This is a genomic window from uncultured Tateyamaria sp. (genome assembly GCF_947503415.1).
GTDB lineage: Bacteria > Pseudomonadota > Alphaproteobacteria > Rhodobacterales > Rhodobacteraceae > Tateyamaria.
Genome location: NZ_CANNDS010000001.1, coordinates 504026 through 561104, shown reverse-complemented (window position 1 = coordinate 561104; position 57079 = coordinate 504026). Strand labels below are relative to the sequence as shown.

General features: G+C 58.3%; 56 protein-coding genes and 1 pseudogene (2 of these 57 cut by a window edge). 22 read left to right on the top strand and 35 right to left on the bottom strand.

From position 1 onward, the window contains the following. Together Q1A32_RS02710 and Q1A32_RS02705 are read left to right on the top strand one after the other, a co-directional pair. Window positions 1-1232, top strand: partial view of a cache domain-containing protein gene (locus tag Q1A32_RS02710; RefSeq protein ID WP_366141192.1) — the 3' portion only. The gene continues 1081 nt to the left of window position 1, outside the view; only the last 1232 of its 2313 coding nucleotides appear in the window; the start codon falls outside the window, past its left edge; its stop codon occupies window positions 1230-1232. Beyond that, window positions 1225-1860: a response regulator transcription factor gene (locus Q1A32_RS02705; protein WP_299649155.1), complete on the top strand. Its 636-nt coding sequence runs from the start codon at window positions 1225-1227 to the stop codon at window positions 1858-1860. The genes Q1A32_RS02710 and Q1A32_RS02705 overlap by 8 nt, the downstream gene beginning before the upstream one ends. 296 nt (window positions 1861-2156) lie before the next feature. On the opposite strand, the gene Q1A32_RS02700 is transcribed toward Q1A32_RS02705, so the two are convergent. From Q1A32_RS02700 to Q1A32_RS02680, 5 genes are all read right to left on the bottom strand, one after another. Next, window positions 2157-2879: an amino acid ABC transporter ATP-binding protein gene (locus Q1A32_RS02700; RefSeq protein WP_366141221.1), complete on the bottom strand. Its 723-nt coding sequence runs from the start codon at window positions 2877-2879 to the stop codon at window positions 2157-2159. Window positions 2880-2912: 33 nt separating this feature from the next. Then, window positions 2913-3749: an amino acid ABC transporter permease gene (locus Q1A32_RS02695; protein WP_299649149.1), complete on the bottom strand. Its 837-nt coding sequence runs from the start codon at window positions 3747-3749 to the stop codon at window positions 2913-2915. After that, window positions 3749-4492, bottom strand: a complete 744-nt coding sequence (locus Q1A32_RS02690; protein ID WP_299649145.1) for an amino acid ABC transporter permease — start codon at window positions 4490-4492, stop codon at window positions 3749-3751. Before Q1A32_RS02690 ends, Q1A32_RS02695 begins: the two co-directional genes overlap by 1 nt. A gap of 57 nt (window positions 4493-4549) precedes the next feature. After that, window positions 4550-5404, bottom strand: a complete 855-nt coding sequence (locus Q1A32_RS02685; RefSeq protein ID WP_299649142.1) for a transporter substrate-binding domain-containing protein — start codon at window positions 5402-5404, stop codon at window positions 4550-4552. A gap of 374 nt (window positions 5405-5778) precedes the next feature. Further along, a complete protein-coding gene (locus Q1A32_RS02680; protein WP_299649140.1) occupies window positions 5779-6297 on the bottom strand; it encodes a Crp/Fnr family transcriptional regulator in 519 nt (172 codons plus the stop codon). Between the two features lie 67 nt (window positions 6298-6364). Between Q1A32_RS02680 and Q1A32_RS02675 the strand changes: the two genes are divergently transcribed. The 9 genes from Q1A32_RS02675 to Q1A32_RS02635 all read left to right on the top strand — a co-directional run bounded on the left by Q1A32_RS02675 (window position 6365) and on the right by Q1A32_RS02635 (window position 13360). Further along, the gene (locus tag Q1A32_RS02675; RefSeq protein WP_299649135.1) at window positions 6365-6937 is read left to right on the top strand and encodes a hypothetical protein; all 573 of its coding nucleotides are present in this window, start codon (window positions 6365-6367) and stop codon (window positions 6935-6937) included. Between the two features lie 69 nt (window positions 6938-7006). Next, window positions 7007-7321 carry a hypothetical protein gene (locus tag Q1A32_RS02670; RefSeq protein WP_299649132.1) on the top strand — a complete coding sequence of 105 codons (315 nt, stop codon included), beginning with the start codon at window positions 7007-7009 and terminating at the stop codon, window positions 7319-7321. A gap of 109 nt (window positions 7322-7430) precedes the next feature. Further along, window positions 7431-7928 (top strand): DUF411 domain-containing protein, encoded by a 498-nt coding sequence (locus tag Q1A32_RS02665; RefSeq protein ID WP_299649129.1) that lies wholly within the window; start codon window positions 7431-7433, stop codon window positions 7926-7928. After that, complete coding sequence (locus Q1A32_RS02660) at window positions 7925-8389, top strand: cytochrome c (protein ID WP_299649125.1); 465 nt, start codon at window positions 7925-7927, stop codon at window positions 8387-8389. The genes Q1A32_RS02665 and Q1A32_RS02660 overlap by 4 nt, the downstream gene beginning before the upstream one ends. Beyond that, window positions 8386-8730 carry a copper resistance CopC family protein gene (locus Q1A32_RS02655; protein WP_299615049.1) on the top strand — a complete coding sequence of 115 codons (345 nt, stop codon included), beginning with the start codon at window positions 8386-8388 and terminating at the stop codon, window positions 8728-8730. The genes Q1A32_RS02660 and Q1A32_RS02655 overlap by 4 nt, the downstream gene beginning before the upstream one ends. A 5-nt stretch (window positions 8731-8735) precedes the next feature. Continuing rightward, complete coding sequence (locus Q1A32_RS02650) at window positions 8736-9614, top strand: copper resistance D family protein (RefSeq protein WP_299649122.1); 879 nt, start codon at window positions 8736-8738, stop codon at window positions 9612-9614. Window positions 9615-9628: 14 nt separating this feature from the next. After that, window positions 9629-11056 carry a multicopper oxidase family protein gene (locus Q1A32_RS02645; protein WP_299649119.1) on the top strand — a complete coding sequence of 476 codons (1428 nt, stop codon included), beginning with the start codon at window positions 9629-9631 and terminating at the stop codon, window positions 11054-11056. Between the two features lie 256 nt (window positions 11057-11312). Further along, window positions 11313-11444, top strand: coding sequence for a hypothetical protein (locus Q1A32_RS02640; RefSeq protein WP_299649116.1), 132 nt, complete (start codon window positions 11313-11315; stop codon window positions 11442-11444). Between the two features lie 746 nt (window positions 11445-12190). Next, complete coding sequence (locus Q1A32_RS02635; protein WP_299649113.1) at window positions 12191-13360, top strand: LLM class flavin-dependent oxidoreductase; 1170 nt, start codon at window positions 12191-12193, stop codon at window positions 13358-13360. A gap of 216 nt (window positions 13361-13576) precedes the next feature. Here Q1A32_RS02635 and Q1A32_RS23990 read toward each other — a convergent pair whose 3' ends face one another. The 8 genes from Q1A32_RS23990 to Q1A32_RS02600 all read right to left on the bottom strand — a co-directional run bounded on the left by Q1A32_RS23990 (window position 13577) and on the right by Q1A32_RS02600 (window position 21736). After that, entirely contained in the window at window positions 13577-13801 is a 225-nt protein-coding gene (locus Q1A32_RS23990) for a YdeI/OmpD-associated family protein (RefSeq protein WP_366141191.1), read from the bottom strand. Window positions 13802-14804: 1003 nt separating this feature from the next. After that, entirely contained in the window at window positions 14805-15140 is a 336-nt protein-coding gene (locus Q1A32_RS02630) for a hypothetical protein (protein WP_299649110.1), read from the bottom strand. A 156-nt stretch (window positions 15141-15296) separates the two neighbouring features. Continuing rightward, window positions 15297-16649, bottom strand: coding sequence for a HAMP domain-containing sensor histidine kinase (locus Q1A32_RS02625; RefSeq protein WP_299649107.1), 1353 nt, complete (start codon window positions 16647-16649; stop codon window positions 15297-15299). Then, the gene (locus tag Q1A32_RS02620) at window positions 16646-17365 is read right to left on the bottom strand and encodes a response regulator (RefSeq protein ID WP_299649104.1); all 720 of its coding nucleotides are present in this window, start codon (window positions 17363-17365) and stop codon (window positions 16646-16648) included. The genes Q1A32_RS02625 and Q1A32_RS02620 overlap by 4 nt, the downstream gene beginning before the upstream one ends. Before the next feature lie 94 nt (window positions 17366-17459). Continuing rightward, the gene (locus tag Q1A32_RS02615; protein WP_299649100.1) at window positions 17460-18602 is read right to left on the bottom strand and encodes a patatin-like phospholipase family protein; all 1143 of its coding nucleotides are present in this window, start codon (window positions 18600-18602) and stop codon (window positions 17460-17462) included. Window positions 18603-18606: 4 nt separating this feature from the next. Beyond that, entirely contained in the window at window positions 18607-19338 is a 732-nt protein-coding gene (locus Q1A32_RS02610) for an ATP-binding cassette domain-containing protein (protein WP_299649097.1), read from the bottom strand. Next, window positions 19338-20513, bottom strand: a complete 1176-nt coding sequence (devC, locus tag Q1A32_RS02605; protein WP_299649094.1) for an ABC transporter permease DevC — start codon at window positions 20511-20513, stop codon at window positions 19338-19340. The genes Q1A32_RS02610 and devC overlap by 1 nt, the downstream gene beginning before the upstream one ends. Next, a complete protein-coding gene (locus Q1A32_RS02600) occupies window positions 20510-21736 on the bottom strand; it encodes an efflux RND transporter periplasmic adaptor subunit (protein ID WP_299649091.1) in 1227 nt (408 codons plus the stop codon). Before Q1A32_RS02600 ends, devC begins: the two co-directional genes overlap by 4 nt. A gap of 68 nt (window positions 21737-21804) precedes the next feature. On the opposite strand from Q1A32_RS02600, the gene Q1A32_RS02595 reads away from it, so the two are divergent. Beyond that, window positions 21805-22428, top strand: coding sequence for a TetR/AcrR family transcriptional regulator (locus Q1A32_RS02595; protein WP_299649088.1), 624 nt, complete (start codon window positions 21805-21807; stop codon window positions 22426-22428). A 27-nt stretch (window positions 22429-22455) separates the two neighbouring features. Here the strand turns inward: Q1A32_RS02595 and Q1A32_RS02590 are convergent, their stop codons facing one another. Both Q1A32_RS02590 and Q1A32_RS02585 read right to left on the bottom strand, forming a co-directional pair. Then, on the bottom strand, window positions 22456-22908 hold the full coding sequence (locus Q1A32_RS02590; protein ID WP_299649085.1) for a hypothetical protein: 453 nt from the start codon (window positions 22906-22908) through the stop codon (window positions 22456-22458). Window positions 22909-23229: 321 nt separating this feature from the next. Then, window positions 23230-23700, bottom strand: coding sequence for a hypothetical protein (locus Q1A32_RS02585; protein ID WP_299649082.1), 471 nt, complete (start codon window positions 23698-23700; stop codon window positions 23230-23232). Window positions 23701-23967: 267 nt separating this feature from the next. On the opposite strand from Q1A32_RS02585, the gene Q1A32_RS02580 reads away from it, so the two are divergent. Both Q1A32_RS02580 and Q1A32_RS02575 read left to right on the top strand, forming a co-directional pair. After that, window positions 23968-28077 carry a hypothetical protein gene (locus Q1A32_RS02580; RefSeq protein WP_299649079.1) on the top strand — a complete coding sequence of 1370 codons (4110 nt, stop codon included), beginning with the start codon at window positions 23968-23970 and terminating at the stop codon, window positions 28075-28077. 13 nt (window positions 28078-28090) lie between these two features. After that, on the top strand, window positions 28091-32776 hold the full coding sequence (locus Q1A32_RS02575) for a hypothetical protein (RefSeq protein ID WP_299649076.1): 4686 nt from the start codon (window positions 28091-28093) through the stop codon (window positions 32774-32776). Between the two features lie 365 nt (window positions 32777-33141). Here Q1A32_RS02575 and Q1A32_RS02570 read toward each other — a convergent pair whose 3' ends face one another. Both Q1A32_RS02570 and Q1A32_RS02565 read right to left on the bottom strand, forming a co-directional pair. Next, a complete protein-coding gene (locus Q1A32_RS02570) occupies window positions 33142-33600 on the bottom strand; it encodes an SRPBCC domain-containing protein (RefSeq protein ID WP_299649073.1) in 459 nt (152 codons plus the stop codon). An 11-nt stretch (window positions 33601-33611) separates the two neighbouring features. After that, window positions 33612-34271 (bottom strand): glutathione S-transferase family protein, encoded by a 660-nt coding sequence (locus Q1A32_RS02565; RefSeq protein ID WP_299649070.1) that lies wholly within the window; start codon window positions 34269-34271, stop codon window positions 33612-33614. 116 nt (window positions 34272-34387) lie between these two features. Between Q1A32_RS02565 and Q1A32_RS02560 the strand changes: the two genes are divergently transcribed. Continuing rightward, a complete protein-coding gene (locus Q1A32_RS02560) occupies window positions 34388-34741 on the top strand; it encodes a helix-turn-helix domain-containing protein (protein ID WP_299649067.1) in 354 nt (117 codons plus the stop codon). On the opposite strand, the gene Q1A32_RS02555 is transcribed toward Q1A32_RS02560, so the two are convergent. Next, window positions 34727-35182: a helix-turn-helix domain-containing protein gene (locus Q1A32_RS02555; protein WP_299649064.1), complete on the bottom strand. Its 456-nt coding sequence runs from the start codon at window positions 35180-35182 to the stop codon at window positions 34727-34729. The genes Q1A32_RS02560 and Q1A32_RS02555 overlap by 15 nt on opposite strands. A 70-nt stretch (window positions 35183-35252) precedes the next feature. Between Q1A32_RS02555 and Q1A32_RS02550 the strand changes: the two genes are divergently transcribed. Both Q1A32_RS02550 and Q1A32_RS02545 read left to right on the top strand, forming a co-directional pair. Next, entirely contained in the window at window positions 35253-35603 is a 351-nt protein-coding gene (locus Q1A32_RS02550) for a VOC family protein (RefSeq protein WP_299649061.1), read from the top strand. Then, window positions 35603-36043 (top strand): hypothetical protein, encoded by a 441-nt coding sequence (locus tag Q1A32_RS02545; RefSeq protein WP_299649058.1) that lies wholly within the window; start codon window positions 35603-35605, stop codon window positions 36041-36043. Before Q1A32_RS02550 ends, Q1A32_RS02545 begins: the two co-directional genes overlap by 1 nt. Here Q1A32_RS02545 and Q1A32_RS02540 read toward each other — a convergent pair. The 7 genes from Q1A32_RS02540 to Q1A32_RS02510 all read right to left on the bottom strand — a co-directional run bounded on the left by Q1A32_RS02540 (window position 36007) and on the right by Q1A32_RS02510 (window position 43486). Continuing rightward, window positions 36007-36600, bottom strand: coding sequence for a dihydrofolate reductase family protein (locus Q1A32_RS02540; protein WP_299649055.1), 594 nt, complete (start codon window positions 36598-36600; stop codon window positions 36007-36009). The two genes, Q1A32_RS02545 and Q1A32_RS02540, sit on opposite strands and share 37 nt — an antisense overlap. 1 nt (window position 36601) lies before the next feature. Beyond that, window positions 36602-37099, bottom strand: coding sequence for an SRPBCC domain-containing protein (locus tag Q1A32_RS02535; RefSeq protein ID WP_299649052.1), 498 nt, complete (start codon window positions 37097-37099; stop codon window positions 36602-36604). After that, window positions 37083-37412 (bottom strand): helix-turn-helix transcriptional regulator, encoded by a 330-nt coding sequence (locus Q1A32_RS02530; RefSeq protein ID WP_299649049.1) that lies wholly within the window; start codon window positions 37410-37412, stop codon window positions 37083-37085. Before Q1A32_RS02530 ends, Q1A32_RS02535 begins: the two co-directional genes overlap by 17 nt. A 1129-nt stretch (window positions 37413-38541) precedes the next feature. Continuing rightward, window positions 38542-39213 (bottom strand): response regulator transcription factor, encoded by a 672-nt coding sequence (locus Q1A32_RS02525; protein WP_299649045.1) that lies wholly within the window; start codon window positions 39211-39213, stop codon window positions 38542-38544. A 99-nt stretch (window positions 39214-39312) separates the two neighbouring features. Then, window positions 39313-40896 (bottom strand): HAMP domain-containing sensor histidine kinase, encoded by a 1584-nt coding sequence (locus Q1A32_RS02520; RefSeq protein WP_299649042.1) that lies wholly within the window; start codon window positions 40894-40896, stop codon window positions 39313-39315. A gap of 17 nt (window positions 40897-40913) precedes the next feature. Then, window positions 40914-42425 (bottom strand): ABC transporter ATP-binding protein, encoded by a 1512-nt coding sequence (locus Q1A32_RS02515; RefSeq protein ID WP_299649039.1) that lies wholly within the window; start codon window positions 42423-42425, stop codon window positions 40914-40916. Continuing rightward, window positions 42422-43486 (bottom strand): hypothetical protein, encoded by a 1065-nt coding sequence (locus tag Q1A32_RS02510; RefSeq protein ID WP_299649036.1) that lies wholly within the window; start codon window positions 43484-43486, stop codon window positions 42422-42424. The genes Q1A32_RS02515 and Q1A32_RS02510 overlap by 4 nt, the downstream gene beginning before the upstream one ends. A 125-nt stretch (window positions 43487-43611) precedes the next feature. Between Q1A32_RS02510 and Q1A32_RS02505 the strand changes: the two genes are divergently transcribed. Continuing rightward, window positions 43612-43830: a hypothetical protein gene (locus Q1A32_RS02505; RefSeq protein ID WP_299649033.1), complete on the top strand. Its 219-nt coding sequence runs from the start codon at window positions 43612-43614 to the stop codon at window positions 43828-43830. Window positions 43831-43872: 42 nt separating this feature from the next. On the opposite strand, the pseudogene Q1A32_RS23985 reads toward Q1A32_RS02505, so the two are convergent. After that, window positions 43873-44007: pseudogene (locus tag Q1A32_RS23985) on the bottom strand (EF-hand domain-containing protein); the annotation flags it as partial. A gap of 355 nt (window positions 44008-44362) precedes the next feature. Between Q1A32_RS23985 and Q1A32_RS02500 the strand changes: the two are divergent. Both Q1A32_RS02500 and Q1A32_RS02495 read left to right on the top strand, forming a co-directional pair. Further along, window positions 44363-44935 carry a DUF4956 domain-containing protein gene (locus Q1A32_RS02500; protein WP_299649030.1) on the top strand — a complete coding sequence of 191 codons (573 nt, stop codon included), beginning with the start codon at window positions 44363-44365 and terminating at the stop codon, window positions 44933-44935. Window positions 44936-44958: 23 nt separating this feature from the next. After that, complete coding sequence (locus Q1A32_RS02495; RefSeq protein WP_299649028.1) at window positions 44959-45765, top strand: polyphosphate polymerase domain-containing protein; 807 nt, start codon at window positions 44959-44961, stop codon at window positions 45763-45765. A gap of 71 nt (window positions 45766-45836) precedes the next feature. Here the strand turns inward: Q1A32_RS02495 and Q1A32_RS02490 are convergent, their stop codons facing one another. The 5 genes from Q1A32_RS02490 to dctP all read right to left on the bottom strand — a co-directional run bounded on the left by Q1A32_RS02490 (window position 45837) and on the right by dctP (window position 51515). Next, on the bottom strand, window positions 45837-47348 hold the full coding sequence (locus Q1A32_RS02490; protein WP_299649025.1) for a malonyl-CoA synthase: 1512 nt from the start codon (window positions 47346-47348) through the stop codon (window positions 45837-45839). An 11-nt stretch (window positions 47349-47359) separates the two neighbouring features. After that, on the bottom strand, window positions 47360-48598 hold the full coding sequence (locus Q1A32_RS02485; protein ID WP_299649022.1) for a malonyl-CoA decarboxylase: 1239 nt from the start codon (window positions 48596-48598) through the stop codon (window positions 47360-47362). Continuing rightward, window positions 48595-49911 (bottom strand): TRAP transporter large permease, encoded by a 1317-nt coding sequence (locus Q1A32_RS02480; protein WP_299649019.1) that lies wholly within the window; start codon window positions 49909-49911, stop codon window positions 48595-48597. The genes Q1A32_RS02485 and Q1A32_RS02480 overlap by 4 nt, the downstream gene beginning before the upstream one ends. After that, complete coding sequence (locus tag Q1A32_RS02475) at window positions 49911-50459, bottom strand: TRAP transporter small permease (RefSeq protein WP_299609754.1); 549 nt, start codon at window positions 50457-50459, stop codon at window positions 49911-49913. The genes Q1A32_RS02480 and Q1A32_RS02475 overlap by 1 nt, the downstream gene beginning before the upstream one ends. 69 nt (window positions 50460-50528) lie before the next feature. Further along, a complete protein-coding gene (gene dctP / locus Q1A32_RS02470) occupies window positions 50529-51515 on the bottom strand; it encodes a TRAP transporter substrate-binding protein DctP (protein ID WP_299649016.1) in 987 nt (328 codons plus the stop codon). Window positions 51516-51657: 142 nt separating this feature from the next. Between dctP and Q1A32_RS02465 the strand changes: the two genes are divergently transcribed. Then, on the top strand, window positions 51658-52305 hold the full coding sequence (locus tag Q1A32_RS02465; protein ID WP_299609759.1) for a GntR family transcriptional regulator: 648 nt from the start codon (window positions 51658-51660) through the stop codon (window positions 52303-52305). A gap of 99 nt (window positions 52306-52404) precedes the next feature. Here Q1A32_RS02465 and Q1A32_RS02460 read toward each other — a convergent pair whose 3' ends face one another. The 4 genes from Q1A32_RS02460 to Q1A32_RS02445 form a co-directional block, all read right to left on the bottom strand. Next, window positions 52405-52956, bottom strand: a complete 552-nt coding sequence (locus Q1A32_RS02460) for a hypothetical protein (protein ID WP_299649013.1) — start codon at window positions 52954-52956, stop codon at window positions 52405-52407. 682 nt (window positions 52957-53638) lie between these two features. Continuing rightward, on the bottom strand, window positions 53639-54349 hold the full coding sequence (locus Q1A32_RS02455; RefSeq protein WP_299649010.1) for a molybdopterin-dependent oxidoreductase: 711 nt from the start codon (window positions 54347-54349) through the stop codon (window positions 53639-53641). Then, window positions 54349-54963: a cytochrome b/b6 domain-containing protein gene (locus tag Q1A32_RS02450; RefSeq protein WP_299649007.1), complete on the bottom strand. Its 615-nt coding sequence runs from the start codon at window positions 54961-54963 to the stop codon at window positions 54349-54351. The genes Q1A32_RS02455 and Q1A32_RS02450 overlap by 1 nt, the downstream gene beginning before the upstream one ends. Before the next feature lie 71 nt (window positions 54964-55034). Continuing rightward, window positions 55035-55631, bottom strand: coding sequence for a hypothetical protein (locus Q1A32_RS02445; RefSeq protein WP_299649004.1), 597 nt, complete (start codon window positions 55629-55631; stop codon window positions 55035-55037). Between the two features lie 131 nt (window positions 55632-55762). Between Q1A32_RS02445 and Q1A32_RS02440 the strand changes: the two genes are divergently transcribed. Beyond that, window positions 55763-57079, top strand: the 5' portion of a protein-coding gene (locus tag Q1A32_RS02440) for an HD domain-containing phosphohydrolase (RefSeq protein WP_299649001.1). 147 nt of this gene lie beyond the right edge of the window; only the first 1317 of its 1464 coding nucleotides appear in the window; it begins with the start codon at window positions 55763-55765; its stop codon lies off the right edge, out of view.

The window sequence follows — 57079 nt, the reverse complement described above, 5'->3', positions numbered from 1 at the left end:
TCCATGCCCCTGTGCGGGCCTTTGCTGTCAGATCCGCGTTGATCTCTCAAGGAGAGGTCAATCCGAACGAGCCCATGCCAACGACTTACAAAGAGTTGGAGAATGCCAACACCGCGCTTGTCAAAGAGATTTCGCAACGCAAGAAAACCGAGGCGGAATACCGACTTGCCTTTGAGAAAGCGTCGCGCGGGATGGTCCACATCGAGAGCACGACCGGTCGGTTGCTGCGTGTGAATGAGAGCTTTGCCAAACTATTTGGCTTTGCTGAGGAAGAACTGGTCGGTACGACCTTTCAGTCGCGACTTTCCGCGGAAGATCAGGATGCTTTGAACGAATTCATGGAACGGATTGCAGGGCACTCGGCATTTGGGTTCGAGGCCAAAGCCATCAAGAAAGACGGGGCCCCAATATGGATCAATTTCAACGGCATTTTCTTTCCGGCAGATTCAAGTGGTGGCACCTACATCGTGGCGACGATTGACGACATCACACAAGCGCGTGTTTCCGAAGAGAAAATTGAAACCCTGCACCGCGAGATCGCGCATTATTCGCGTCAGGAGATGATGGGAGAGTTGGCAACCGGGTTGGCGCACGAGCTTAATCAACCGCTGACTGCAATAACGCAGAACGCGGATGCGGCCGCATACATCCTCGGCGACACCCCCGAGAAGACAACGGATGTGAAGGGTCTGTTGAGCGAAATCGACCAACAAGCGCACCAGGCGGCCAACATCATCCGTGCGCTGCGTGCGTTGGTCCGCAAAGATGAAAACATTCCCGATGATTTCGACATCCGCGAGTTGCTTTTGCAGGCCCGGCGGCTTGTGCGGTCCGAAGCGCGACAACATTCAATCGATATCGTACTGGTCAAGGGTGAGGAACTTCAGGTCCGCGCGGTCCACGTTCAAATCGCGCAGGTTGTCGTCAACCTTATTCGCAATGCGATCGAGTCAATTGCCGAAAGTGACTGTAGTGAGCGCAAAGTCACCATCTCGGCGGAAGCGACAGATGGATTTGCCCGCGTGGACGTCGAGGATGGTGGGTCCGGCATTGCGGACAGCCTGCAACTGTTCACCCCCTTTGAAACCACAAAACGCGATGGGATGGGGTTGGGTCTGTCAATCAGCAAGACCCTTATCGAAGCAAATGGCGGCGAGATATGGCACGATCGATCTGCAAAGGGCGCGCGCTTCAGCTTCACGCTTCCACTGAAAGGCTCTGACCATGGATGACGGTCCATTCGTATTTCTCGTGGACGATGACGCGGACATTCGAGGCTCATTATCCCGTGCGCTGGGGCTGCGTGGCTACATCGTGAAGACGTTTGCGACAGCACAAGACTTTCTGGATACCTACGACCGTGACATCTCCGGTTGCTTGCTGCTGGATTATGGCATGCCCGAAATGAATGGTCTTCAGCTTCAGAAACACCTGCGAGACATGGGAAGCCAGCTTCCGGTGATTTTCATCACCGGCCATGGGGGCGTTCCGGAATCCGTCGAAGCCATGAAAATGGGAGCGGTAGATTTTCTGGAAAAGCCCTTCAAGCAATCTGTGCTTATCGAACGAATTGAAGCGGCACTTGATACCGACAGGCGACGTCGTGCGGTGGCGGTGCAAACGTCCGGGATCATGGCAAGGTTTCAGTCTTTGACCGACCGAGAGAAAGAGATTTCCTTGCTCCTTGCGACGCGCACGGGTCAGAACTCGTCCAAGGAAATCGCTAGGCAACTCGGCATCAGCCCGCGTACCGTGGATCATCACCGTGCGCGTATCTTGGAGAAAATGGACGTCGGGACCGTCGCCGAATTGGTCGAAACCAGCCTTAGGGCAGGTCTTGTCAGCGATGGAAACGCATGAGCAATACCCAGAAAGCGCCGGTATGAATTCAAGCTGGTCTGGGCAAGCACGATGCGCACGTTGCCCAAGATCTGTTGTCCGTGACGGGTGAGTATGACGATCTGCCGAAGTCGCAGAGAATGCCAGTAAACAGTCCGCCGCGCAGCATATTTACGCTCCGATGGACGGCTGTGGGCTGAAAGATCATCTGTGAACGATTTGGCGTTTACCTTGATCCATAGATACGCCTTCAAAGGCCTACCGACCGGTCGGGACAGTTGCAGCCTCGCGCATCGTATTGTTAATGGTTTGAACCTCTATAGAATCTGACTCAGAAACTCTTTTGTTCTGGGATCCTGAGCATTCTTGAAGAATGTGTCTGGCGGTCCATGCTCGACGATAACGCCTCGGTCCGTGAAATAGATGTGGTCAGCGACTTCGCGTGCGAAAGCCATTTCGTGGGTGACAAGGATGCAGGTCATACCGTCTTCGGCCAGATCCTTGATGGTTTGCAACACCTCGCCAACGGTTTCCGGATCAAGCGCAGCTGTGACTTCATCAAACAAGATAACGTCGGGCTGCATCGCCAAAGAGCGTGCAATTGCCACCCGCTGCTGTTGCCCACCAGATAGTTCGCCGGGATAGGCGTCTTCCTTGCCTTCCAGCCGTACTTTCTTGATCAGCGCGCGTGCACTCTTTTCGGCCGCGTCCTTGTCTTGTTTGAGCACGCGGACGGGTGCCATCATGACGTTTTGCAACGCGGTCTTGTGCGGGAAAAGGTTGTATTGCTGGAATACCATGCCGACCTTTTTGCGCAGTTCCAGCTTGTTCAACTTCGGATCATTCACTTCTTGGCCTTCGACAAGGATCGACCCTTGCTGAATGTCGTTGAGTGCATTGATGCAGCGGATCAGGGTGGATTTACCTGATCCAGATGGCCCAATGATGCAAATGACATCTCCCTTCATCACGTCAAGTGAGACGCCATTCAGGACTTTTAGGTCGCCAAAGGATTTATGCACATCCTTCAGGGACACCATCGGGTCGGAAGTGTTCCAGCTCATAATGCGTCCTCAGCCAATAACAGCGAATTTCTTTTCCAACCGCACCGTGAAACGTGCGATTGGATAGCAGTAGATAAAGAACAGCAGCAAAACGAAGCCGTAGAACGGGGCGAGCAGTTCGGGCCGGCCTCCCTCCGAGGCAAGGGCTTGCCCCGTTAGCGTCATCACTTCGGACACGCCCACAATCGACGCCAGAACGGTGGCCATTGTCAGGATGGAATAGAGGTTCATCCAAGGGGGCAACATGCGCTTGACGCATTGCGGCAGGATGATCAACCACAGGGTCTGCATCCGTGTGTAGGCAAGGCTTTCGGCGGCCTCCCACTGACCGCTGGGCAATGACCTGACTGCACCGCGCACGATCTCGGACACGTTTGCCATCACGGGCAACGACAGACCGAGGATCGCTTTCAGCCAGTCCGGGAACGGTATTTTCAGCCCCAGAATGCTGATTTCGAAAGGCAAAAGGAACATCGCGAAAAACAGCAGGACGAGCCAGGGCGCGTTTCGAAAGAACTGCGTAACGAACCAAGAGCCACCACGGACGACCGGGATCAACGAGATTTGCCCGAGGCCCAGAAGTGCGCCGACGACCGTCCCCAAAGCCATGGCGCTGACGGAAATGACAAGATTAAAAACGAAGCCCTGCAGCAACAAAGGGGCCCAGTTCATCAGAACGACCAAGGGGTTTTGCCCGCCGTCCTCTGTTTGTGCAAAGCCCAGTGACGGACCCAGAATGGCAAACAGAGCAACGGGCAGGATGTGCCACGCTTTGAGGCCAAGGAACGGTTCCGGCTCTGGCTTGGTAACAGGCAGCATGACGGGCAGATCGGTTTTCCAAGTCATCAGCCGTACCCCGGAATTTTCATGGCACGTTCCCAGCGGTTCATTGCGCCAACCAGCACGCCGACCAGCACGAAATAAGCCAGCAACAGGAAGATCATCATCTCGGTCACGTTTACATTGTCAGACCAGATTTGGTTGGCCTCGTACAACATCTCTGGCACCGCAATCGCATAAGCCAGCGTCGTGGTTTTGACCAGATTGACCAAATTGTTGTTGAGCGCTGGCAGGACCACCCGGAAGGCCAGTGGCAGCGTAATGTCGCGATAGATTTGCAGCTTTGAGAAACCCAATGCCTCCGCCGCTTCGACGGTGGATTTCGGCACTGCTTCAATCCCCGAGCGGAAGATCTCAACGTTGAATGCGCCTGCAAAGAAGGACAGCGAGATCGCTGCCCATGCAAAGCTGCCCAAAATGGGTGACTGCCCGCCCCAGTCGTTTTCGACCCGCGGAAGCAATGTGCCGATCGCAAAGTAGAAAAAGTAGAGCTGAACGAGCGGCGGCGTGTTGCGAAACAACTGAATATAGCCGTTCACAAAGCGGCGCGTCCATTTGAAGGAAGACCCCTGCAGCCATGCGCCGATCACACCGATAATGACAGAGAAGAAGAGGCAGACCAAAGACAACCAGACGGTGGTTAGAAAGCCGTCGACCATCCGGTTACGGTCATATTCGTCATAAAGGAAGGGCAGGTTGATCCCCGTCTCCTGATACAAGAGACGAAACCATTCGTATATAACGTCCATGCCTGCTCCCCCGAAGATGATATCGGGGCGAGCGGTGCCCGCCCCGATATCCCATTGTTATTGATTGTATTTTTCGTTCATCGCCTTGGCGAATGGTGTATTGGTGACACCCCATTTGGTCTCAAGCTCGAGGATGCGGCCAGTTTTGTGCCAGTCGATGATCATATCGCTCATCATCTGCGCAAAGTTTTCCTCGCCCAATGCAACCGCCAGACCCCATGGCGCATCGTCAATGGTCTGGAGCGGCATCTCGTAATCGGCCCATTCCGGGTCATTTGTTTTGGCGACAATTGCACTGTCGTCATAGACGAACGCAGCGCAGTTGCCTGCCTTCAATGCCGAGTAAGCCTCCGCCGTACCTTTGAATGCAACGATCTCGGCGCCGTAGTTTTGCGATGTGGCTTTGTTGTAGAACGCGCCTTGAATACCGCAGACCGGCTTGTTCCGCAGATCCTCCCACTCGGTCAAGCCAAGGCTTTTCAGTGAAAGAATGTTGGTCCCGGATGAGTAATAGTTGGGGTCGGGGATCAACACGACCTCACGGCGATCCGGTCTGTCGGTCATCGTGGCGATCATCAAGTCGATCTTGCCTTGCTCAAGAAACTGCATCCTGTTGGAGCTGACAACAGGCACGTATTCGATGGCCACACCCAATTTGTCGGCTACGTCCTTTGCAAGATCCGGTTCAATACCGATCACATTGCCGGAGGTGTCCAGAAACCCGTACGGCTTGTAGTCCGCTTTGACTCCCACGATGAGCGTCCCACGTTCCTTTATGGTGTCGAGCACGTCGGCACTTGCTGCGGCGACACTCAATGCGGAGGCCAAGAGTGTTGTGGCAACACCTGCTAAGAATCGGTTTTTCATACGTTTCTCCCTATTTTTTTGTTTCAACGGCAGTCCCGAAGTCATGGAATTTCATCCACTGCTTGCACACGTTAGTCGATTATCAGGCTTTGACAAATTGAATAGCGCCGTGTGTTGACGCTGTCTTTGCATGGCCAGTAGGAGCCGAGGCGACCACCAGCATGCCTGCTACACATTTAGAGAACGATGCTTGCACATGGTCGACAGGCTTAGTGTCTTCACTGTTGATTTTCTGGAGTCCGGTGACCTCCCACGACGCCAATTCGCATTTGTAGAGTTGGACGACGGCGCAGAATCTGCGGCTAGGTGCAAGGGCAGTATTGGGCGGGTCGGGAATAGCCGCCAGACGGTAGCTTCACGGATTTCCGGGCCGCGTCACGCAATGACCTGCAGAAGCCTGAAGTCGCCAAGTCTACGTGTCAGGCACGTCGCCTTGCCAACTCACGATAGAGCGCCGGTGGCGATACGCCGATTTGCTCGGCCACGCGGATCCATTCACCCTTTGCCGGTTCACCATACAGATCCAGCCATGCATCCAGCCGGTCGGAAACGCGACGCAAGCGCAGGATTTCGATCCGCGCCCGCTGTGCTTGCACTTCTCTTGCGTGGGTTTCGATCAGGCTCAACGCGGCATCCGGGCGGTTCCTGAAGATGGTTAGGAAATCTGCACGTGGAAGCTTGGCCACGAAGGACTGCGCCCTAGCCACCGCGTCACAATGATAGGTGTTGGCAAACAACGACGCCTCGGCCAGCGCCATATTCGATGTCGCAACATGCAAGGTGAGGGACGTGCCATCTGCCATTGCGCGCTCCAAAGCGACTGCGCCGCTGCGCACCAGGTACATGTGTTGCACCAGGTCTTCGCGGTGAAACAGGGCTGTGCCCTTCTCGATCTTTTGAACGGGCGCATCATCGAAAACATCAAGCCAAGTGAACATGATAGAGATCATACAGTCATCGGTGCTGCTGGCATAGAGTGTCCCGGTCATTCACAGGAGGCACGGAATGCGGGCGACACTCATCTTGACGGCGATAGCCCTGATCGGGGGCGCGGCGTCTACAATTGCGCAAACCAGCCACGTCCATGGAACGAAGCACACGTCGCACGATCAGGCTCCGGTCGATGCCGTGCTGACAGAACCCGGGCAAGGCGCCTTCGCAGCCCTGTCCGAAGTTGTGCGCGTGTTGGAGGCTGATCCGACCACGGATTGGTCGCGCGTCGATTTGACGGGTTTGCGGGCGCATTTGATCGACATGGACCGTCTGGTGACAGATGCCATTGTCACACAATCGTCGCTGCCCAACGGGATCATCGCATCCGCGACCGGGGACGCAACGACTGTCGCCGCCTTGCGCCGGATGGTGCCAGCCCATGCGGCACAGCTTGCTCTCGATGAGCGCTGGAGCGTTGAGGCGAAGAACACTGACACAGGTGTGGACCTACATGTGACGAGCGATAATCCTGCGGTTGTCGCGCGGATTAGGGGCTTGGGCTTCTTCGGCCTGATGGCCAGTCAGGACCACCATCGCGCGCACCATCTGAAAATGGCGCGTGGTGAGGACGTGCACGGACATTAGTGGTCTCGGCTCTGGGCAACGCCCAACGGTTGCTTGCATACGTCCACAAACGGCATGTAGGTATATCTCATGGGTTTGTTTCGCCTTCTTTTGATTGTCCTCGTGACATTGTCCGCACCACTCTCCGGAGTGGCGGAGGCGAGCCACATGCCAATGGCGGGGCATCATCATGCGGGCGGTGAGCATATGCCCGACGACCAACCCCCGTGCTGCGTGGATAGCACCGAACGCGCCCAATCGTGCCATATCCTGGCGGCGGTACTTCCTGCAGCGGACCTGCACGGCGCGGCACCATCCGCGCACGACACGGTGTTTTGCGCGGTGGGCGTCCTGCCGGATGGTATCAATCCTTCAGGTCCTCTCGACCCGCCCCGCGCGGTGTGATGTCTGCCGGACCCTGTCGGGGTGCGGCGTAAATCCAATCAATGACATCAAGACGGGCTTTGCCCGGTGCCGAACCAGATCGGCGCAATTCTTTCGAGAGGAACACGCTATGACAGCAATCAAGACAGGTCTCACGTCTATTGCCTCAACCACCGCATTGGCCCTGTGGGTCGCATCCTTTGGGTGGGGCGACATGGCCCTTGCGGATGGCCATTCCAACATGGCCGAACCCGGAACAATGCACGTTACCAAAAGCCCCACCTGTGGCTGCTGCGGGGCGTGGGTCGCGTTGGCCCGTGAGGAGGGGTACGACATTGACATCACCGACACCGCTGATGTGGTGACGATCAAACTCGACATGGATATCCCCGGCGATCTGTGGGCCTGTCACACGGCTATGATCGACGGTTATGTGGTAGAGGGGCATGTGCCGTTTGCAGCAGTTCAAAAGTTGCTGGAAGAACGTCCCGCCATCACCGGCATTTCCGTGCCCGGCATGCCCGCAGGATCGCCCGGCATGGGAACTGATCCAACCGCACAATATGATGTCATCGCGTTTGGCGGCACTGCGGGCAAGGGTGTGGTATTCCATCGGGCGGGTCTATGAGGCGCGCCATTTGGACCGCAGGTGCCAGCGTGGTCGTGTTGACGGTGGCATTCTACTCCTTGGGCGCAGTCTCGGCAGAGATGGACAGGGTCGTCTTGCGCGATACCGATCCCAAGGTCATCAAAACCGGAGCCGCCGTTTATGACGCGTCCTGCGCCTCGTGCCACGGTACTGAACTTGAGGGGCAAGCGAACTGGCGGATCCCGGAGGCGGACGGACGGCTTCCCGCGCCGCCCCATGACGAAACCGGCCACACATGGCACCACGACGGCGACACCTTGTTTCGGCTGACCAAGTACGGCGTGGGCGCGTTGATCAATGACCCTGACTATGCCTCGAACATGCCGATCTATGAAGGCGTCCTGACGGATGACGAAATCATCGCCGTTCTGAGCTATATCAAATCCACGTGGCCCGAGGACATCCGCGCCCGCCACACCGCAATGGAGAACCGAAAATGAGACAGACCCTCTTTGCCGCTCTTGCTCTCGCCGCGATGGCGACCGGAGTTTGGGCGCACTCGAAAGCGGAACAGACGACACCTGCGAACGATGCCACGATGGAAAAGGTCGAGGTTATCGAACTGCGGTTCGATGCGCCGATGCGCGTGACCGCGATTACAATGACCGGGCCCGCTGGGGACGTCGCCGTCGCGCGCGAGACCGGTATGGATCCCGTGACCGAGTTTCGCGCCATGCCACCCGCCGATCTGCCGCACGGTGCCTATACGGTCGACTGGCGGGGCTTGTCGGCGGACGGGCACCCGATGCAGGGCACGTTTGGCTTCACAGTCGCGGATTGATTGTCATGGAGGGGCTGGCTCCGATCGACGAATGGGCCATTGCAGCCATCATCGCCAAAGCTGCAGGCTATGGCGCGGCGCTCTTGGCGATGGGAGGGCCCCTTTTCCTTGCCGCGTTCCCTGAGGCTCCAACCGATGTGCGTCGCCTTGCCCGCAAGATCGCAATTGTGGCCGCGCTGATTGGTCTGGCAATATTGGCTGTCCGCTTTGGCATCCGTGCCGGGCGTATCTCGGGGATGGGACTGCAAGGGGCGTTCGATCCGATGATGCTGGGCTTTGTCTGGGACAGCCCTCTTGGGACCGCCGCAGTCTGGCACAGCGTAGGGACCGCGCTGGTTTTTACGGCGATGTTCGACAGCATCGCTGGCCTTGTGGCAGGTCTGGTTGGGGCGGCGATGATCGGCGTATCCTACACTTCTGTGGGGCATGCGCTCGGGGATCCTCGCTGGCTTCTTGCGTCGCTCTTGACCCTCCACCTTCTGGCGGCGGCCTTCTGGGTCGGCGCTCTGGCCCCCTTGCGGCACGCAGCCAAAGACGCGGGCGGGGCTGCGCTGCTCCACCGGTTTGGGCAGATCGCCAGCGTGACTGTCGCGCTACTGATCCTCGTGGGCGCGACCTTCGCGTGGCTGATGACCGGTTCGCTGGTCGCACTCTTCACCACCGCTTACGGTTGGACGCTTCTGATGAAGCTCATCATCGTGACGGGGCTGATGATCATTGCCGCGTTCAACAAGTGGCGCCTTGTCCCGGCGCTTGCCCGCGGCGCACCATCCGCCGCAATCCATCTGCGCCGGTCGATCTACTTCGAGGCTATCGCCGTGCTGCTTATCCTGATGGCCACGGCGGCGCTGGCATCCATCACCACGCCCCCAGTCAACCTCTAACAAGGAGCCCGATCATGCGCCCATTCACCAGACGCGCCGTTCTGCAAGGCACCGCCGCCCTTGGCGGATCGGTTCTGCTGGCGCGGACCCCTTTCGCGGGAACCGACCTGCCGATATTGCGCGCGGCCCCGGCACTTGCGCAACTCGCCCCGACCGGGTTTCCGGAAACGCCCGTTTGGGCTTACGCAACAGACAGCTTCGGAACAGTACCCGGGCCAGAGATACGGGTAAGGGCCGGGGAACGGGTCAGGTACCGACTGCAGAACGATCTGCCCCAAGCCACGGCGGTGCACTGGCATGGTATCCGCATCGAGAACGGGATGGATGGTGCGGCCCCACTGACCCAAGCCCCCGTGCTGCCCGGCGACAGTTTCGAGTATGACTTCATTGCGCCCGATCCCGGAACCTATTGGTATCATTCGCACAATCGCAGTACCGAACAGGTCGCACGTGGGCTGGCCGGGCCGCTGATCGTCGAAGATCGCGACCCGTGGCTGGGAGAGCTGGGCGCTGCAACGCGCGAGCTGGTGCTGGTTCTGGATGATTGGCTGCTGGGCGACGCCGCCGCCATTGTCGAGGGTCGGTGGGATGATCTGCACGCCGCCGCGCATGGGGGACGCATGGGCAATACGGTCACCGTAAATGGGATGGCTTATCCCGACTTGCGCATTCGACCGGGCGAACGTGTACGGCTCAGGATCATCAACGCAGCCACCGACAGGATCATGCCGCTCGCCCTGCCGGACCTGTCCGCTTCGGTCATCGCTCTGGATGGTCACCCGATTGCGCCTCGCGCTGTGGAAACGCTTGTCCTTGGCCCGGCGCAACGGGCGGATGTGGTGATTGACGGACGTATGGATGGGGAAGCTCGGGCAAGCCTGCTGCTTGATCCCGGCAATGGCACCTGGGTGGAGATCGCCGCATTTGTCCACCAGGGCGATCCTGTAGCGACACCATCGGCCGATGTGCGGCCCTTGCCAGCATGGGGCACACTGCCCGCACCGGATCTGTCGGAGCCGCAGCGCGAAACGCTGCTGATGGACGGTGGCGCCATGCGCGGAATGCAAAGTGCCCGCTATCACGGCGACACTTTGGACTTCCGCGACCTCGCTGCGAACGGCATGGTCTGGGCCTTCAACGGCGTGGCCCACGGAATGGATGAGCCGATGTTCCGCGCCGAACTGGGGCGCACGGTTCACATGCAGATGACCAACAGGTCCAGATTTCCGCACGCCATTCATCTGCACGGGCACCACTTCACGATTCAATCGCAAAGCGGGTCTGCCAATACCGCGGGCGACGTGCGCGACACTGTCCTCGTGGGTGCGGATGAAACCGTGGAAATCGCTTTCGTGGCGGACAATCCCGGTGTCTGGATGATCCACTGCCACATGCTGTCACACCAGAAGTCGGGCATGATGGGGTGGTTCGAAGTGGCTTGAATGTTGCGGTAAGCCCGTAAGGCCGCGGGCGCCCCATTGTATTTCGACGTTTTATGCAACAGCCCGATCACAGCTTCCAACGTCGAGCTGTTTGTCCGCACCGGACCGCCGTCGCTAAGCAATGCTCTTGGTTTTCTACGACCAACCATCCGGCACAAACATGCGTCTCTTCTGCCAATACGAGCGCTTATTGCCATTCGACCGTAAGTTGCCAATTTTCTTCTCGTTCAGCACGTTATGCCTTGGGACGATTGAAATGCTGTCTTTGGCCGACATACCACTCACATCGCCGCGCCTCACCAGCGCCGTGCCGTCCTACACCGCCCGGTATCGCACCGTAATATCCGACAGCGAAGGCGCCGACATACTGATGCGAAAGACAATCTGATCGGCATCTACAAGAATTTCGTGGGTTGAAATGGAGATAGCGGATGGCCTTGTGAAAACCTTCTGAGAACTATTTGGATCTATAAATCTGCGACCTAAGTTTAACCTGAGTATCTAGATCAGTGGTGGGGTACACCGGTAACGCAAATCCTTCCCAAATCTCGAATGCTTTCTGTTAGCTTCGGAGGTAGATTTAAAAACGACCGACTCCATGGTTTTGACCGCCGCAAACCAGGCTGTTCCGAAATTGCATCCGTTATACCTTGATGCCTTGGTCAGAAGCCTGGGGAACACTTGCCGCGAGGCGAGCGAAGTCGCCTTTTTGCCGGAAGTCATTCATTGCGTAAACTCAGAGACCTAAAGCGGCATCGGGTTCTTACCAGTTGCAGCAGAAAACCTTCCTGCAGCCGCCCAACATCGAAGTCGTAATTCAACAGGGTTTCATCGTGACCCCCGCGGCCCTCAAACAGTATTGATGCATCAAGCGAACGGAACAACGTTGCGGCCACCTCCGGCGTTCAGTGAAGGCTACAATACACTTTAAGATCGGCGTGCAGAGGATCGATACTTGTGTCGATTTATGCGGTGAGAAACACGATCTGATGCAGGAAACTGCGTCTGCAGGCTCAATAGTCGACCACGTTCAAGACGTGCGCCGATTAATCCTTTCTGAATCGGGACCTTCGCGCTTAGGTTGACCATGCGTCATCCTGCATGATGGGGGATGACCCTAAGGGAGGACTAAGAATGAACGACCGTATGCGTTTTGGCATTTTTCTTGCCCCGTTTCACAAACCCGGGATCAACCCGACCTTGGCGCTCGAACAGGACCTCGAACTGGTGCAATGGCTGGACCGGTGCGACTATGATGAAGTTTGGTTTGGCGAGCATCATTCCGCCGGATCGGAAATATCAGCCAGCCCGGAACTGATGATCGCCACCGCCGCTCCGCGCACCAAGCGGATCAAACTTGGGACAGGCGTTGTATCTGTCAGCTATCACAATCCCCTTTGGGTGGCAGAAAAGATCGTGCAGCTTGACCACTTGACGCGCGGGCGGGCGATGCTGGGACTTGGACCCGGATCGCTGCCCACGGATGCGGCCATGATCGGGTTGTCGCAAAAGGACACACGCGGGCTGTTGGCCGATGGGCTGGACATCATTACGCGGCTTTTGCGCTCCGACGAACCAGTCAATTTCGAAAACGACCGCTGGGTGTTGAAAGACGCGCGGCTGCATCTAAGGCCTTATTCCAACTTCGATCTGGCCACCGCTGCAGTCGCCTCGCCCACGGGGCCGAAGCTTGCAGGCAAATACGGAGCCGGGCTGATCTCGATCGGGGCAACAACAGCGGCCGGTTTCGACGCACTTGCGCTGCATTGGGACGTGATCGAGGAAGAGGCGAAACACCACAACCAACAGGTCGACCGGTCCAAATGGCGGCTTGTGGGGCTGTGCCATATCGCCGAGACGGCCGAACAGGCGCGGCGCGATGTGGAGTATGGCATCGAACACTGGTTCAACTATTTTCAGGAAATCGCCGCCTTTCCGCAGATGTCGATGCCAGGGCAGAACGCCAAGGAGATGATCGACTTCATCAATGACAGCGGCTTCGGGGCAATCGGCACGCCCGAGATGTGCAAGGCACAAATTGACCGGCTCTGGACGCAATCCAATGGCGGCTTCGGGGCCTATCTGATGCTCGCACACAACTGGGCCAATTTCGATGCGACGCGCAAATCCTACGAACTTATCGCCCGCGAGGTTTTCCCACATTTCCAAGGGCAGCACATGTCAACCATGAACGCAGCCATGCGGGCGCAAAAGATGCGGCCGGAACTGGCTGAGATCCACGCAAAGGCTGTGGAGACCGCGCAAAACAACTACGCGGCAGAAAAAGAGAGCCGGGTGGGATAAGGTATCAGCTCGCGTCTGCCATCGCGTCATAAACCGGCGCGATGGCTGCAAGGGGTAAATGCTGATCTGGCCCAAAGCTGAAATGAAGACGGTCAGTCGAACGGCAATGTTCGGTGCTTTGCCTTTGCGGCCCCGTCAATATCGAAGCCTATTGTCTTGTGCCGAGGGCCTTGGAAAGCGTCAAATGCCCGTTCTTGGCTCACCAACGCGATGGTCCTAGTCATGGTTGCGCGATCCTGACTTGGGGTTCCAGACCGTTTTCATGTAAACGTTTCCTGCCCGTAACTCTTCAAGCATTTGGTTGAGCCGCTTTGATTTCGTCTCTTCGCGTTTGGCACGACAAATCCAGCCAAGGTAATCGTTGCGTTGATACCAAGGTCGTTGATCATAGCGATCCCAAAGCTCATGAGTTTCAAGAGCTTTTCGCACAAAGCTGGGCATGGTGTTCGGCGGCCGCTTCAAGTTTCTTCCTCATCGATCCTGCAAAAGTAACACATGCAACGCTGCGAACCGACTCGTTCAGATCATTGCAAACCAATCAGCGACGGCTGGGTGCGCGTTTCGTGCCTTGCACGGTTGAAGATGCCCCGCTGTGTACGAACGTCCGGTGTGGGGACGCAGCATGTCGAGGTTATGACGCCTGAATGTTCGCTAGGGGTCCAACACGCCCGGTGCAGGAAGCAGCACACTTTTGTCGGAAACTGCATACAACCCATGACCGCTAAGAGCTTTGAAAATACAAAAGGGCAGCAATACGGCGAAAGGCAGGATAGGAGACGCCGATGCTTAAACAGTTCCGGCCGAAAACGACGATGGATGTGTTTCGTAACACTTTTGCGCCCGTGATGGACGTAGAACGACTCTGATTATTCCACCGGGACGCAGTAGGACTACTGATCCTAGAAGACGATCAGACCTGTGAGACATCCGTGGACAGTATTGCGATCAACGACGACTCATCGCGCTCCATATTTCAAATCACCTAACCGAATGCAGCTCATGGCTGTACTTTGCAGCATGAAAAAGCACATATGAGACTTGGAATTCGTCATAACGCACTTCGTAACCATCCAGCCCGGTTCCCATCATCCCTGCTCAAAAAGGTCAGCAGGGCAACCGACAAGTGATGGTCCGAGATGCCAAGTTAACTCCGCACGCATACCATGATGCCGAGATAGGTCAGCACCACTGCGAAGGTGGGCTCACACATAGCACGTAAAAGTTGTTCCTTGGCTCGCGCCGGAACTGGGTTGCGTTGCGCGGCGCACGATCTGGAAGCGCCAGTCCTTCAGCCCAACCGCCAATAGGTGCCAGAACACGTGGCAGGCCAATGCAACCAACGGCACGTTGATGGTCATCGCCAATTACATGCCGTACGGCACCGGTGCAGTTCGTCCAAAAAGCGCGTCGATGATGGGTTGCATTGGCCTGTCTTTTGCCTGGGTCAGCGGGTCAGGATCAGGATGGTGCCGTCGCTTGCCTCGGCCCGGTATCCGCCCTGGACGGGTTGCAACGCCATGCAGCGTTCACCGCCACCGGGCAGGCCGTTCAGGCACAGCGCGCCATCGGCATCGCGCCACGCTACCTTGCGCGACATGATCCCCATTTTCATTCGGCCCGTGCCGTCCGGCGCGAGGGTCATGGTCATCGAGCGGCCTTCGCCGTTATCGGCGTTCCAGGGCTGGCCGTCTGCCAGTCGCGTGACATCGGCGTGGGCCACTGTGGCCAGCGACAGAATCGCGAGCGTCAAGGGAAGTATGAAAAGTGTCGTGCATTTCATGTCTGGGTCCTTTCGTATGGAGGAGAAGGAACAGCGCGCATCAAAACATCAGGACACGTGCTGCGTAGATGCCCGACAGGGCTGCGATGATCAGAAGCGCGACGATTATCCACACCTCCGGTCTGCCCATCCGGGGTCTTGGGGGTGGTTCGTCGGTCATGCGCCGTCGCGCTGCGTTGGGAGGGTCAGGGTGGCCCTGAGCCCGTGTGGGGTGTTTGCGGCCAGCTCCAACGTGCCGGACTGGCGCGCCATCAGGTCGCTTGCGATGGCAAGGCCAAGTCCAAAGCCGGACTTGTCGCCGGTGTCCCCTGCGGCCACGGTTGGCAGCCGGTTGAAGGGTTGTTGCACAAACGCGATCAGGTGATCAGGGATACCCGGCCCGGTGTCTGTGACGGTGATCTGCGCTGTCGCCGAGTCCAGGTTGATTTCCACGGCAACCACGGCTGCATCTGCGTGTTTGACCGCGTTGTTCAGGATATTATCCAGTGCCCGCATGGTCAGCGTCAGGTCGCCGATTGCAACAACGCGGGACGTGCTGGACATTACGACATCGTGGCCCTGATCCCGCATGGCGTCTACTGCTGTCTGGCAAAGGGCAGTCAAATCAATGTTTTGCAGATCAACCTGATGCTGATCGTCGCGCATGAAACGCAAGGCATCGTCGATCATGGTTTCAAGCACCGACAGGTCCCGTTCGACCGGGGCTTTCGCATCGCCCAAGTGGGTTGTTTCAAGGCGCAGGCGCAGACGGGTCAGCGGTGTGCGCATGTCGTGCCCTATGGAGGCGAGCGTGTTTGCGCGGTCGTCTATCAGCCTGCGCAACTTATGCTGCATGTGGTTGAAGGCGACGATGGCGCGGCGGACTTCCAAGGCACCTTCAACCGCCATGTCGGGGGCTTGAATATCGCGGGCAAAGGCGTTTGTGGCGGCTGACAGCCGGGCAATTGGGGCGACCAACCATGCCCCCGCCCAGACCGACATCAGCATCAACGGCAAAGCAAGCAGGCTGAGTGCCAATGTGGAGGCGACACGGGGAAGCGTGCGGGTGATGACGTTGGGCCGTGGCGTAAAGATCAGCCACCGCCCATCCGGTGCCCTGCTGGCCAGACCAAAGGGCTGCACGCGCGGGGCGGGTGGCCAATTAGCGCTGGCTGGCAGGGCGAAGGCCACGACGTCCGCAACGGGCCCCGACCCGATCGCCTCGGTCACGACGGCGTCGACTTCCGGCAGACTGGATACGCGCGGTGCCTCGTCAACGAGGCTGAAACGGCGGTCCTGATCGACCAGCACATCCAGCTTTGCGGGGTCATCGCCCAGCACGCGCAGCACGCTGAACATCGGATCGGACAGATCCCGAATGACTTCGGATTTGCGACCAAGTTCGCTGGACAGATATAGCATGAAGCCAAAGGTCACGGCATGCGCCAAAAGCTGCGTGCCCACCAACAACATGACGATCTGTGCCCGGATCCCGAACGTTCCGATCCAACGGCGCAGACGTTCGATCACGGCATGATCTCCTGCACCTTGGGGGCAAAGACATAGCCGCCATTGCGCACTGTCTTGATGATCGCCGGGTGCGTTGGATCGTTTTCGGTTTTCTGCCGGATGCGGCTGATCAGCGTATCGACACTGCGGTCATAGGGTTCGACCTGACGCTTCTGGGTCATGAGGACCAGTTTGTCGCGGCTCAGGATTTGGCCGGCATGCTCGCACAGGACACGTAGCAGGTCGAATTCGGCGCTGGTCAGCAAGACCAGCGATCCGTCCGGCGCCCGGAAGTCGCGCGACCTTGTGTCGAGCCGCCAGCCGTCAAATTCCAGATACACATCCCGCGCCTGTTTTGGTGAGACCGCAGCCCGGCGCAACACCGCTTCGATCCGGGCCAGCAGTTCCTGAGAATTGAAGGGTTTTGACACGTAGTCATCCGCGCCAAGGCGCAGGGCCTTGACCTTGTCCCCGGCTTCGCTCAGGGCCGTGAGCATGATCACCGGAGTGGTGCGGCTGAGGTGGATTTGGCGAATGATATCGATGCCATCATCACCCGGAAGCATGATGTCGAGCAGCACCAGATCGGGAGGGTCGTTGGCAAAGGTGATGTGCACTTCGTCCGAGGTCATGACAGCAGACACGTGATAACCGGCATGACCAAGCGCCTTGCCCACCATGTCAGCAATCTCGGCATCGTCCTCGACAATCAAGATGTGTTTTTGTTCTTGTGCCATGGCCTGTCGTTTCTGCATTCTCTGGAATTGGACCACGTTTTGATGCGTGTTTCACCGTCGGCTCTGTGACGATTTGTGGCCCTGTGGGTGGCGGTCAGATCGTATTGGGCAGGTTGCCCCACAAAGCACCGCGCGCGGCCCGGTCGTAGCCATGTGCAAAGAGCTGTTGCATGTATTGCTGGTCGAACCGTGCGCCGGGATCAAACGTGATGCCGGACTCCTGAGCGATGGATGCCACCGACAGATCAAGGTCACTTTGCTGCGAGAACAGCCGCGCGGATCGCACCGTTTCAGCTGCACTTGACCGGATCATGGTGGTGAGGGCGCGTTGAGAGATTGACATGACGTTGCGCGCAACAGGTTGGGGGGAGGGATCAAGCGTGTTGTTGATCACGACATACAGATGCCCTCCATTCCCGCGACGTGCCGGACCCGAAAACGCGGCGGGCGGCACCGCCAAAAGCTGCATGTTTACGCCACCGTCGATATGGGTTTCACGGACGGTACGGCCCTCGGTCCCGTATTGCAGCGTGACCGGCGGAAACAGGCCCGGCAGCGCGGATGAGGCGCGCATCACCTCACGGAACAGCTCGTATTGCCCGTCAGATGCCAGCGCGCCCATGTTCCAAACCGTGCCTTTGCCTGTGTCCAGATTGGATGTCACGACAAACAGGCGTGCGCCTTCAGCGTGACGGGCAGCAACGGCGTTCAACACATCGGCAGAAGTGTATTTGGCAATCAGGTTTGCCATCGGTTTCACATCGTAAAGCGAGTCGTTCAACAGCCCGCGCAACCCCCGCAAGCGCAGGATATCGTCCGGCCCATGCTGGGTGAAAATCTGTTTTAGGGCGGTGTCGTGTTCAGGTCCGGCAAAGGCAAAGGGCGCGATCAAGGCTCCGGTCGAAATCCCCGTAACAAGGTCAAACTCGGGCCTGCTGCCATGCGAGGTCCAGCCATTCAGAGCGCCTGCGCCAAATGCGCCATCCTCTCCGCCGCCAGACAGCGCAAGCATGTCGGGTCCGCCGCGCATCCGGGATGGGTCGAGGTGGCGCATCCACGCATCCGCATCGTCCGAGGTTGAGAGCCGATAACGGGCAAGCGGATCGGGCGCGTTTGGGTCGGGCAATTCATCGAGGCTGGGTACCTGGCCCGCGCAGGCCGTCACTGAAAGCGCTGAAGCCCCAAGGATCAGCGTGCGACGATCCAACAATGACACGGGGCGGTCAGGTTCGGTCATCGCATCAACTCTTGGTCAATTCGACAAGTTGCAAGGGTTTGGTGGGCTGGACGACATCCTTGACCACCCTGCCTTCCTCAAGCGTTATGATGCGGTCCGCCATCTCAAGAATGCGGTTGTCATGTGTAACCATGACCGTGGTGGTGTTGCGTTGGACGCCAAGCGCCTTGAGCATTTCGACGACGTTGCGACCCGACACCTTGTCCAGTGCTGCGGTCGGTTCATCGGCAAAGACGATCTTGGGATTTGAGACCAGGGCCCGTGCAATTGCGACCCGTTGTTTTTGCCCGCCGGACAGGTTGCCCGGCAGATAGTCGCGGCGATCTGCCAGACCGACCAACCCAAGGATGTGATGCGCCGCGGCCAGTTGTTTGACCGGATCACCGCGCCCGTGCACTTGCAGCCCCATCATGACGTTTTGGGTCGCCGTCAGGCTTTCGTGCAGGTTGTGTGCCTGAAAGATGAACCCCAGCTTGCGTCGCAATGCGACCAGCTGTTTTTCCGGCGCGCCGTTGAGTTCGATGCCCAGCAGTCTGACGCTGCCATCCTTGACGTCCCGCAAGCACCCCATCAGCGTCAGGAGGGTGGTCTTGCCAGACCCGGATGGCCCCATCAAAACCGTCAGCTTGCCGGGTGCTATTTCCAGATTCACGTCCCAGATGGCCTGTTTGCGCGCCTCGCCGGTGCCGAAGAAGTGGTCGAGGCCGGAGGTGATGATTGGGGCGGCATCCGTCATCAGAACAGGTCCGCCGGATCAGCGCCCGCCAGCCGCCGGGTCGCAATCGCACCTGAGAGGCAGCAAGCGACTAATGTGCCGACAAAGACGGATAAGATGCGGGCAATCTCCATTTCCACAGGCAGCCCGGTGGCCGCACTCATCCCCATGTACAGGAGTATGGAAAAAAACAGGCCTGGAATGAAGCCGATCACGGCCAGCACAAGCGCCTCTTCGAAGACGATCCCAAGGAAGAATGGCTGCCCGTAACCCATCGCCTTGAACGTAGCGTATTCGCTGAGGTGATCCGCTACGTCGGTCGACAACACCTGATAGACGATCACGATGCCCACGATGATCCCGATCAGCACACCAAAGCCAAAGATGATGCCGGTGGGCCGTTCTGTCGTTTGGTAGGCCAGATCGGCATTGGCCGCCTCTTCCAGCGTTTGCACTTTGACCGCCTCGGCAGGCAGAATCGTGCGCAGACGGCTGACAACTTCGTCGGGTTCTGCGCCGTCCGCGACTTTGAGTAGAATGTGATTGGGCGCGCCGCTGCTGCGCCCGCTGAAAAACCGCAGAAACGTCTGGTCGGACACAAACAACGTGCCGTCAGCGGTGAACCCGCCACCCATTGTCAACGTGCCCACGGCGGTCAGGGTCTTGCCCTTGATCTCGAACGCAAAGGGTTGGCCCGCGCGCAACCCGTCAAATGCGCTTGTGGGCACGCCGCGCATGGCCGTGTCGATCAATGCAGTGTTTTCGGGGATCAAGAGGTCGAACTGTTCCGCGATGGCGCGAGTGACAAAGGCCTGTCCCTGCGTGTCGAGCGCGTAGGTCTGCAGGCTGGCCGTGCTGCCCCCATCCAATTGGAAGTCGAGAGAACCGATATAGAGCGGCGTGCCGGATGCGACACCGGCCACGCCCAACGCCTGAAACAGGCGGCTGCGCGCGACGTTGCTGCCATCGGTGAGGGTGTTGGCATCTTCGGCAGAAATGATGATGTCAGCGTCAAAGAAGCTGTAGGGCGCGATGGTGGAGCTGTTGAGTGCGCCCAGAATGCCCAACTGCATGAAGACCAGAAGCGTGGCAAAGGCGACGCCCGCAAGGGCGGCCGCAAACCGGGCTTTGCTGTGCGACAGCTGCAACCACCCGATTGGCAGGCGTCCGAACAGTCGCTGGAGCAGCCTGCTCATTTGGGTTGCGCCGTATCAATGCGCACGATGGTTTCCAGGTTGGTGTAGCGCTTGGCTCTGTCCGAAGAGGCGGGGTCGAGCATCACGATCACATCTACCACCCGTGCATCCGTATTGGCGGCCGGGTCGTCCGACGTAATTGACTGGCGACCGATCTCCAGTCCAATCGCCTGTACCGTGCCGGTCAGAACATCCCCCAAAGCTGCGGCGGTCACTGTCACCGGATCACCAATGGACACGCGCCCGATCAGGGTCTGGTAGACCTCCGCCTCGACCGTCATCTGCCCGATGTCGCCGAGATTGAGGATGCCGTCGGTGTCCGGGCGTTCGCCCACTTGCACGTTGATGTCCAGAACAGTGCCGCCTTGGGGCGCGCGGACAATGCTGCGCTCAAGTTCCCGTTCAGCACGTCGCAGGTCGACCCGTGCCGCCTCAAGATTGGCTTCGGCCACGGCGATGTCGGCCTGCACTGACCCGGACAACGTGCTGTATCGCGACAGCGTGGCGCGATTTCGTTCGACGTCGCGCGCGGCTTCTGTGGCCCGCGCGACAACTTCGTCGAAATCGGCCCGGGTGGTAACGCCGCGATCCAGCAGGGATGTGGCCCTTGCCAATTCCGAGTCGGCCTGTTTCGCCGTCACCTCGGCACGCTCCAGATTGGCGGCCGCTTCTTCGCGGCTGGCGCGGACTGTCTCGCGGGATTGCATGAGGGTCGCTTCGCGAACCTTGACCGTGGCTGCGGCAATTTCAATGCCGCTTTCCAGATCGAGCCTGTTGTCGAGGATTGCCAACGTATCGCCTTGCGCAACGGTATCACCGACCGCCACTTTCAGCGCATGAATGCGCGCGTCGCTGGCGCCAAATGGCGTGGCAATCCGGATCACATCGCCTGCAGGCAGGATACGTCCCAACGCAACGATATCCCCTTCGCTGACGACGGCAACCTCTTCCTGCGTGCTGACCTTGGCAAGGGCAACGGCAATGGGGGTGTCCGTCCCGGCACCAGGCGTCAGCCCGGTGGTTTCAAAGAACGCGCGCAGGGCGGGCGGTTGGAAATACATACCGATCACCCCACCAGCGAACATTGACGCCAGCACCAGAGGCATCAGCCGAAGCACAGGTTTGCGTGGCTGCGCCGGGGTGATGCGTTCTGGTACTGGCGCCTCAAGCCCATTATCCGTGAGTGGTAAATCAGGGGCTTGGGATCGATCGGGATTGGCCATTTCTCATCCTTGAGAATACTAATGACACATATGTCATTAACGAATGGCGTTTCAATAAGAGACACAAAATGACACAAACCAAACGCAGGCGGCGCAAGGACATGCGACCGACCGACATCATTGATGCAGCCGTGCAGGAATTCGGGATCAAGGGATACTCGGCGACGACGATTGGCTCGATTGCAGCGCGGGCCCAGATCGCGAGGTCAACGGTGTACCTGTATTTCGACGACAAGGAGGCGTTGATCCAGGAAGCGTTTCGCGTGCGTGTCGGGAACGTCATGGCAGATGCACGACCCTCGGGAGACGCTGCGGATCAGTCATTTTCCGAGATGTTGTCCCATATGCTCAACACGATGTACGCGCGACTAGTAGACCGCGACACAATCGTGTTGCTGCGTGTCCTGATCGCCGAAGGGCGTCAGTTTCCTGAGCTTACGCGCTTTTACCACGACACGATACTGACGGTCGCACAGGACATGATGTCCAAGATGCTGGCCCGTGGTGTCGCACGCGGAGAGGTCCGCCCGGAGGCGCTGGATTACGATCCGAAATTGATCATGGCCCCTGTCATCATGGCAGCGATCTGGAGGCTGACCTTTGACGACATCGCGCCCCTGGATATGCAACACCTTGTGAAACACCACGTGGACCTTCTGACATCGGGCCTGTTTGTACGCGACCCCGTTTGAGGCTCCACATTTGAGGCCAATGCCTGCTCAACGGTTGAACAGCACCATGTGTCCTTGCTCGGTGTATCCAGCGTATCCGGTGCCATAGACCTGCAGGCTCAGGCATTGTCTTTGCCGGACGCTGGGCGCGATCTTGGGGCCGGGGCCGGGGCCTGGGCGAACTTTTGGGCCCGGCCCGGGTCGTATTTTGGGACCTGGTCTGGGAACAGGGTGCATCGCGGAGGCGCCGAAGCTCGGAGCACCGGAGATGCACAGCACGTTGCCGTTTCTGACCCACCTCATGGCCGAGGTCCCGTAGCCGGCTGACGCCGCAACAACACCGTTCGGCATGAACGTCATTGTGATGGCACGTCCATCGGGCAAGGTGACGGACCACGGGCGTCCGTCCATCAAGGGTGAGGTAAAGTTCTGTGCAATTGCTGCGCCGCTGAGCAATGTGCTGGCGCAAAACATGCAGATCGCCGCCTTGATCGAAGCCATTTTGAAAGCCCTTTTTTCCAGTTGCTGTGTGTCGAGGCCGAGCCCGCACGATGCAGCGACCCGGTGACAACTCAGCGGGCGTCTGTCCTGCCGACACTGAGTGAGGTAGTGAACCTGTCCCCCAAATGCTCGACACGTTCCATTGCTGGAGTCTGTCTGTGAAACTATTGGACCTGCCATGCCGGACCATCAGCCACGGTGTTCAAACATGGATATTGGGGTCCATGGCACGGAACTCGTGTCGATCCGGAGCACCCGCTTGCAGGCTGGCACTTGCTGTTGCAGCCACTGATGCGCCGCGTGCTTTTCCACCCGTGGGTGTCATTCATTCGGGTGGCGCAGCTTCGAAAGCTGGCTGCACGAGACGGAAAAGTGCGGCGGAGCGGGTGTCGTGAAGAAAGAAGCGATCATGGGCGAATGACGCCAACAGGCAAAACCGGTCAAACACTCACGAATGTAAAGATTATGGCCCCTCTCAAATATCGCCGCGTTCTCGCAATCGGCATTACAGTGAAGTTTGGTGGGAGTGTCGTCTGCACGCGCGCCGAGGCGATCGCTGTCAAAACGCTTGCAGTCCATCGCGACGATCAAGCCGAGATTAGGAGTGAGATTGGCGCACAGCCGGTTCACCTCGATCTCGACACCGTGGAGACCGTTAGGAAGGCTGTCGTTGGTGTCGATTACATCGTCCATATCGGTGCATCGAAGGCGGATGCCACCGAGGTCGCCCATTAGCGCGGGCATTGGATGATTGAAGCCTACACTGAGGACCAGCGTTTCCGCTTCACCCACATCTGCACGTTGCGTGGCAAGATGTATCGGCGACCGGTTTGCAGAGCACGCCTAACGATCCCGGCACGCCCGAATGTTCGACGTTGCATGAGCCATATTTGGCCGATGAGGTCGGCTGCGCTGGCGAAAATACGCAAGTTGACGTAACGTAATCTACAGTGGCGAATGTCGTAAGCTGCGGTCGAGGGGGGGGAATCCATGGCCAGGCTACCGGTAGGGCGTGGACCCGTATCCGCAGACGTTTTCAGGTCGATTACCAGAACTATCATGCGCCCGGGCGTTCTGATTCCAGTGCCCGTTGATCATGTCTTCAACATTTTTGACCGGAGCCGCGCGGGCACGCCTGTCGTGCGCGCGCTTGACCTTTTGGCGCTGCGGATTGAACTGCGTAACTTGTCCGTTGTGCCGGGTGATCCGCCAATTTTGCAAAAGACGCGTCGTGGCACCGCGTATTTGATCCTGCATTTTCCACCTCAGTCGATCACCGAGCAGTGTTTCTATCAGGCGGCGCCCCCGGGTTTCATCGATGCCAACGCGCTCAGCGCTAGTGAAACGCCCGACGCCCCTCCGATCCGCGCGCGGATCGCTGATGAATCGCGGCTGGTCTTTCCTGTGCCGGATGGCACGGTCATTCCTTGGACACTGGAAGGTGTTTTGGAGGCGGTACAAGACCTTGCTATGAAGGTCTCTTCGGCAGCCAAACCGCGCCCGTCGCGCTTTCAGCCATCTCTTGGGCTGGAACAACTTTTTGACACGAGGGCGATAGCGCGGATGACACCGTCGCAACGGGCGGCTCTTTCTGGATTTGCTGCGCGCAGCATTGTTCTTGGCAATGACGACGCCACCTTGCGGTTGCGCCAGATCGGTGGCGGCAGCGGGCTGACGGCGACAGAAAACTTGCCACCTCAATTCACTGTCATCCCCACCCGTGTCATCGCGCGACCGACGCGCCCATCGGCCCCCAACGCCGTGACCACGGCCATCGAGATGCCGTGGCGTTTGATTGTGTCACCACATGCCGGCGAACGGTGGCGGCATGCGAGCGCGCCAGTAACCTCGCCTGCGGGCACCACGGAGCTGTGGCATTCGCGGCTGGTTGCGCCAAAGGCCAACGGCGAAACGATTGAGCCGCCGAAACCGGACGCAAACCGGACCATACGCGCGGTCTGGGCCAAGACTGGCGAGGGATCGACTTCGCAAATGAAGTCCACCCATGATGCGATGGACATTGATCCGGATACCGAACCACCGACCGCACCCTTCCGGACAGCGATGTCGGATTTCAACCGGCTTCAGATTGCACATCTGTCATCAAACTGGAGCATAACCGGCTATCGCCCGGAGCCCATTGATACCAAACAGATGATGCTGTCATCGCTGGGGGGGTGGCTTGACAGCAGGGGCGCGTGGGAGGTGCCTCAGGGTCTGTCGGTCGAAGAATGGGTGCACCGCGCGGCCATGGGCCGCGATCATTATGTGCGTGTGGTGTATAAGGGGGGCGCGTTTCCGTTTGGCCATCGCATGGCACTGATCGAAGTCACGGAACGCAAGTTCCACAATGGCATCGGCGGCACCAACAGCGATCTTCAAGCGCCGCAGAACCGAGCCTATCTACGCAAACAGTTTTTTGTTGCCCGGCGGGAGCGCGAGCGGACCTATGACAATGGGTCCCTCAAGGACGGCGACAACAGCCTTGCATTGCAGTTTCCGTTCTCGCGCGTTCAGTTGCTGACCGAACTGACGCCGCCACTTGATCCACCGGGTGCTTCGGAGGCGCAGGCGGGACGGGGCCAGACGATGTTCTGGCCCTTCGTCGCGGGCGCCCCCTTCAGGTTTCAGTGGTTGGCCTATGATCTTGATGGGCGCCGTATCGCCTTTGATCTGCCGATCATCTTCATGGACAACACCGTGGCCGCGCCGGGAAATCCCGATGACGATCCAATCCATTACGTCACTGCCGCGCAGAACGCCGCTGCCGCCGCGCAGTCATTTGCGATGGAGAGGGCCGAGCCGTTTCCACCGCGCCATACCGCCGAGTTGAAATTGCAGCAGGTGGCCCTGGCGAGCAGCAAAAAGACAGGCGACACGACGGTACAGGTCGAAAAGATGCGCTTTGGCGGCTTTGCCCAACCTGGCAACGCTTCGCTTCAGGCGGCGAGCGACAAGCTGTTGCAGCCGATCTGGACGCCGGTTGTCGCCTCTGTTGATGCGCGGATTGGGGCGGTTTCCCATCTGACCGGATCGAATGATCCCAGCACGCTGACGTGGAACGACACGTATCTGCAAGTCGGGCTTGAACAGAAAGGCGAAGTGTTTGCCGACATCGATCAAAGCGCAAACCCCGCGCAAATGGATTTCTCTGCGCAAGGTGATCGATCTGGAGGTTTCGTCCAACCCAACATGGTGCCCAAGGCATTGTCACGGATCGGTGGGCCAATCACGTCAGACGTGCAGCAGTACATCACGGGTACAGTGCCTCAATCCGCCGGATTTGCCGATACGGATGGCATCAGTTCACTGCCGCTGCCACTGATCTTTGGGTGCATCCCCTTGGGCGCAATCATCGATCTGGTGTCTGACCTTGATAGCAATCAGGAAAAAATCCCGAAATTCCAGCAGGAATCCGGGAATGAGATCGAGAATTTCATCAATACGTTGATCCGCACCTATGGCATCATTTCTAACATTGCGTCTGGTCCAGCGGGAATTGCAAACGCCGCCATGGATGTGTTCCATGCGTCGTTGACTGACACGATCGCGCAGGCCGCCGCTTTGAACGCTGCGCAGCAGGCCGACATTACTCCGAAGGTGCAAAACCTCATAACTGGCATCGATAGCGTCGTGAGCGAATTGCAGACCGCCATTGGTACTGTCCTCGATGCCGGGGTGCCCGCCCCCTCCTTGACGGACCTGCCGACGGCGGTGTCGCAAGCTCAAAGTGGGCTCTCGGATGTACGTATTGCGTTGGATGCCCAGATTGCCGGGCAATCATTGCCCGCGGGGTTCCGGCAACAAGGTCTGACGCTGTGTCAGAAGCTTGAGGCAGTGCTGGACGACATTGCCGAACTTCCCGTTCTGATCGCACAGGGCAAAGACCTGTTTGACGCGCTTGAGGCAATTGTCGGCGACCCCACGGCCCTTGCGGCACTGTTCGAGGACGCAACCACCTTCCAGAACAATGTGAACGATGTCATCGCGGCGATTGGGCCGCTTTCGACGACGATTGCAGGGCTCGATCTGCTGGATGGCGCGCTGCGAACGCAGATAGTGGATGCGCTGAACGCAACGGAGGAAGTGCTTGGCTATGTTTCTACAATCGCCGGGCTTTTCGGGGATGAACTGACGGTCCGTTTCGATTGGAACCCCGAGATTTCGTCTTGGCCCAGCACCGATCCGATTTTCCGCGTCAATGACAAGCGCGGTTTTTCGGTCGCGGTAGAAGCAAAGGTGAAAAAGAACGGCTCAAGTGCGCCCAAGATTTCGGTGATTTGTGGGCTGAAAAATTTCGATCTGGTGTTGATTGGAGCCGCCGGTTTTCTGGAACTGATGTTTGAGAAGATCGAGTTTTCCATCGACAGCAAGGCCAAGACCGATGTTGACGTGCTGTTCACGGATATCAAGTTCGTGGGGCCGCTGTCGTTTGTGGAAACCTTGCGCGACCTCATCCCGCTGGATGGGTTTTCCGATCCACCTTACCTCGACATTTCACCGCAAGGCATTGATGCGGGTTTCGACATTGCGCTGCCGGGCATCACCTGCGGTGTTCTCAATATACAAAACATCTCCTTGGGTGCTGGCTTTACCGTGCCGTTTATTGGTCAGCCGCTGTCTGTCCGGTTCAATTTCTGCACCAGAGAACAGCCCTTCCTGCTGACCGTCTACATGTTCGGCGGTGGTGGCTTCTTCGGCATCACCATCGACCCGTCTGGTGTCCAAATCCTTGAAGCGTCACTGGAATTCGGCGCGAGCCTTTCGATTGACCTTGGCGTGGCGTCAGGCGGCGTGGAGGTGATGGCGGGCTTTTACTTTCGGATGGAGCAGGATGACGCGTCCCTGACCGGGTATTTCCGACTTGGCGGGCATGTAGACGTGCTTGGCATCATCTCCGCGTCGATCGAACTGTATTTGGAACTGCGCTATGAATTCCAATCCGGCAAATGCGTGGGCAAGGCGCAGCTGACCATTGAGATTTCCGTATTCATTTTCTCCGGCTCGGTGACGATCACCTGCGAACGCAAATTCGCCGGGTCCAACGGCGATCCGAACCTGCGTCAGATGATGGGATTCCGGCCGGATCTGACGCTGGCAGATGAACTTGCCGCCATTGATTCAAACACCGCCTATGCGTGGCGTGATCACTGCGAGGCGTTCGCGTAAGGGAGGCTAAAGCATGGCAGACCAGACGTTGATGTGGACAGTCCTCCCCGATGGGCGGGACGAGAATGGCGTGTTGCGTGTCTCGGCAGTGGTATCGCCGCGCCTGACACCGCAAGCCTCCGATGAACAGGTGCTGGAGGCGTTTCCCGAATTTCTGGACTGGCCAGCCACACTGCAAGCCGCACGCTTCGCGCTCAGCGTCGGGGCACAGGATTTCGAACTGGACTTGCAATCGAAACCTGACAGCGGCCTGTGGGCCAAGCTTTTCTCCAAGGCAACGCCGGTTGCGGGGTTTGTCTATCCGGATTTCAGTAAGGCCAATTGGCGATCCTATCCGGTGCGCAATATCCTTGGCGCCGTGCGACGCCATTACGCACAGATCGCGGCCACGGGCGGCGGGGACCATCCAACCCTGCTGCCGTGGAAGTCAGCAGATCCGGCGCTCAAGGACATGCTGAGTGATCTGGGAACACGTACGCAGGTTGTCAATTTCGGAGACCGCCAGATCGAATTTCTACTTCCGGGGTTTGATCGTTTTCTGAATGAGGAAAACCCGGTTGATCCGATCCTGAACCGCACCGTGTTTGGCCGTAAGTCCGTCTATGAGATTGATGTACCGGGGCCGGTAACCAGCACGCGTTCTGGGGCTACACCGGAACGGATAAGCGTCGAAAATCGCACGATGCCGCCTGACTGGTACAATCCGCGACCTGCCGGGCCGGGCACGCCTTTGGTCAACCGACCTGATGCCGTCTTGATGGATCAATTCGCCAGTGCTGAGGAATATAGCCTATACCAGGCTGACCGGTTCTATCGGCGCACGCGCGCCACTGAGGAAGAGAAAAAGATGCGCTTCCCGTCCTATCAGGATATTCCCGACAGGCCGAAACCCCCTGAATTTGATTTCCACCGCATAGTCGCCTCGTTTGGCGACTATGGTCATGTATTGCGAGCCCTTGGGCTTGTGCTCGACTTCACTGTCAACACCCGTGGTGCGCCGGCCGGATTGTTCTCGACCGCTCCCGGTGGGTCGACGGGACTGATGTCTTTGTTGGTAAAATGGGACAATGGCCGCGATGACAGTGGTGACAGCACGCCGCGAACAGCCTGGGTGCACGACAAGCAACGGTTCACCGCGCGGCCCCTGGATAGCACCATGGAACGCGGCACACTGCGGTTGCGCGATGCTGATGATGGATGGGACGTGACGGACAAAAGTGGCGATAGCCTGTTCGACGTCTATCAGGTCGATGCCGACGGGGCTGCGCTCAAGACGGCTGGTTTCACCTTGTCCGCGCAGAGGTTGGTGGCCAAGCATCTCAATCCCGCCCGCATCGATGGTGCGGTGACGTATACAACCGGGGACGATCAGCCGGTTGCGGCGCTGCGATCGCGAGGGTTCGGGATTTCGCGTCACGGCAGGGCCGCAGAACTTGCTGGTGCCACACATGCGGCGGACTTCAAGAACGCCGAACTCACATCGGGTAATGGCAGCAGCATCACCTATTTCGCCGATGATGTGACCAAGGGTTACCGCATCGACGTCTGGCCCGAACCACCGGCGCATTTCGAAGATCCCACGCCCGGTCCCTGGCACAGCCTGCACGCGCGCGAAGGCGATTACCGTCTGATCGAGCAAGCAGAGCCGCTCGATTTCCCGGCGGACGAGGGGTACGTCTCGGGTGCGTCCACGACCTCGGACGAGGCAAAGCCGGACGACCACTATGTGCACGAGTCGTTGTTCCGCTGGACCGGATGGAGCCTTGCCGCACCGCGCCCCGGACGCACCATCAGATCACGAGAGATCGAGGGCACGCAATTGCAGGCCGAAGAACCGACAGACAAACTGCCGGAAGCCGAGGATGGCAACAACCTTGCCGTTGAATGGCGCGCAGCGAAAGGCACCTTGCCGAAGTTGCGATTTGGCTGGAGTTATCGGTTCCGCGCACGTCTCGTGGACATCGCGAACAACTCCTTGCGCCTTGATGACGCGTCATTTGAGGCAGATGAGCAAGTGACCGATCCGGTTGGCTACTGGCGGTTTGAACCGGTTGATCCGCCTGCGATGGTGGGACGCAGACGTCTGTCTGAAGGCGAAAGCCTTGAACGGATGGTGATCCGGTCGAACTTCGATGTGACGGCCGATGCATACCTCTCCACGCCCGACATAGCGGTGGCAATCGGGCTGCCAGCGAGCGCTGATTTCGACTATGCCGCAATCAACGAACGCCACCTTGTTCCGCCCAAATCCTCGCAACAGCAATGCGAGACACACGGCGCGTTTGACCGCTATTTCAGAGGCTGGGAAGAGATCAGGAATGGGTATGAGATTGCGGCGCGCGAGGACGGAACGCTTTATGATGAGGTGCCGGGCGCGCAGGTCGAACTTGTCACACCGACCGCTCTGGCGGATGTCGCAAAGACAACCGGTCTGCCGCCTGATCTGCCGACCCCGGACAACCCTGTCGGCGAACGTATCGTGGGTGGCCAATATGTCATTCATGGTGAGGAGCGTCTTCAAACGCCCTACCTGCCTGATGTGGCTGCCGCTGGCGTTGCGATCCGCGCGGCACCCGGTCACGATCTGCCAGGGGTTAAAGGGGATACAATCCTTGGCGATCATTGCGCGATTACAACCCTGCTGGACGGTGGCCAATCAGAGCCTGTCTTGCTGGTCTTTTTCTCCAAGCCGTGGCCGGACAAAGATGCCTTCCGCATCATCTTGCAGGAACGTCGTGCCGACATCACTGATCTGCCGTGCGACGAGGATTTTCCAGACGACGGTGCGCCCGAGTGGGACGAAGCCGCGCGAACACTGACCTTCTTTTTGCCCAAAGGCCGGATCGCACGGTTGCGGTATTCGTCGTTTGTGGACCCCGATCATTTGGGAACGTTCGGCATTCTGCGATGGGCTGGCGAAGCGCCGGAAAACCAGGGCCGGGTCTGGAGTCGCGCCGCCCTCGGCGCGCATTGGATGATCACCCCGTGGCGCGACTTGACCATGGTGCATGCCACACAGGCGCCGGTGTGCCAGCCGGAACTGATCAAAATGTCGCCCCAACGCGAGATCGGCAGCCAATCGGCGCGCATTTCATGCCGCGTGGTACGGCTGCACGGGCCGTCCTCCGGCAAGTTCGAGATCGAGGCGGACTGGCACGAATGGATCGATGATCTGAATGCGGACGCACCGGAACGGGTGCACCGCAAGGGGCAGTTGGGCGAAATCCTGTTATCTGAAAACCATGCCAATACCTTTGTGCTGTCGACCGCAGTCAACAATCAGATGCATGACATCAACCGTCCGCGTGCGCGTGGTGATGTGCACGAGATTGGTGACGCGAAATTCAAACTGATCCGCTACCGCGTGCGCGCCTCGACCCGCTTTCGCGAGTATCTGCCGCAGGCGATTTATGACCAGCCCGACCTTGTGACCCGCCTTGGCCCAATTGCCGAGGGACCAGCGGTTGTGTCGGGTGCCGAAGACGATCCCGGCGCGCCGGTGTTGCGCGACCCCGCCGGCGAGACGGCCAACACAATTGTACCGGCCTCTGCACCACCCGATGACCCACGCATCCTGTACGTCGTGCCGACGTTCAGGTGGCACAGCACGGATGTTCTGGGCGGAACAGACACGACACGGTACGGCAATGGGCTGCGCGTGTGGCTCGATCGTCCTTGGTTTTCGTCTGGCGACGGAGAATTGCTGGGCGTGATCATTCAAGGTGAGGCCGCACCGTTCACCCAGATACCGGAGGACAGGCAAGCACTGGTCACCCAATGGGGTGCGGATCCATTGTGGGCCTCAGGCGCACCGCGTGATCGCACAAGGATCAGCGACTTCCCCGCAGCTGTCGCAGATGAGTCTGTCCGCCTTCTGGAGCAACCCGATGCGTCCTCCGTCACAGTGATTGGTCACCGTGTGCATTGGGATGGGGCGCGGGGTCTTTGGTATTGCGACATCGCCTTGAACCCCGGTGCCGCATACATGCCGTTTGTTCGACTGGCCTTCGTGCGTTACCAACCCAACGCACTTCCAACTGCCAGGATATCAAAGGTTGCTCTGGCCGAATTCAGTCAGATCTTGCCACGGCGCCGCGCACGGCTGACTGCGGTGGATGGATCGGTTCAACTGTCCCTGAGAGGTCCCGCACCGCAGGCGGGACCGGTGTCCTTTGATGCGGACGTGCCTTGGGTGTCCAGAAGCCCGGTGACAGGCGTGCCGTACTACCCGCCCGAAGATCGTGACACCGGACGAAACCGTTTTGAACTCGTGTTGCAAACCCGCCCTCAGGGTATCGACAGTGACCTGTCCTGGACAGACTTCCGCATTCTGGAAAGCGCCATCGTGGGTGGCGGCAGCGGATCACTGACCATTCGTCCCGGTCGCGCGGGTGGTATTTTCGACGAAGCTGCCATTTCAGCCGAAACAGAGCGTGTCATATCCACGCGCGCTGGGCGGGACGTACGCCTGTCGGCAACAGCGGCCCGTACGTTGACCGCAGCACAAGTCGCCACGCCGTTGATTGAACCAGTGCTGTGGTCTGCCACTGCGGACCTGCCTGATACAGATGGACTGCCGGCACGCCTTATGGTCCGCGAGTTCGAGCGATATTACGCGGACCGGTTCGTGCGCGACGGATCAATCCTGCGTCGTGTTGTTGAGGAGCGACTGGTGTATGCGAGCACGGTTGATCTTTGAACCGGCGGGTGAAAACAGCAGCCACCACAAAGCAGACTTCGGACAATCGCGCAAAAGTTTCGTTGCTAAACGTCCGGAGCGCGCCTTGGAATGGTTTGCGCCATTTCTGGAATTGAAAGCACCTTCAGGGCGATCAGCACCGGAGTCAAAATTGCCTGGTATGACAACCGCAGACACACACGGTGCGATCGCACTTCAATTGTATTCGACAACCTGAAGAACTGGTATCTGTTCGCATCATACCATGCTCGATGTTCCAAGGTTTTCCACTCCGCAATCGCTCTCGCGGCAACCACCGCATACGTGTCGTGCGTCCGGGCCAAAAGGCGGTTAGCAGGCTTGGAGTCCAATCACATGATTTGACTTCAAACCCGATGCGGCGCGCCTTGGCCGGTGTCGAGGTATTGCTGCAAGCTGCCCAGAAAGAACATGTCCCATCCAGCTTCGCAGATGTCATAGCACAAAAGCTGCGGGGTCAACCCGGCGTGTTCAAGGTCAATCCGTGTGCCGCCCGCATCTGTGTGGATGTCCCAGAAGACCTGCGTGCCCAACCACTCGGTTTCAATCGCCTTGGGCTGGCCTTCGTGGATGTGCAGCGCGTCCACGCAGGTCCACTCGACACGAGACGGTTTGTCTGCACCCGTCAATTCAAACGTCCAATACGACTGGCCGGGCGGGAAAGAGAATTTCGCCCGATCCCCGATCTGGCGCAGCGGTTGGTCGGGGCGGGTCCACCAATGCGCCACCCCCGACGTCACAGCGTCAAAGGCCTGCGCCGCATCCGCCGTAACCATGATCGATTTCTTGTAGTTCGGTGAGGTCATGGGGCTCCTCCTTACGCGGCTTCCGACCAATGGGGCGGAAAGGTCTGTTCCACGCCAGGCAACGCCTCGATCCGCGTGACCCACGCCGCGATGTCGGCTGGCAAGGCAGAAAACCTCAGCGCCTGCATGAGCTGCGGATTTGTATCGATTGCGCGTTGCAAGAGGCGGACATGAGGAAAAGCCACCGCATCCGCAGCGCCCGGATGCGCCCCCGACAGGAACGGGTCATCGGCCAACAGACCTGAGAGATAAGACAGCTCGGCCCGAAGCGTGTCGGCCGCGGTGTGCAACGCATCTGTGGCCCGCGTGGCACCATCAAAGAAGATGGGCGAAAGCACGCCGCTTGTCGCGGGCGGCAGGTGATCAAAAATCTCCATCGTGCGCTGCCAGATCGTCGCTGCATCTTCGGGCGTTTGTCCAAACAGAGGCGGGGTCGGGTGCATACGATCAAGCCACGCCAGAATCGCGATGGAATGCCCAAGCGTGTGGTCCCCTGCCTTCAACGTTGGAACTGTGCCGCGTGGATTGAGGGCAAGATAGGCGTCGGCCTTATGCTCTTTCCGGGCGGCCGACAGCATGTGCATGTCATAGGTCAGGCCCTTGAATGCCATTGCCAAAGCCACCCGCCATGGGCTGGGTGCCCCACTTACCGTCCAAAATTCGAGGGTCATGTCACATATCCTTTGCGGCCGCGTGTTTGCACAGGCCTAGCCCCAAAGGTATGATCAGAAAAGTAGGCAGAATTTTTTGGTATACTATCAAAAATCATACTAATGCGGAAAACCAAATGACACAGAGCGTACCAAACCCAGCAACTGCGTCCGAGGCGGGGCAAAAGACATGCCCGGCCCCCACGGTGATCGGGATGATCGGCGGCAAGTGGAAGCTGCTGATTCTGCAGATCCTGATCTTTCAAGGGACCAAACGCTTTGGCGAGTTGCGCAAATCCATCGACGGGATCACTCAGACCATGCTGACCAATCAGCTCAGGGCGCTGGAGGCCGATGGTCTTGTCACGCGCAAGGTCCATGCAGAGGTGCCGCCACGAGTCGAGTATTCGGCAAGCGTGGATGGTCTGGCGCTTGAGCCGGTCTTTACCTCGATGCACACGTGGTGGACCAACAGGTCACCCGCCCCTTAACGCCCGGTCCACACGGGCCATCTCGGCCACGTACCAGGCGATGGTGCCATTTGGGTCGTCGTTGAAGCTGGCCGCAAAGGATGCGGGTGCTTCAGTCATCTCGTCATATTGCGTGGCCCAGACCATCATGGACACAAGTGCAGGCAGGAAATCCTTGGCTTTCTGGGTGGGGAAGTAACACACGCTGCTGGCCTTGCGCGGGTCCGGTTCGCGCGTGAACATGCCAAGCGCTTCCAGCTTTGACAGCCTGTTGGCCAGAATATTGGTCGAAATCCCCTCGGGCGAGGCCAGAAACTCGCGATAGGTGCGTTTGCCGTGCAGCAGCACATCGCGCAACAGGAGGAAGCACCATTTGTCCCCCACGATCCCTGCCGCATAGCGCGTAGGGCATCCTGACCAGTCGGGTTTGCCAGTTTTTGTCATGAGGCAGATATAGATCATCACAGGACACTTGCAATATGCAAGCGAACTGGCTATCAAAGCACTTGCAAATTGCAAGTGGAGAGATTTGATGCCATCCCCTTTCGTATGGTTCGACAACATGACCGAAACGCGGCATGACACGACGCACTTCCTGCACGCTATGTTTGGCTGGCAACCGAAGGTCATCGGCCCGATAACCTTCCTGACGGCGGACGGGGTGGACACACCCTTTGCCGCGACTTGCGACACGCTTGAGGGCATGAGCGGCTGGGTGCCTTACATCGAGGTGGACGATCTGCCCGCCGCCATCGTCCAAGCGAAACGCCATGGCGCGACCATCATTGCCGAGAATGTCAAAGGCCCCGCAGGTGACGCCAGTTTCATTCGTGATCCGGGCGGCAGCGCTATGGCCCTTTGGAAACGGGCAGAGGGGGTCTGATGGCAATGATCCGCAAACAACTCATTGCAGCCGCCGTTTACCCGGTCATCGTCTTTCCCTTGGCGATCATCTGGCACCTCGTACTGTTCCCGGATCGCTACGTGACATTCGGCTACTTTGAGGGAGAGCCGAACATTGCGGTCGGTCTGGCCAGCATGATCATTCAAGGGGCTGTGCTGGCGGCGATCTATCCGATGTTTCGGCTGGGGCAGGCAGGGTTCGGACGGGCGTTCCGGTTTGCAGGGCTGCTGGGTCTGTTCTTCTGGACAAGCCATGTACTGGCGCTTGTCGCCAAACCGAACGTGCCGGGGGCAGGGGTCTTTATCGCGATGGAAACTGTGTTTCTCAGCCTGCAATTTGGACTTTTCGCACTGGCCCTCGGGGTCATCTTTCGCGGTCAGGATCAGGGCGCGTTGCCTTCTGCGCGTCTGAGCACCTGATGCACAACGCCGATTTCCAAAGCCTCGACACTTTGCAGAGCATAGCGGCGGGGCGTTACGCCAGCTTCAAACAATCGCTTGCCTGCGCCGACGACGACCGGGAATGTCCAGATTTGAAAAACATCAATCAGGTCGGCCGCCAGCAAAGTCTGGATCAACGCGGCACTACCGTGGATTTGCAGACGCGGGCCATCTTCGGATTTCAGCCGTTGTACCTCCGACACAACATCGTTCGCCAACGCCTGCGAATTTTCCCAAGTCAGAGCGTCGCCGCGCGTTGTGGCCACATATTTACGCGCTGAATTGAGCATATCGGCCACGTCAGATTTCGGCGCGTTCGGCCAGTGGCCCGCAAAGATATCATAGGTCTTGCGCCCGAACAGGATGTCGTAGGGCGATGCCATCGCAGTGCGTTCCACATTAGGCATGACGCCGTCCCAATAGGGCGCCGTCCAGCCACCCTCTGCAAAGCCGCCCGAAGGGTCTTCCTCGGGCGCGCTGGGAGATTGCATGACCCCGTCCAGGGTCACGAACGCTAGAACCCCAAGTTCACGCATGTCACTGGGCCGCACCAGCGAGGGATTGCGCCAAGGCTCCCAGCTTGTCGAAAGCCTGGTTCCATCCACCCGCACCTGCCGTGCCCGCCTCTACACCGACATGCACCATTACCATACGGGTCTTGTCGCCGTCCTCGGTCAGTTCCACGATCACCTCGGTGATGTCGGGGAAACTGTCGGGCATGCCCATGGACTTGGGTGAGATCAGCGTGCCATCGGCGTCGCACATGCTTTCGGTGTAAACGAGACGGCGGGGGGCGTTCACCTCTTTGTAGACACCGGTAAACCACATCTCCATCGACCGTTCGGGTGATCGCATGGACATGCAAACCTTGCGCGTGCCGCCGACGGTCACGTCCATTTCCGCAGTGGGCACGGACATGCCGTTGGGCCCGTACCATTGTTTGAACAACGCAGGATCGGTCCACATCTTCCACACAAGATCAATGGGGCCGTCGAATTTCCGTTCGATCCGGACCCAGTTATTGTCCTGACTCATTGTCCCTCTCCTTTAGGTCGTTCAGCAATTGGCCCATCACGTCAAAACGGGCGTCCCAAATATGGCGGTACTGTTCGGTCCAGCTGGCGATGTCCTGGATCGGCTGTGTATTCAGCGAGCACAGACGGAACTGCGCATCCTTCTCGCGGCTGATCAGCCCTGCACTTTCCAGCACGCGGATGTGCTTGGACACGGCGGGCAGCGACATATCGAACGGCTCCGCAAGCGTGTTCACAGTTGCCGTGCCCTTGGCCAGTCGCGCGAGGATGGCCCGCCGGGTAGGGTGAGCGAGCGCTGAAAAGGCAGCGTCCAAGCGATCATCATTTCTCATAGATAAGCTAATAAACCAAATAGTTAATTAATCAAGTGGTTAAGTACTCTTCAACTACAGCGCATACGAGATGATAACTGCCGCACCGCACCCGGTTACGCATTGATCGCAGGGAACAAGCCGCTGCGAATTTTACATTCTAGAACAGGTTCAAGCCTTCGTATGGCTTTCGACAACGCCTTTGACCTGATCGCGTAACCATATATTCACCGGATCCGTTTGCCGACCCTCGTGCCTGGGCAGTCGCGCCGGAACAGGGTCTAGCCTGAACGGCAGTTCCGCCAAGCCCAGACCAAACTTGACCGTGTGATGGGTGCTGGAATTGTCGGCAGCACACCGGTTCTGGCGACGAGATCAGGTATGGACGCGAACCTCAGCGTCCACGCGACCACATGTCCTCGCTGCCTCATCGCCGCTAGCCTTTGATCGGTTAGCCCGCGTCTTCTTCCCGAAATACGACGGCAACGTGGATCGCTTTGAGATAGGCCTGCAACGACACTGGCGGGGATATGTCGGAACTGTGTAACTGGACGAAATTCTGTTCGAACAGGACCGATGCGCCAAGGCCTCGAAGCAAAGGTGCCCCAACTAAAACGGGGAGATCAACGCGTCCGGCTCCGACATCTTGCCAGATCGATTGGTGATCGACTTCCCTAACGCGCAGGACGACCACCGATGCGCGTTCGATTTTGTTCGAAAGCAGGGGGATATGAAGTTCGAGGAGTTGACCGTGCTGATCTCCGGTGCCGGTGCATGTGAGCGAAGAGACAAGTCCCAGGTAGTCCTACACACTGGGCGCATTGGCAGCAGGTCGGTGCAGGGCGATCGATAACAAATTCTCGGGCCGATCGATCATGTTGAATACTGTCTGCCGGAGCGACAGTCCTGTCTATAATTGGGCATGACGACCTAAGCCGATTTTGATGATGTCGCGATGGCCATTTGTAACATTTACCCGCAAGTTTGAGGCCTTATCCACCTCGCCCGCAAGTACGCATCTGGCGCCCTAAGCAGCGCCGGGCTGCAATGCGCCCACTGGGTGACAGGCAGGTTTTGTTACACATGTTCGACGGCCATACGCCAGTTCCGGTCGGTGAACAGGCAACCGCACTCACGTCATTCTGTACCCAACGTTCCGAAGCGTCACGATCCGATCGCCCTCACTGCCGATCTTGCGCCTGACGCGACCGACATAAACATCGACCACATTGGTCAGAGGGTCAGCGTTCAGACCCCAGACCGAATTGAGGATACGTTCCCGCGACAAAACGCGACCATTGTTGGTCAGGAAAAGGAGGAGAAGATCCCGTTCTTTCTTTGATAAATCTACGATCTTGTCGCCAATAGTGACCTGCAGCGAAGACCGGTCAAAACTCAGTGCACCACTTGTGATCAGTGTATCGCTTACATCGACAGCGTAGCCGGTTGCGCGCCGGTGCAACGCTTCTATGCGTGCAACAAGTTCATCGAAGTCGAACGGTTTGGGAAGGTAGTCGTCCGCACCTATCTTCAATCCCTCAACCCGCTCCTCACTGCTGTCGAGCGCTGTCAGCATCAGGATGGGTGTCGTTGATTTCCGGGCGCGCAGCTTTCGACACACGTCCTGGCCTTGGATACCCGGCAGCATCAGATCGAGAAGGATCACATCGTAAGCATTGGATGCGACATGCTCGAGCGCATCTTCACCATCGCCGGCATGGTCGACCGACCACCCCTCGGCGGCCAAACCACGTCGGATAAAATCGGCGACGCGGGTCTCGTCTTCGACAAGCAATATGTTCATGTCCGACTCCGGTTTAGCTCAAAAATTGGCGGCCACCCAAAGAGGTGTTGCCGTGCTGGAAATTGGTTTCTCGCTCAATATACATCTTACCTCACCGGCTTAGTCGCGCGTCTGTGCGACGCCGGTCGATACCAGTTTCACCCGTGGCTCGTGCGGCAACTCAATAACAACCCGAAGTCCGCCTTCGTCACTGTCTTCGAGATTGACGGAGCCTTTATGGGCCTCAACGATGGACTTCACGACGGGCAGGCCGAGGCCGCTGCCTTCTTCACCTTGCCCAGACGCATTGGAGCCGCGAAAAAACCGCTCGAACGCTTGCGACTTCTCGGCAGCGTTCAGGCCGGGGCCGTTGTCTTCGACGCAGATCTTATGGAATGTCGGCGTTTCTTCCAAAGACACTGACACGGTGGGACCGCCATATCGACGTGCATTGTGCAACAGCGCCAATACCGACTGACGGATGCGTACCTCGTCAATGTTTGCGACAATCTGATGGCCCGGCTCCGTGACCAGAACGGAGCTTGGAAACATGGATATCGCGTCTTTCACGACCTTGCGCAGGTCCGTCTTTTTCCGGTCAAGTCGCAGTTCGCCAGCTTCGACGCGCGCCACCGTTAGCATGTCATCTACGATTTGATTTGTATGTTTGGCGGACTCGCGAATGCGTGCAAACGAGTCTGACACGGCCTCTGGCAGCTTCCCGGCAGTGCGCAACGTGACATCTGCTTCGCCCAAGATGATGGCGAGAGGCGTGCGCAATTCGTGACTGATATCCGCCATCAATCGCTTTCTGTTCTCTTCGCCTGTTTCCAGCTTGTCGATCAATTGCTGAAGCTCGGCTGTGCGCGCTTGCACTGTGTCTTCAAGGTGCTTTTTCTGCTCAGCACGGCTGGCTTCCCGTGCGGCAAGACCCTTGCCCATGTTGAAAAGCACTGTGCCAAGCTCACGGAACTCACGGCTCCCCCCGAGCCGGACCTGTGCTGTGTAGTCGGCGTTTTGCAACCGAGCGATCGCTTGCTGCAACCGTACGATGGGTTGCCTGATTTGCCCGTTGAAGGACAGAAGTCCCACAATAAATGACCCACCGGTGATGACCAAAATCACATAGACCAATCGCTTGTTCCACGCGCGAAACGCGGCGGCTTCGGCAAGGACCTCCTCAACTTCCTCCAACTCTTCTTCAAGTGCGGCTTCGATCTTGCGGTCAAGTTCGACATCAATGTCGTCGTCGAGCAAGGCCGCTAGTCGCTCGATCTGCACAAAAGTCTCGATCGGATCGCCTGACGTGGTCAAGGTCGCGATTGCATCATTTACGGCCTGAATGTCGGTTTTGATTTCGTCGAGCAGGTCCAATTCTTCGACCTCCTCCTCACCCACCATTGCGATCTCGCGCTCGATGACATCTCGGATGTCGACGAGGTTTTCATTGATTGCGATCCTCAGGGCACGCTCACCCTCGCCGCCGTCGCGATCACCGATGAGAAGCGCGTCGCCGTGCTGTTTGAACAGGCGATAGAGGTTTGCCTCCAGGCGCAAGTGCAACCCGTATGACTCTTGGGCCAGCTGCGTCCTTGCATCCCACCAGCGCGATTTTTCCAAGCTGTAAAGCGTCAGCACGGCCAGCACGCTTATGAGGCCGATGATGATGGCCGCGTATATTCCAAAAAGAGTTGTGGAGCGCATGTCGGATGGCCTTCGGGTTATTCGGCTAGAATGGAGATGTTTGTCGTTTCCGCCAAGATAACTGTGGCAGATGTCTGTTGGCGCAGGGTTTTCAAAAGGTTCGCCTGATGAGGGTTGGCAACCCATCGCAGTGACGCAATGACGATCACATTTGCTTCGCCCAAAACGGCGCGTGCCAAGTCGAGGCGTAGCGTTTGGTCCGCGGTCAAGCCTTTGCCATTTTCAGATATGCGCTGATCGAGCCCGCCCGGCGACGCAAGCAAATCTTTCAGGCCAAATGCGACTAAGACGTCAGCAATCTGTTCGTCACTTGGACGCTTGCGGTTCATCAACACGACAGATCGCCTTAGGCTACCCTGCAGCCCGATGTAATCATCGCCGATATGCGCAATCTTCGGTCTGATTGTTTGTCCGTCAAACAAGACCTCAAGGCCGTCCGACTTGTCCAAGCCTGAAATATGTCGAGCGATTTGTCCGCTTTGGGGACCCGTCAAATAGCCGACCTCAGATGCGTCCGCCTCGAAGCTCACAGGCAAACCATCCAATTCACCACGAAGCTCTATGGATGCCGACGTTATCGTCTTGCGCGACCGACGCACGAGCGTGGGTTCACATAACAGGCGCTGCGCTTTGGCCCGTGCCACGCGCCAGCCGCAATATCGATCCCATGCGGCTGCAAGATCTTGGAGGGGCAAAGCGACCAAAGCCAGCACTGACAGGCTGGCGGCAACGGTCGCTGGTGTGATCTTGTATTGGCCCGCACTCCACAGCATTGCGACCCCGGAGATTGCAACACCCGCCTGTAGGATCGACTGCAGAGCGGCAGTCCTGCCACGGCGCGCCACGGCGTCTTTCAAAAGGGACTGTCCTTGCGCATCAAGCGCACGTAGCTCCTTTCTTGTGCGCCCCATCACGTCCAGTTCGGGCGCTATCGCAATGCGCTCGATCATCCTGATTGCAATGCTCGCGCGGCGCTGCCTCAACGTCTTGTGACGACGTTCCAGATGCCAGGCCGTTGCAGCCATGATCAGGACGACAAAGCAAAGCGGGGCAAAGCCGGACAGCGCAAGGGCGGGACTGAGTGAGAACAGGATGATCGCGGCCCCCGGAAAGACGACGACCGCCGTCAGGACATCGGGAAGCCCGCGCCCAAACCACAGCCGTGCCGCGGCCAGATCACCAACAAATCGGAGAGCCAGGGCACCAACACGACGTTCATCATGGCGCGATTTGGGAAGTTGAGCGATCTTCTCGTAAAGCACGTGGCGCAGTTCGATGGCATAGCTTTGCCCAAGCCGTTCGGCTCTGCGACGAGAGGCCAGAAGAAAACTCGCCCCGACAAAACCGGACAAGCCCAATTTCAGAAGGGTGTCGTTTGTCAGCCCTGTGCCGGAATGCAACGCGGCAAAGGCGTCTCGGGTCGCGAAGGCGGCGATGGCCACAGCGGCGGCCTGCAAAATGCCACACAGCGTGATCAGGATCGCATCAGTGACGCGATCCTGTTTGGCGAGGGTCGGAACAGAGGTCATGCCGCCACATCTTCTTGCGGCAGGCGCATCAGCGGAGCGACATGTGTGGCGATGGTCTCCGGTGACCACAAATCCTCACGCGAGAGGATGGGAAGCCCGGTGACCTCTGCGGCCTCTGCAGCGGCAAGGGGCGAACAACTGACCATGCCGGAAATGGCAAAGGATCCGAGGTTCATCATGTTCAGAACCTTTTCGCCACCCAACGCGCTGAGTGCATCGGGTGCTGCAAAAAGGATGCCGTCAAGACGATCGCGGATGCGCGATGACGTCAGGATCGCGCGGGTTTCTTGCTGGAACACGCCATCGGCAATTTCCACCACGACCACCTGTGCTCCGCGCTCCGCTGCCGTCGCAACGAGCGTATCAAAGCCTGCCTCGATCCGTTCCAGCGGCATCCGGAAGGTTGTCGCCATGCCCACGTCCGTGAAATCCAGCGCGGGCGCACCGCCGTCTTCGAAGCTGTTGAAATCTCCGAAGGCACCCGTGCCTGTCGCCTTGACGCCAGCGACAACATAGCCCGCGCGGCCAAGACCGTGCGCAAGGCTTGAGGCGGCCGTTGTCTTGCCAGAGTTCATCGACGCACCAAATACACCAATCACCGTGACATGCTCGTTAGCGGGTCGGGCGGGCAGGGAATAGTCCGCCACGTTCATCACTTGTCCGCGCGGGCCTGTGAGCAGTCCCAATGGTCGCAACCGTGTTGGGTCATCCATTTGCAGATGCGCTGCATCCACACGGCCCGCGACACCGCCACCAGCGACCAGATCAATCAGGTCATCATCGATAACGGCAGAGGCCAGAAACTGGTCCGGCGCATAGCGATCGCCAAGGCAAAGGACCACATGGTCACCGGGGTAGCCCGTCGACACACGCCGTTCCGCCAACTGGATTTTCTTGTGGTGTCCGATTTCTGCGATTTCGCAAAGGATCAGGTCGCCCGCTTTTGCAGCAGAATAGTTTGTGGAGAAACCGCGCACATCCGTGCGCGTCACACGCCGGGTCGTGAATGCCCACTTTGCAAACGTGCACATGGCGGGGGTCGGGTGGAATATTTGGTTCATCAGTTCGCTCCTGACTGAAGTGTTTCGATGTTCCTTTGATGCCACTGTCGCCTGACCGTGATCCGGCAGACGCATGAACCACCGCCGAGCAATTTGATGAACGTCAAATGAACAGGTGCGAGAGGTTGCATGGACGTCTCTCCCTAGTCATCGTCACCATCGTCACCATCGTCACCATCGTCACCATCGTCACCATCGTCACCATCGTCACCATCGTCGCGATCACGGTCGTCATTGTCGTTGCCGGACCGACGATCACTGTCATCGCCATTTCGGTCTGCGCGCTCACTGCGTTCCCGGCGCAGTTCTTCGATGGAAAGACGGTTGTCACCATTGTGGTCTGACCTTTGCAGAAGCCGTGCCGCTCCGCCTTTCCCGAATGTGTCGACCAGTTCGTCATAGCTCAACGTGCCGTCAGAATTCGTATCAACGGCCCTAAAGCTGGCTGTTTGGGCCGTCGCTTGCGCGGCCGGTCCGACGCTGATCCCGAGGGCGAGAACGAGACACAAAACCAAACGCACTGGCCCGCTCGGTGCGATTTTCCCAAATTCTGAGATCGACCAACTCCAATGTCTGCTGCGCAACGCGTGATTCCCCGCTCAAGAGCATGTTCAATCAAAGCGATGAATTGACCGCCCAAGCGCACGACTGTCGCATGGTTTGATGACGTTGATGCGTGCCGAAAGATGAACGCCAGATGAACGCGCCAGGCATCGCGCAACCGTTCCGGCATTTGCCAAACCGGAATTGTCACAAATCGTTCATGAACCGGTTACGTGGGCTTCATCCCGCGTGCAGACATGCGCCATCTGACAACGCCAAACTTTTCAGAGAATGCTGACCAGACTGGCAGCAGAAATCGGAAAGTCTGAAGCCATGCTGGAACACATACTCACAAGCGGGATCATCGAACGCTTTGCGCTGAACATTGTCGCCATGACCATTCTCGTTTTCGGGTTTTTCTATCGCAGATACCGCGACAAGGAACTCGTCACAGCGGCATCTTTGTTCAACATCTTTGCGTTTGGTGTCCTCACCATCCTTGGTTCGGTCGAGTTTTCACTGGCAGCAGGGTTTGGTCTGTTCGCAATCCTTGCGCTTTTCACACTACGCTCCGAACAGATCACGAAAATCGAGATTACCTATTTCTTCGGCGCCGTGGCCATCGCAGTGATCTGCTCGATCCAGGGCACGACGCTTCTGTTTGTGGGCGCGGTGATCACATTGGTTTTGCTGGGTGCCTACACTTTCGACCACCCGCGCATTCTCAAGTCCGTGGACGGCATCAAGATCACGCTCGACAAGATCGAACATGACGCCCTGTCCAACCCCAACAAGATGCGCAGTGACCTGTCAGAACGATTGGGGGTCGAGGTCATGAGCTATCAGATTGTTGCTCTCAACTACATCACTGACATGGCGCAAATCAGCGTCTTCTATCGCAAATGATCCGTTCAACAGGAGACTTCGACATGAACCTGAACATGGCACGCGCGCTCACATCCTTTGATGCGATTTCACTCGAAGCGCTGAACGAAAAGGCGGCAATGCTCGAGCGGTTGGACAATAAATACATTGTGCCGATCGATCAGCTGCTGCCCGCCTTGGTGAGGTTCAAGGACCTGTTTGACGTGCTCGAAATCAGCGGCAAGCGCTCTTTCCTGTACGCGACCGAGTATCACGATGACAAAAATGCCCGGTCTTATTTCGATCATCACCAAGGGCGCAGGAAACGCTGCAAGATACGGGTTCGTACGTATGTGGATGCGGGTTTCAGCTATCTCGAGGTCAAACTCAAAGATCGGCGAAACGTCACTGTCAAAAAACGGCTCAAGCTTGCTGGGTGCGAAATGGGCCTGTCCAACGACGCATTGACCTTTATCGACCGCTGCCATTTCGACATCTACGGAGCACCTTTGAACCGCAGATTAATGCCCGTTATCAAGATGCGTTATGCACGCATAACGCTGGTGGCGAAAGAGGGTGGAGAGCGCATGACCATCGACACAAATCTGTCGTTCCACAACCACGTGGTTGAACGCCACGTCGCCCCCGATCACTTCATACTTGAAACCAAATCGGCACGGGGAAATGGGATGGCAGATCGCATTCTGCGGGGTGAACATCTTCACCCAACCAAGCAATGTTCGAAATATTGCATGGGTATGGCCGCCCTTGGCGCCGTGGAGCGTCACAATCGGTTCTTGCCAGCTTTGCGTCGGCTACGCGTGTTTGATCAACCTTTGATGTATCGCGAAGCCGTTTTGGAAGCTGCATAAGGGTGCGTCGGGTACGCCTAAGAGACAGCCGAAATTCTGCTGGTCGTATGAACGACTACAACCTCACGATCTCAAACAAACGTATCTGCAAAATCTTCCCGAAGCGATTTCTTCTGCACTTTACCCATCGTGTTTCGAGGCAATTCGGGCAGAACGACCAACTTTTGCGGCTGCTTGAAGCGGGCGAGGGATTTGCCGATGTTTTCCTTGATATGATCCAGGTTCAGTTCTTGGTCCGGCATCGCAACCAGTACACCGACAACGCTTTCACCGAAATCAGGGTGCGGCACGCCGATAACCGCGCTTTCCAAGACGCCCGGTTGCTCATCAAGCAGCAATTCAATCTCTTTGGGGTATATGTTGTAGCCCCCTGAGATGATCAGATCCTTGTTGCGCCCTACGATGCTGACATATCCATCCGCATCAATCTGGCCCAGATCACCAGTGATAAAGAAACCATCCGCCCGTAACTCTTCGGCAGTCTTCTCGGGCATCTGCCAATAGCCCTGAAACACGTTCGGGCCGCGCACTTCGATGTCGCCAATCTCACCTTTTGGCAGGGTCTCCCCGGTTTTGCTGTCGGTGATTTTCAACTCGACTCCGGGCAACGGGAACCCGACGGTGCCTGCGCGGCGCTCGCCATCATAGGGGTTCGAGGTGTTCATATTGGTTTCGGTCATGCCGTACCGTTCCAGAATACGGTGGCCGGTGCGCTGCTCGAATTGGACGTGGGTTTCGGCCAAGAGTGGCGCGCTCCCTGAAACGAAGAGGCGCATGTGGGCCGCAAGCTCTTTGGTGAAACGCGCGTCTCCAAGCAGCCGGGTGTAGAATGTCGGAACCCCCATCATCGTCGTTGCGCGCGGCATTGCTGCAATCATCTGATCAAGGTCGAATTTTGGTAGGAAAATCATCTGGCTGCCCGCAAGCAACGTGATGTTGGTCGCAACAAACAGACCATGCGTGTGGAAAATCGGCAATGCGTGCAGCAAGACATCGCTGGCGGTGAAGCGCCATTCGTGTCGCAAGGTTTCTGCATTGGACAGCAGGTTGCCCTGGCTCAGCATGGCCCCTTTTGAACGTCCCGTTGTGCCAGAGGTATACAGGAACGCGGCAAGGTCGTCGGTATCGCGAGACACGGTTTGAAAAGACTTGGGGCATGTCGCGGCCTTCTCCGCAAAGCTGCCTGACCCATCCTCGTTCAGAGTTTCCAATTGCGCGCCACAGCGTTCGGCAATGGGCGCGAGACCGTCCCGCTTCCGATCGTCACACAGCACGATACCCGCGCCGCTGTTCGAAACGAAGTAGGCCACTTCGTCAGGGGTATAGGCTGTGTTGAGGGGCAGAAATACCAGCCCCGCCTGCGCACAAGCCGCATAAACAGCAAGTGCTTGTGGGGACTTTTCAATCTGGACGGCGACGCGGTCACCGGGTTTCAGCCCAACCTCCGTCAGGAGCCCCGCATATTGCGCAGCCATTTCGAGGAAGGTTCGATAGCTCAGCGTGACCCCATCCGCGAGGTGCAGAAACACAGCATCGCTTTCGGCGTGTCGTCCAAAGAGCGTATCGTAGAGCGGGTTTGCCATAGTCAAGGTCCTTAGGTTGCCCGTGAAACGGAGGCGCTGAGTGCACGCACTTCATTCGAGGCAGCAACCGTTTTTTCAGTGACGAATTGCTCGTGGTTGGTCGTGATCTGCGACAGGTCGTAAAGATAGTTGACCATGGCGCCGCGCGACTGCGCCATCCCGTTTTCCGACGTGTCCGCCTCTGCATGAACCGCATGGACAGCCGCCCCATTCCCAAGATGAAACCGCGCGACGGGGTCCACCGGCAATTTGTCGTCCCGTTTTGCTTCAAGAAAATAGTGGGCAGCTTGAACCTGTACGGAGGCGTTTTGCAGAGACGGTGCTTTAGCAGTGCTCAACCATTTGGTGAGCCCCGGGATGGGCGAGAGCGTCACGAACGTCTCCAAGCCGGGCAGATCATGCGACAGATCCGCGACCACCTGCTTGATCAGCGAGTTCCCGAATGAGATGCCCGCCAGACCGGCCTGACAGTTCGAGATGGAGTAGAACACCGCTGTGTCCGCGTCTTCCGCGTCAATTGGATCGCGGCCATCCGCCAGCAGGTTTTGTATTGAGTTCGGCACGCCTTGCGTCAACGCCACTTCGACAAAGATCAACGGTTCGTCCGGCATGGCGGGGTGAAAAAAGCCAAAGCATCGCCGGTCCTTGGGCTGCAGGCGGCGGCGCAGGTCATCCCAGCTGTCAATGGCATGGACGGCCTCGTAGGCGATGATTTTCTCCAGAACTTCTGCCGGGCTTGACCAATTGATCGGGCGCAACACCAAGAAGCCGCGATTGAACCACGACGCGAACAAATGCTGGAAATCCACGTCCAGCGGTTCAAGCTTCACGTCCTCGCGCATCATCTCCAACAGATCCTTGCGCATCGCGACCAAACGCTCGGTGCCGCCCGGCACCCGGTTCAGCCGCCTGAGCAGTTCCTGCCTCTTGGGTTCACTGGCCTGCGCATAGGCGCGGTAGCTGCGCTTGGACGGGGCTTCCTTGTAGACTTTCAGGCTTTCGACAACGTCGACGGGATCAATCTCCAATTCCTGCATCATGAACTCGAAGAACCCGCGTTTGTCGTCCGCATCAGCGCCAGCGTATTGCTCTAGTATCAACTGCGCGAGCGTGCTGCCCGACACTTCGCCCTGAGCGCCCAGAAGTTCGAGGCTGAGCTCTCCCATGCCTTGCCCCTCCGCATCTGACGAGACGGTGCGGGCGAAGCGACGCTCGAATACTGACGAAAAGAGACCGCCAAAATAGCTCATATGGCGGCGCCCATCACTGCGTTGGGAAGCCATGTTGCCAAGCCGGGGAAGATGCACAGCAAAATGATTGCAATCACCATGCAGGCCACAAAGGGCAATGACCCTCTGAGGATGGTTTTCAGAGAGATGTCAGGTGCGATGCCGTTGATGACATAAAGGTTCAGACCCACAGGCGGAGAGATGAGGCCGATCTCCATGTTGATGGTCAGGACCACGGCAAACCAGATCGGGTCAAAACCCGCCGCCGTGATGATCGGCAGCAAGATCGGTGCGGCCATCAGGATCACCGCAACAGGCGGCAGGAAGAAGCCCGCCACCAGCAAAAAGAGGTTTACGGCTCCCATCAGGACCCACGGGTTCACGTCCAGTGTGCCGATCCAAGCTGCGATGGATTGCGTGATGAAAAGGCTGGAGAGCATATAGGAAAACACACCAGCCGCCGCGATGATGAACAGGATCATCACGCTTTCCTTGGTGCTGTCACGCAGCACGACCCACAGGTCTTTGGGGTTCCACAGCTTGTAGATGATCATCGCGATCATCAGGCACAAAAGTGCGCCGACGGCTGCCGTCTCGGACGGGGTCGCGACGCCACCATACATGGCGTAAAGCACGCCCACGATGATCAGCAGAAAGGGCAGGACGCGTGGCAGAACCTCGAACTTCTCGCGCCAGCTATAGTTGCCTCGCGCCAGCAGTTGCTGATCGCCGGATTTCCACGTCGCGTACAGCGACCACACCATGAAAAGCCCCACCAGCATCAAACCGGGGATTACGCCGGCAAGGAAAAGGCGGCCAATCGATTGCTCTGTGGCAATGCCGTAGACGATCATGGTGACAGAGGGCGGGATCAGAATGCCCAGCGTGCCGCCCGCCGCGATGGAACCAGCCGCAACACCGTCGGGATAGCCGCGCTTGCGCATCTCGGGGATGCCCATCTTGCCAATGGCGGCGCAGGTTGCAGGGCTGGACCCGGACATCGCCGCGAACAAGGCGCACGCGCCAAGGTTTGAGATCACCAAACCGCCAGGCACACGCGTCAGCCAGCGTTCCAACGCCTCGTACAGGTCCGCACCTGCGCGTGTCGAGGCGATGGATGCCCCCATGATGATGAACATCGGGATCGACAGCAGCGCGAAATTGTCCAGCTTGCCAAACAGGATTTCCGGCAGCAGCTCAAGCGAGCGCATACCGTCGAAGATCATGATGAACCCGGTCGAGACGATGAGCAGCCCAAGGGCGACCGAGACGCCCGAAAACAGGACCAAAATCGTGCAGACCGCGACGATTGCGCCAAGCGTGAGCGGATCCATCAGACGCCCCCCAAGCCAAACGGCTTCTCAATTTTCAAAAGGATCGCCACCATGTCCGCAATGAGTTGCAGCAGGAACAGGGCAAAGCCCACCGGCAGGGCCAGATAGGGTATCCACAACCGGACGCCCCAGACGGTGTCGGACTTCCAATTGCGTTCCCAAGTCAGGTGCCAGAATTCATAGCTGTACCAAAGCATGATCGCGACCATCACAATGGACAGCGACAGTGTGAACATCGCCAAAACGAACCGTGCACGCGGCGCCAAAGCCAAGGGGATCAGGTCGACATTCACGTGACCGCGCAGGCGCTGGACGTAGGGCAACCCAATCAGCGTGGCCCCAATGGCAAGGTAAATGACCGCCTCGGTTTGCCAGACAGTTGATCCATTCAGCACAAACCGGATGAAGATCATTTGGCAGGTGATCGCGACAGCCGCCACGATCATTGCCGCAGAGCACCAGCCCGCGAGTGTAGAGAGTGCAGCCACGAGACGCAGAAACGGGTTGTTCCCGGTTTGCGCAATCGCAGCGGAGCTTTGGCCCGCCATAATGATGTCCTTGGATGAAGGGAGTGGTTTTGTCGGGCCGCTGATCAAAGCGGCCCGATCCAGTGTCGATTACTCGACAGCCAAAGCCATATCGAGCAGCTCCTGTCCGCCCTCAACTTCGTCAACGAACTTGGCATAGGACGTTTCCTGCGCCAGCGCGCGCCATGCTTCGAAGTCATCGGCCGACATCTGGGCAATCTCGACGCCCGCATCGCGGAACACCTGCTCGGATGCGGCGTCCTGCTTTTTCGCTTCTTCCAGATAGAAGGCTTGCGCCTTGGCAGATGCGTCCAGCAGAGCCTTTTGCTGATCTTCCGTCAGGCCGTCAAAGCGCGATTTGTTCATCAGCAGGGGCTGGTACATGAACCAAAGTGCGACATCACCCGCCGGAGTATAGCAGCTGACCTGCTCGTAGATGCGGTAGGACACGAAGGACGACGACGATGTGTTTGCAGCCGTGAGAACTCCGGTCTGCATCGCGTTATAGATTTCCGACGACGCCATGGATGCAATGGATGCGCCAGCGCCCGCAAGCATTTGCTCAAACGCCTTGCCGGCTGCACGTGTTTGAAGGCCTTTCACGTCGTCAGGGCCCGTGATGCACTTGTCTTTGCCGACGAACCCACCGGCAAGATAGCCGTGCACCAGGACCATCACGTCGTCATCAGCCATCTTCTCTTCGAGCGCGGCCATGAAGGGCGACGCACTCAGACGCGCTGCGTGATCGTGGTTCTTCACCATGCCCGGCATCAGTGTCAGGTTGTAGGCGGGTTGCTGACCACCGGCATAGCTGAGCGGCAGCACAGTCATATCCAACTGGCCGCGGCTCAGCGGGCGGTATTGCTCACGCGGTTTGAAAAGAGACTTTGAACCGAAGATTTGGATGTCCAGATCAACGTCCGCGGCAGCAACCTCGTCCGCGACCATCTGGGCTACTTGATGACGCACGTCCTTGTTGGACCACTGGTGGGACAGGCGCAGAGTTTCCGCACTCGCTGCTGACCCGATGGCAAGACAGGCCGCCATGGCTGTGGCCGTGAGTTTCGCAAATTTCATAAGTTCCTCCCTGGGTGTGAATCGGCTTCATGAGCCGACGCTCCGAGAGGAAGGCTTTCACGCTGCGCATTACGAGTCAATCATATTGTATACAAGGATTGCTATATTGCATTTTGGCGCTCGGCGGTGCTAAGTGTTGGGTATGGACGTCAGACTCGCAGATCAAATCGCAAGCACACTTGAACAGCTGGTTTTCTCAGGGGAGTTTCAGGACGGCGAACGGCTGGACGAGTTGAAGCTGGCCGAGCAGTTCCATGTATCCCGCACCCCGATCCGCGAGGCGTTGCAGGTGCTTGTGACGTCGGGCATGGCAGAGCAAATCCCCCGTCGCGGCGTATTCATCCGCCAGCCCGGCCCCGTTGAGCTGATGGAAATGTTCGAGACCATGGCAGAGCTTGAGGCCGCCTGTGGTCGGCTTGCGGCAACGCGAATGACGGATCAGGATCTTGCGTCGTTGGGCGATGCAAATGATCGGTGCCAGCAGGCCATCCAGAATGCAGACCATGATCAGTACTATTCGGAAAACGAGACCTTTCACCAGATCATCTACCGCGGCGCGGCAAACAGCTACCTCGAAAAACAGGCGCTGCAGCTTCAGAACCGGCTAAAGGCTTACCGCCGGATTCAGCTTCGTTTTCGAGGTCGTCTGAAGCAGTCGATGGACGAGCACTCTCAGATCTTGCAGCACCTTCAGGATGGAGAGGCCGAGCGCGCAGCAGATGTCCTGCGCAGCCACGTTGCCGTTCAGGGCGAAAAATTCCACCAACTCATTGCAAGCATCAATCGCTAGAACGCGTCGCCGCTTACGAATGTCCGACTTCGAAAAATGAGGCGCATGTTTCCCATGCGCCTCGCATGTCCGGCACGCGCGTGAAGCGCCCGCCCGATGTCAGATCACCTTCGCTTTGCGCAGTAAATTGGTGATCATGCTGGACTTCACCTTCTTTTTCTTCAGTTCCGGTGTGGCCGCCAGCTTGTCCGTTATCGTCTTGGCCCCCTTCTGGTCGCCTGTCGCATGGGCGACCATCAGTGACTTCACCGCGCGGGGATCCGAAACGCCGAGCAGCCGGGCCGCTTTGAGCGGATCGCCCTTCATCTTGTTGACTGCACGGGCGTTGTGGAATTCGAGAAAAGGCTTGTATTTCCAAAACGTGACGACGAAATTTTGTTGGAGCAGATATTCGATCTCGTTGCAGAGATCCCTCATGATTTTCTTCCACTCCGAGTTCTTGAAGTCGTTCGCCTCTGCAAGATCCATTGCTCTCTTGCGGTTGGCATGGGACACGTTGATGTTGCCGGAGGCTTTGGGATCGATGAACTTGGGGTAGATCTTCTTGGGATCAAAGCGCTTGGCGACGAGGTCGAGGAAGTCGGAGTTTTCGGAGGCCAGCTTCGACTTGAGAAACGCGCGGAACAGCTTGCCGAGATTGCGATCCGCCATGATCTCCATCACCTGGTCGGGATAGGTTTGATTGCCGATTTTCTTAACCATGGGTCTTGTCTCCTTTTTTTGCGGGGTCCGGAGCGCCGATCGACGCCGGTATCACAACTGAGTTGCCTGTACGTGCCGAACGGTTCAGTCATCCGCGCAAAAAAGTTTCACACGCAGCTTCCGCGTGGCGCCCGCGCCGCAAAGCCAAAGGGTCACCGCGTGCGGCGTTGCACCATGTGAGATCCAGTATCGTAACAGCCTGATCTGATGACGAAATCGAGGTTTCGTGCACGGCGCGTGCTGCGTTTTCAGCAGTATCAATTCAGAACGGATCGCCGTGTTTCGGGCGTATCACCATTGCTGACTTCAAGAACGCGACAGGCGCTCCTGGCGACTTTTCTGCGAAGGGGCTCGTCTTATGTATCGAAGTCGCCTGCCGACCCGGACATCCAAGTCCGCGTGGTACCCGCCATAAGATGGCAGCCCGCGCCAGCAGCCGTTTCGGCAACCCTCGCTCCGTCGGGACCATAAAGATTGGTTGGAGCGGCCGAACTACTCTCTGTGATCTTCTTTCCGCAAAAAAACAAAACGACCCGATCCGTGGACGCTGGTGTTAGCTTGAACCACGCCAGAGGTTATTTTGGGCATGGCTCACCCTTTATGTACCTAGAAAATGCGCCAAGGGCCGCCGCTACAGCCCCGCGAACCAGTTGTATCCCTGATCCTCCCAATACCCACCGGGAAACGCGTTGGTGACAGAGATACGCGTGATGAATTTCGCATTTTTGAACCCCAGCTTAACCGGGATACGCAGTCGCATCGGCGCTCCGAATGCGCGGGACAGCGGCCTGTCCAGAAAATCAAGCGCGAGTATGGTCTGGGCGTGCAACGCAGACGCCATATCGATCGAACTATGATACCCATCGGCACAGTCGAACCGGACATATTTGGCGGACATGTCCGCGCCTGCGGCCTGCAGGACATCGGACAGGCGCGGGCCTGCCCATTTCCCCACCGCACTCCATCCTTCGATACAGATTAGACGGGTGATCTGCGTCTCGGCCTGCAACTGTCGCAGATCGTGCAGCGACAGCGCAGCAGGGCGCGTGACACGGCCGTCGACACGCAGCCGCCATGTGTCCGGGTCCACATCGGGTGCATAGGCTTCTGGGTAGAAGGCGTTGTACCGAAACGGCTGCGTGATCTCGGCATCGGTGTAGGTGGGCGCCAGCCTGTCCGCCGAAAACAACGTGTCCTGCATGGTGTCGTTGAAGCGCGAGACGTGATCCAACGCCGGTGTGCGCAAGGTGGGGACAAAGGCCAATGATCCAATCCCGGCGGTCAGGCCAACGCCGGTCAGCCCCGCCAGAAGACCACGGCGGGTGATGGTTTGATGGGACATCACATGTGCTCCCGTTGTGCCAGCCGAGCGCCGAACAGCATCCGGCCCAGGCTGGAGGGCACCAGTGCCACCATGGCCACGTGCACAAGGACGAAACCCGAGATGCCGCACATCACCCAGAAGTGCACCCGCCGCGCCATTTCGTAACCGCCCATCGCGTCGGCGATGCTCTGAAATTGGACCGGCTTCCAAAGCGCCATGCCGGATGCCACGCTGAGAACGCAGGCAAGCAGCGTTATCACATAAAGCGCCCGTTGAATGTGGTTGTAAGCACCCGCGTCATGTTTCAACCGCAGCGCAAGTGTCGCGCGCAGGTCCGCCATCATGCCGTTCGCCGAGATGGGGAACAGCCGAGGGCCACCGCGACGCGCGATCAGCCGCAGTGCGACCATGCCAAGGACGCTGCAAAGAAACACCCACATGAAAAGGAAATGCCAGCGCAGCGCGCCGGTGAGGTATCCGCCCAGGGTGGCCCAGGAGGGGAAGGTGATGGGATAGAAAGCGGCTGCGTTGAAGATCGCCCAGCCGCTTGAGATGAGCCCCAGCGTTGCAATTGCGTTTGCCCAATGCAGGGTGCGGGCAAGGCCGGAGTAGATTGGGTCTGTGTCCGTCATGGGAAAGCTCCGAATGCGTTGCGTTTGATGCAAAGGGGCAGACGTGTCGCGACGCCTGCCCAAAGCGGTGCCTAAAGCGGTGGCAGGCCGCCGTTTTCATGGATGCCGACATACTGGCCCGAAATGGCGTCGCCCGATTGGTCAGCGAAGATCACCACCTTCATGCCGATCTGGATGTCTGCATCGTCGGCGGGTGCAAATGTTGTGACGGGCGCGCTGGGCGGAACCTCGACCAGCTGCTGTTCGTCGCCGTAGGTCACGGTGAACACACGGTCTGTTCCGCGCGCGACGATCTGTGCGACGGTGGCATTTGTCATCTTGCTGTCTGATCCGAGGTCCCAGGATTTGAACCCTTCGTTCAGGCCGCGCATGGCTTCGGGAAAAACGACAAGCCCCAGGGCGCGCCGGTTGCCGTCGGCACTTTTGACCGTCGGTGCGGCGACATAAGCGCCGGGTGCGATGTCTTCAATGTCGATGTCGCGGTAAAGCAGGACAACGGGCTCGGGCACCGACACGTCGACGACCTGTCCGGTCGCGGCTTCGACGGAAATCATCGGGCCGTCGATGGCCGTCACTTCGCCCCGGACGCGCAGTCCGGCGGCGTGGGCTGTTGCCGACACAAGGGTCAGGGCGGCAGTGATGGCGAGGGTTTTGAGATCAAGTGGCACTGTTGCGATCCTTTTTGATCAGTTGCGAATGGCGCGACCCAATCCGAAACCAAACGGCAACGGCATCCGGCAAATGCCTTAGGGTAAGCAGGTCTTCGGTCTGGTAATCAGGATCAAACGACGGAGGTCACATGACACTGACACGTATGGAACAAGCCATCGGCGCCCTCGCCTTTGCTGGTGATCTGAGCATGGGGCAGCCCCCCGATCATTCTCCCAATGTGGCACGCCTTGCCGCGCGGCTGGCGGACAGTGCGGGTGCAGATGCGGACATGCAGGCCAACGCCGCCCGGTTGGCGATGCTGCGTTGGGCCGGCTGCACGTCGAATGCCCGTGAGTTCGCCATGTTGTTTGGAGATGATGTGGGGGGGCGTGCCGCCTATATCGAAGGACGCAATCCCTTTGTCGCGACGGAACCGCCGAACCCCGCATCCCTGCACGACACGATGGTGCCCATTGCCGTGGCGCATTGCGAAGCGGTTGTGATGATCTGCCAGCGCTTGGGATTGCCCGACGTGTTGATCCATGCCGCCGAGGATTTCTTTGAAAACTGGGATGGCTCCGGGCTTCCTGCGGGCAAGGCGGGCGACGCCATCCACGAGGCCGCGCAATATGTTGCGCTGGCGGGCGACATCGAAGTCTATGGCCGCAATTTCGGCACCGCCCGCGCCACGCTCTTGATCGAAAACCGGGCGGGCAAGGTCTATGATCCCTCGCTTGCACAGATCGCGATCCAGCACATGGATCGGTGGCTGAAGGCGGAAGCGCCCGGCGACGCATGTGCCGCAGCCCTTGCATGTTGCGCGCTTGGTGACGATGACGTGTCGCTGTCCGACGTGGCGCTGTTGCTGGCCGATTATTCAGACCTGAAACGCCCCGACATGACCGGTGTGTCGCGGCTCGCGCAGGGCCTGTCGCTGAAAATGGCCGAAGCCGCGACACAGGACCCGGACGAGATATCGGCCATCGGCTTTGCCGCAGCGCTGGCTGACCTGGGGCAGGTGGCAGTGCCGAACCCCGCCTTTGATCATGGGGCAGGTACGTCCGAAGCCGCACGCCTTGCCCCGCACTGGACCGAACGCATCTTGTCCCGCGCGCCGGATTTGCTGGCGGTGGCACGGCTGGCGAGCCTTGCCTACGAACGGATGGACGGCTCCGGTTTCAATCGTGGGCTAACCGCTGCTGCGCAACCGTTCGAGGCGCGCATCGTGCAGGTGGCCCGGCTCGCAACCGTTGAACGCATGGCGCACGGTCTGCGTGCCGAATGGCCCGTCGCACATCTGCGCACGCTTCTGACCGCAGAAGCCAAGGCCGGTCGCCTTGATTTGCGCGCGGTGCGCCTTGCCCTTGAAGCGATGGGCGCCAGAAACCTGCCTTCGGCAGAGGAAGAACCCGTCTTGTCTCTGACCGCTCGCGAACAGGACGTGTTGGCCGGTTTGATCGCCGGT

Coding starts and splice junctions, on each gene's coding strand:
- Q1A32_RS02705 (WP_299649155.1), top strand. CDS start 1,225: ATGGATGACGGTCCATTCGTATTTCTCGTGGACGATGACGCGGACATT.
- Q1A32_RS02700 (WP_366141221.1), bottom strand. CDS start 2,879: ATGGTGTCCCTGAAGGATGTGCATAAATCCTTTGGCGACCTAAAAGTC.
- Q1A32_RS02695 (WP_299649149.1), bottom strand. CDS start 3,749: ATGACTTGGAAAACCGATCTGCCCGTCATGCTGCCTGTTACCAAGCCA.
- Q1A32_RS02690 (WP_299649145.1), bottom strand. CDS start 4,492: ATGGACGTTATATACGAATGGTTTCGTCTCTTGTATCAGGAGACGGGG.
- Q1A32_RS02685 (WP_299649142.1), bottom strand. CDS start 5,404: ATGACTTCGGGACTGCCGTTGAAACAAAAAAATAGGGAGAAACGTATG.
- Q1A32_RS02680 (WP_299649140.1), bottom strand. CDS start 6,297: ATGTTCACTTGGCTTGATGTTTTCGATGATGCGCCCGTTCAAAAGATC.
- Q1A32_RS02675 (WP_299649135.1), top strand. CDS start 6,365: ATGCGGGCGACACTCATCTTGACGGCGATAGCCCTGATCGGGGGCGCG.
- Q1A32_RS02670 (WP_299649132.1), top strand. CDS start 7,007: ATGGGTTTGTTTCGCCTTCTTTTGATTGTCCTCGTGACATTGTCCGCA.
- Q1A32_RS02665 (WP_299649129.1), top strand. CDS start 7,431: ATGACAGCAATCAAGACAGGTCTCACGTCTATTGCCTCAACCACCGCA.
- Q1A32_RS02660 (WP_299649125.1), top strand. CDS start 7,925: ATGAGGCGCGCCATTTGGACCGCAGGTGCCAGCGTGGTCGTGTTGACG.
- Q1A32_RS02655 (WP_299615049.1), top strand. CDS start 8,386: ATGAGACAGACCCTCTTTGCCGCTCTTGCTCTCGCCGCGATGGCGACC.
- Q1A32_RS02650 (WP_299649122.1), top strand. CDS start 8,736: ATGGAGGGGCTGGCTCCGATCGACGAATGGGCCATTGCAGCCATCATC.
- Q1A32_RS02645 (WP_299649119.1), top strand. CDS start 9,629: ATGCGCCCATTCACCAGACGCGCCGTTCTGCAAGGCACCGCCGCCCTT.
- Q1A32_RS02640 (WP_299649116.1), top strand. CDS start 11,313: ATGCTGTCTTTGGCCGACATACCACTCACATCGCCGCGCCTCACCAGC.
- Q1A32_RS02635 (WP_299649113.1), top strand. CDS start 12,191: ATGAACGACCGTATGCGTTTTGGCATTTTTCTTGCCCCGTTTCACAAA.
- Q1A32_RS23990 (WP_366141191.1), bottom strand. CDS start 13,801: ATGCCCAGCTTTGTGCGAAAAGCTCTTGAAACTCATGAGCTTTGGGAT.
- Q1A32_RS02630 (WP_299649110.1), bottom strand. CDS start 15,140: ATGAAATGCACGACACTTTTCATACTTCCCTTGACGCTCGCGATTCTG.
- Q1A32_RS02620 (WP_299649104.1), bottom strand. CDS start 17,365: ATGGCACAAGAACAAAAACACATCTTGATTGTCGAGGACGATGCCGAG.
- Q1A32_RS02615 (WP_299649100.1), bottom strand. CDS start 18,602: ATGACCGAACCTGACCGCCCCGTGTCATTGTTGGATCGTCGCACGCTG.
- Q1A32_RS02610 (WP_299649097.1), bottom strand. CDS start 19,338: ATGACGGATGCCGCCCCAATCATCACCTCCGGCCTCGACCACTTCTTC.
- devC (WP_299649094.1), bottom strand. CDS start 20,513: ATGAGCAGGCTGCTCCAGCGACTGTTCGGACGCCTGCCAATCGGGTGG.
- Q1A32_RS02600 (WP_299649091.1), bottom strand. CDS start 21,736: ATGGCCAATCCCGATCGATCCCAAGCCCCTGATTTACCACTCACGGAT.
- Q1A32_RS02595 (WP_299649088.1), top strand. CDS start 21,805: ATGACACAAACCAAACGCAGGCGGCGCAAGGACATGCGACCGACCGAC.
- Q1A32_RS02590 (WP_299649085.1), bottom strand. CDS start 22,908: ATGGCTTCGATCAAGGCGGCGATCTGCATGTTTTGCGCCAGCACATTG.
- Q1A32_RS02580 (WP_299649079.1), top strand. CDS start 23,968: ATGCGCCCGGGCGTTCTGATTCCAGTGCCCGTTGATCATGTCTTCAAC.
- Q1A32_RS02575 (WP_299649076.1), top strand. CDS start 28,091: ATGGCAGACCAGACGTTGATGTGGACAGTCCTCCCCGATGGGCGGGAC.
- Q1A32_RS02570 (WP_299649073.1), bottom strand. CDS start 33,600: ATGACCTCACCGAACTACAAGAAATCGATCATGGTTACGGCGGATGCG.
- Q1A32_RS02565 (WP_299649070.1), bottom strand. CDS start 34,271: ATGACCCTCGAATTTTGGACGGTAAGTGGGGCACCCAGCCCATGGCGG.
- Q1A32_RS02560 (WP_299649067.1), top strand. CDS start 34,388: ATGACACAGAGCGTACCAAACCCAGCAACTGCGTCCGAGGCGGGGCAA.
- Q1A32_RS02555 (WP_299649064.1), bottom strand. CDS start 35,182: ATGATCTATATCTGCCTCATGACAAAAACTGGCAAACCCGACTGGTCA.
- Q1A32_RS02550 (WP_299649061.1), top strand. CDS start 35,253: ATGCCATCCCCTTTCGTATGGTTCGACAACATGACCGAAACGCGGCAT.
- Q1A32_RS02545 (WP_299649058.1), top strand. CDS start 35,603: ATGGCAATGATCCGCAAACAACTCATTGCAGCCGCCGTTTACCCGGTC.
- Q1A32_RS02540 (WP_299649055.1), bottom strand. CDS start 36,600: ATGCGTGAACTTGGGGTTCTAGCGTTCGTGACCCTGGACGGGGTCATG.
- Q1A32_RS02535 (WP_299649052.1), bottom strand. CDS start 37,099: ATGAGTCAGGACAATAACTGGGTCCGGATCGAACGGAAATTCGACGGC.
- Q1A32_RS02525 (WP_299649045.1), bottom strand. CDS start 39,213: ATGAACATATTGCTTGTCGAAGACGAGACCCGCGTCGCCGATTTTATC.
- Q1A32_RS02520 (WP_299649042.1), bottom strand. CDS start 40,896: ATGCGCTCCACAACTCTTTTTGGAATATACGCGGCCATCATCATCGGC.
- Q1A32_RS02515 (WP_299649039.1), bottom strand. CDS start 42,425: ATGACCTCTGTTCCGACCCTCGCCAAACAGGATCGCGTCACTGATGCG.
- Q1A32_RS02510 (WP_299649036.1), bottom strand. CDS start 43,486: ATGAACCAAATATTCCACCCGACCCCCGCCATGTGCACGTTTGCAAAG.
- Q1A32_RS02500 (WP_299649030.1), top strand. CDS start 44,363: ATGCTGGAACACATACTCACAAGCGGGATCATCGAACGCTTTGCGCTG.
- Q1A32_RS02495 (WP_299649028.1), top strand. CDS start 44,959: ATGAACCTGAACATGGCACGCGCGCTCACATCCTTTGATGCGATTTCA.
- Q1A32_RS02490 (WP_299649025.1), bottom strand. CDS start 47,348: ATGGCAAACCCGCTCTACGATACGCTCTTTGGACGACACGCCGAAAGC.
- Q1A32_RS02485 (WP_299649022.1), bottom strand. CDS start 48,598: ATGAGCTATTTTGGCGGTCTCTTTTCGTCAGTATTCGAGCGTCGCTTC.
- Q1A32_RS02480 (WP_299649019.1), bottom strand. CDS start 49,911: ATGGATCCGCTCACGCTTGGCGCAATCGTCGCGGTCTGCACGATTTTG.
- Q1A32_RS02475 (WP_299609754.1), bottom strand. CDS start 50,459: ATGGCGGGCCAAAGCTCCGCTGCGATTGCGCAAACCGGGAACAACCCG.
- dctP (WP_299649016.1), bottom strand. CDS start 51,515: ATGAAATTTGCGAAACTCACGGCCACAGCCATGGCGGCCTGTCTTGCC.
- Q1A32_RS02465 (WP_299609759.1), top strand. CDS start 51,658: ATGGACGTCAGACTCGCAGATCAAATCGCAAGCACACTTGAACAGCTG.
- Q1A32_RS02460 (WP_299649013.1), bottom strand. CDS start 52,956: ATGGCGGATCGCAATCTCGGCAAGCTGTTCCGCGCGTTTCTCAAGTCG.
- Q1A32_RS02455 (WP_299649010.1), bottom strand. CDS start 54,349: ATGTCCCATCAAACCATCACCCGCCGTGGTCTTCTGGCGGGGCTGACC.
- Q1A32_RS02450 (WP_299649007.1), bottom strand. CDS start 54,963: ATGACGGACACAGACCCAATCTACTCCGGCCTTGCCCGCACCCTGCAT.